The organism is Vibrio sp. Vb1980 (genome assembly GCF_033338615.1).
GTDB classification, from domain to species: Bacteria; Pseudomonadota; Gammaproteobacteria; order Enterobacterales; family Vibrionaceae; genus Vibrio; species Vibrio alginolyticus.
Genome location: NZ_JAWOSZ010000008.1, coordinates 1 through 57,671, shown reverse-complemented (window position 1 = coordinate 57,671; position 57,671 = coordinate 1). Strand labels below are relative to the sequence as shown.

Here is a 57,671-nt window from a genome sequence, read left to right as displayed (position 1 = left end):
GAAGTTCTTTTACAGAGTGTTGCGTCGGCTTAGTTTTCACTTCGCCCGCTGCCGCTAGGTAAGGAACAAGTGTTAGGTGCATGAACATTGCGCGCTCACGGCCTAGCTCAACAGCTAGCTGACGAATCGCTTCCATAAATGGTAGTGATTCGATATCACCAACAGTACCGCCAACTTCAACGATAGCCACATCATGGCCTTCAGAACCTGCAATAACGCGATCTTTGATTGCGTTAGTGATATGAGGGATAACTTGAATAGTTGCGCCTAGGTAGTCACCACGACGTTCTTTACGAAGTACGTCGGCATAAACACGACCTGCAGTGAAGTTGTTACGCTTGGTCATCTTGGTACGGATGAAACGCTCGTAGTGACCAAGGTCAAGGTCAGTCTCTGCGCCATCTTCTGTAACGAACACTTCACCGTGCTGAGTAGGGCTCATTGTGCCCGGGTCAACGTTGATGTAAGGGTCAAGCTTCATCATAGTCACTTTAAGACCACGAGCTTCTAGAATAGCCGCAAGAGATGCTGCTGCAATACCTTTACCTAGAGAGGATACAACCCCGCCAGTAACAAAAATGTAATTTGTCGTCATGTTTAACCTGAAATTGGTTGAATGAGGGAAATGGAGTGCTTCTGGACGGGAGATAAATATACCAGAAGCTCCTTACCGCCACAACGTGAAATCTATCACACCGTAATTTTTTATTTTTTGCTTCAAATCAAAGTGAGCAAAGACAAACCAAAGTCCGTTTTCGTGTAACCAAACAAGCTGACCTTATATTATGTATTCTGCCAGTTTACCTCTGCCTCGATTCTTCTTGTTTTACTTCATCCCAAAAATGGTCAAGTTCTGATAAAGAACAATCTGTAAGTACTTTGCCTGACTGCTGGACCTTGCCTTCAACTTTTTTAAAACGTCGCGCAAACTTTACGTTTGCTTTGCCTAGCGCGACTTCTGGGTTTTTATCAAGGTGGTGAGCCAAATTGACAGTCGCAAATAGCAAATCACCGAGCTCCAACTCAACTTTCTCTTCATCGGGCTGAACTTGCAGTGCCTCTTCCATGACTTCGTCAATTTCTTCTCGTACTTTATCGACAACCGGGCCAAGTGAATCCCAATCAAACCCAAATTTTGCACATTTTTTCTGAATTTTTGTAGCACGAGAAAGTGCCGGTAAAGAGTTTGGTATTGAGTCTAGGATACTTTCTTCCGCTTTGCCTACTAGGGCTTTTTCTTTTGCTTTTTCCGCTTCCCAGTTCGCGTTAATTTCCTCGTCAGATTCAAACTCAACATCTGAAAAAACATGCGGGTGGCGACGAGTCAGTTTTTCGTTCACGGTTTCGACGACATCCGAAAAATCGAACAGCTCTTGCTCTTTCGCTAGCTGACTGTAAAAAATCACCTGAAACAACAAATCCCCTAGCTCTTCTTTTAGATTGGGCCAATCTCGATTTTGAATCGCGTCCACCACCTCGTAGGTTTCTTCTATTGTATACGGAACGATGGTGTCAAAGGTTTGTTTTAAGTCCCAAGGGCAACCGTTTTCTGGGTCACGCAACTTCGCCATGATTTGTTCTAATTGTTCAATTGGATGACTCATTTTTTGTTCCTTTAAACCTTTCTATTAAAGAAAAAGGTGAGCAGCCAAAACCACTCACCTTCTACATTATATTTTCTCAGCAGCTTTCACTAAGTAACTGTTACTTTGACAAGGCAACAAGTTTTCGCGACTCCTGAGCATAGCCTACTATGTGATGCCCCTGAGCCGGCACGTCGGAATAAGTGCAGCTAACGCAGATAAAAAGCCAAATATGACGCAAGTGTAACTCTGTAAATAGTTGAAGTTGTATAGCTAGGCGACAAACAAACGAGACTCCTGAGCATGGTTCACCATGTGATGGAGCGAGTGCGTGCAGTCAACAACGCTACAACGACAACTATGACGAGAGTTTTAGCCGAGGCGTTTCACCGTCATCACATCCTTGATCTGTTCCACACGTTTCGAAACCCGCGAAAGCACCTCAATATTGGTGACTTCTAGGTCAAAGTCCATGATGGCAAGTTGACGTCTGTAGTCGACTCGGTTCTTCATACTGGTCACTTTGATCTTTTCGTTGGCGAACAGTGTCGTAATGTCTTTGAGTAGACCACCTCGCTCCATCGCTTCAACACGCACGGTGAGGATGTATGACCCCACAAAGCCGCTGCCCCAGACCGTATCGATGATGCGCTCTGGCGCATGATGGCGCAGTTCTTCTAGCTGTTCACAGTCACTACGGTGTACTGAAATCCCACGACCTTGCGTTATGTAACCAGAGATATCGTCACCTGGAATTGGCTGACAGCAACGTGCTAGATGTGTCATTAGGTTATCGACGCCTTCTACTACAACTGCGTCTTTTTTCGGTCGGCTTTGCGCGGGTGATTTATGCTCAGCTTCTTGCAGTTTTTCCAGTGCTTGCTGGTCTTCTTCCTCTGCCGTTGGCTTGTTAACTAACGCGTTAATATGGTTAATGATTTGGTTGATGCGCAAATCACCGCTACCTACACCAACATACAATTCATCTGGTGTTTTGACGTTAAACCGCTTGAGGGCGTAATGCTCTGCATCTTTTAACGTTGCGCCAATTTTGGCTAACTCATGCTCAAGGATTTCACGACCTGCTTCAAGGTTCTTCTCACGGCTTTGTTTTCGGAACCAGGCGTTAATTTTGGCACGCGCACGACCAGAATGAACGAAGCCTAATGATGGGTTTAACCAGTCACGTGATGGGTTAGGTTCTTTCTGAGTGATAATCTCGACTTGGTCACCCATATGTAATTTATGCGTGAACGGCACAATACGACCTCCGACTTTGGCACCGATACAACGGTGTCCCACTTCGGAGTGAATGTGATAGGCAAAATCTAGCGGCGTTGCCCCCATTGGCAAATCGACAACATCACCACGTGGTGTAAAGGCATAAACACGGTCATCAAAGACTTGGCTACGTAACTCATCGAGCATTTCGCCAGAGTCAGACATTTCTTCTTGCCAATCCAGTAGCTTACGCAGCCACGTGATCTTCTCATCATAACCGCTTCGGCTGCTTGCCCCTTCTTTATATTTCCAGTGCGCGGCAACACCCAGTTCCGACTCTTCATGCATTTGCTTGGTACGAATCTGGATCTCGATGGTTTTGCCTTCTGGCCCTAGAATTACTGTATGGATCGATTGATAACCGTTTGGTTTAGGGTTAGCAACGTAGTCATCAAACTCGCTCGGTAGATGCTTGTATTTGGTGTGAACTACACCCAAAGCCGCGTAACAATCTTGCAGTTTGTCTGCGATGATACGCACTGCTCGCACATCAAACAGCTCATCAAAGGCCAAACTCTTTTTCTGCATTTTTCGCCAAATGCTGTAGATGTGCTTAGGTCGACCACTCACTTCGGCATTGATGCCCGACACTTCCATTTCGTGCGTGAGGTCTTCAACAAAGTCTTTGATGTACTGTTCACGAACGATGCGCCTCTCAGAAAGCTGCTTGGCAATTTGTTTGTAAGTTTCCGGCTGTTGGTAGCGGAAAGCGTAATCTTCAATTTCCCATTTCAGCTGACCGATGCCTAATCGGTTTGCTAGCGGCGCATAGATGTTGGCACACTCTTTTGCCGCCGCACGTCGAACTTCATCTGGCGCTTTTTTAACTTCAATAAGGTTACAAATTCGTTCCGCGAGCTTGATAACTACGCAGCGGAAGTCATCCACCATGGCAAGCAGCATGCGGCGTACGTTATCTACCTGAGATGACGCTGCACTGCCTTCCATGTTGACGTTGAGTTGGCCAATAGCAGCCATTTCTTCAACGCCGTCGATTAATTTTATGATTTCTTTGCTGTATTTCTCTTCCAGAATTTCTCTGTTAAAAGCACCACTTGAAACCAAAGGAAACAGTTGAGCAGCCACTAAAGTGGCTTGATCCATAGACAAGGTGATCAAAATTTCGATCATTTCTCGTCCACGCCACAACAACAGTTCCGCTTGCTCGTTATCAGCTAATACTGTCTGGCAATCTCGATATACTTCGATTAAGCGTGAGGCTGTGTTTTTCTCTTGTCCTAGGCTAGCCACCCAGTTTTCGAGTTCAAACTGTTCATCTTGGTTTAAATGCGCGCTTCTTACCGCAACCATCTCATCATCCTAATTATTATATTCGTGTGGTTTGACTAACACCGTCCAGGTTAGTTCTTTTTACCGCGCGTACACGCTGGCTTTATGACCACCCACCACAAATAAGGGGTCAAAGTCCTAAAGTTAGGACTTTTCAAACAATGCCATCGATTCTAGATGACTGGTATGAGGGAACATGTCCAGCATACCTAATTTCGTTAATTTATAGCCTTGCTCTATCAAGCTTTGACTATCCCTAGCAAGGGTAGCAGGATTACAAGAAACATAAACTACACGCTGTGCGCCAAGCTCAGAAACTTGATCGATGATCCCACTCGCTCCCGCGCGTGCCGGGTCTAATAATACTTTATCAAACCGCTCTGCGGCCCAGGCTTGGCCTTCAAAATCTTGCTCAAGGTTAGCGTGATAAAATTGCGCGTTATTGATTTGGTTCAAAGATGCATTGTTTGTGGCTTTTTCTACCATCTCTGCAACACCCTCTACTCCAACCACGTACTTAGCTAATTTCGCAACTGGTAAACTAAAGTTGCCTAAACCACAGAACAAATCTAACACTCGGTCACTCTTTTGTGGGTCTAACCACTCAACCGCTTGTTTGACCATTTGTTGGTTTACACCTTGGTTTACTTGAATAAAGTTATTTGGTGCAAAAGGGATTTTCACTCCAACTTCTTGATAAAAAGGCATATCGCCTTCGATAAGGTCTAATTGTTCTGTCGATGGCATTAAGTACAACGATGCGCCATGACGTTTTGCCAACTCCGTTAGAGATTGAGTTTCACTCGTTGTCAGAGCGCTCAAGTGGCGCAGCGTAATACACGGCCCATTATCACCAAGTACCAGCTCTACATGACCTAATTGTTCCGGCTTTTTGAACGCTTTTAGGGCTGAGTAAATCTCTGGCAGCAAAACATTCAGTTCCGGTGCCAGCACTGGGCAATCGGTCACTTGCGCAATTTGCTTACTCTGCTTTTTACGGAAACCAAAATGTAGCTGACGTGTTTTTTTATCAACAAACAAGCTCACTCTCGCACGGCGACGGTAGGCCTGCGAATATCCCAATAACGGGGCATCTAGTTCAATGTCACTGCCTGAAAATTTTCGCATTAGCTGACGCAACGTTTGCTGTTTGTACGTCAATTGTTGGTCATAATCTAGATGCTGCAAATCACAGCCACCGCACTCATGATAATGTGGGCAAAATGGCTCCACACGAGCTTCACTCGGCTTAAGGATTTTAATCAACTTACCGCGAGCGTATTTGCTCTTTTCTTCCACCAATTGAGTGACCACCTCCTCACCCGGCAGTGCTCCATCAATAAACAATGGCTTCTTTTTGAGGTAAGCAATGCCTGCGCCGTGGTGATCTAAACGCTCTACTTGCACTGCTTGGTGCCGAGTATTGAGTTGGGTTTTCTTTTTCGGTTGAAAGATGCGTGCCATGCTCTATGCCTGATTTATGTGTAATTGCTCTTCGGCTTCACTATTCTTGATTGCAGCCGTTGTGTGATTCGAGTGACTTGATTATGCTTACCGTTTATTCGGTGACGTCACTTCTTTGCTCAAGGCTTTATCGTGCGCTTGAGAAATAATGCGTTATTTTCCCATATCCAGACTCCGATGTAATTAGATAACATGACCAGATATGGCTTACGAGCACGTGTAATTACACTAACTCTCGCTCCCACTCTCATTATTGGTTTATTACTGAGCGGCTTTTTCTCATTTAACCGCTACCAAGACCTTGAGAAACAAGTTATCACCACTGGTAACAGCATTATTGAGCCGCTGGCGATTGCCAGTGAAACTCATCTACTATCAGAAAGCCGAGAGGCGGTACGTCGCTTGATAAGCTACGCGCACCGCAAAAACTCCAAACTGGTTCGTAGTATCGCGGTATTTGATGAACATCATGAGCTCTTTGTGACCTCTAACTTTCATCCTAATTTTGAAGCCTTGATGTTTCCCAAAGATAAACCGATCCCGCAACTGGGTAATTCGGAAATCTACGAAAACTCACTGATATTGCGTGTCCCCATTTTGTCAGAAGGTCACTACTTAGCGGAGTTGTCGAACGAAAGCCAAGGCACAAAAGCGATTGGTTACATCGCCGTCGAGTTAGATCTCTCCTCCTTGAGGCTGCAACAGTATCAAGAAGTCTTCTCTGCTTTTTTAGTTCTGGTTCTCGGTCTTGGCTTAGCAAGTGTGTTTGCTTCACGTCTAATGCACGATGTGACCCAACCTATCACCCACATGAAGAATGTCGTTGACCGCATTCGCCGTGGTCATCTGGATGTGCGTATCGAAGGCAAAATGCACGGTGAGTTAGACCAGCTAAAAAATGGCATCAACGCCATGGCGGTATCGTTATCAGAATATCACGTGGAGATGCAGCACAGTATAGACCAAGCCACGTCCGACTTACGTGAAACGCTTGAGCAGCTAGAAATTCAGAACGTTGAGTTGGATATCGCGAAGAAACGCGCGCAAGAAGCGGCCAGGGTTAAGTCAGAGTTCTTGGCGAACATGTCGCACGAGCTGCGTACTCCGCTCAATGGGGTGATTGGCTTTACTCGTCAAATGCTTAAAACGCAGCTTTCTAACAGCCAAACGGATTACCTACAGACGATTGAGAAATCGGCGAACAACCTGCTGAATATCATCAATGACATTCTCGACTTCTCGAAACTTGAAGCGGGTAAGCTGGCACTCGAAAACATTCCTTTTGATTTCCGAGAAAGTTTAGAAGAGGTAATTAACCTACAAGCCACAAGTGCACATGAGAAAGGGTTAGAAATCACCCTAAAAGTGGACCCTAAAATTCCACCAGGTTTAGTTGGGGATCCACTACGTATCCAGCAAATTTTGACGAACTTAGTCGGTAACTCAATCAAGTTTACCGAGCGAGGCAACATTGATGTTAGCGTAGAAATGCGCTCTCAATCAGGAGACTCCGTCGAACTGCAATTCATGGTGCGTGATACCGGTATTGGTATCTCTGAGCGTCAGCAAGCGCAGTTGTTCCAAGCCTTTAGCCAAGCAGATGCAAGTATTTCACGTCGTTACGGCGGTACTGGTCTTGGTCTGGTTATCACTCAGAAACTGGTGAGCCAGATGGGCGGCGAAATCAGTTTAACCAGCCGTCTACACCAAGGTTCAACCTTCTGGTTTACGGTGCGCTTGCACTCAACCGAGATGCCAATGAGCGAACTGATTGAAGTGGAACTTCTGACTGGGAAGCAGTTACTGCTGATTGAACCAAACATGCAAGCCGCATCCGTAACCCAACAGATTCTAAGTCAGGAGGGTATTTTAGTAACCTACCGCTCTTCGCTACCAAACAACGAAGAACAATATGATTATGTACTGTTGAATTTAGCGGCCAACCAGACTCACGATGCGGAAGTTATTACACCTTGGATAGAACAAGCGAAACGCATGGCTCCGAGTGTTCTCCTAGGGACACCGAGTACCGAATTGGCGCTTGCGGACCAAATAATGACAGAGCATCACGTCCAGTGCCTGACGAAACCATTGTCTCGCCGTAAGTTGCTACAAAGCCTGATTAGCGAACATGTAGAATCGCCACCGGTATTAAGCGCTCCAATTACGCCAAGCGAAGGGGACCGTTTACCTCTCACTGTACTAGCAGTGGATGACAACCCTGCAAACTTGAAGCTGATCTCTGCACTGCTCCGCGAACGAGTAGAAACCGTCACCGCCTGTAGCAATGGCCAGCAAGCGGTGAACCTGGCGACAGAGAAAAAGTACGATTTAATCTTCATGGATATTCAAATGCCACAAATGGATGGGGTGACCGCTTGTAAGCACATTAAAGAGTTGGAGCTAAATAAAGACACGCCAGTGATTGCGGTAACGGCACATGCCATGGCAGGGGAACGAGACCGCTTGCTCTCGGCAGGAATGGATGACTACTTGACCAAACCTATTGAAGAGCATGTGCTACAACAGGTTTTGGTTCACTGGAACCCAAATGCTTGTACAGAGAGCATTGGCAAAGTCGCCCCTTCATACGTTGATGAACCTGAAGGAAGCGCACCACAATCCGTTTCTTCGCCTCAGCAGGATGTGATTATTGATTGGCAAGCAGCCTTGAAACAGAGCGCGAATAAAGAGGATCTCGCTAAAGACATGCTACGCATGTTGATTGAGTTCATCCCTGAAGTAGAAGCAGTCGTTGACCAAGCTCTGGAGCAAGAAGATATCTCTCGTGATGACCTAATTCATGTCATCCATAAGCTGCACGGCAGTAGTTCATATTGTGGCGTTCCAAGACTGAAGTCACTCTGTGCGACGCTTGAGCAAGCACTGCGCTCAGGGATCAGTCTTGAGGAGGTTGAGCCTGAAATGTTCGAGCTGCAAGATGAAATGATTAAAGTAACAACAACCGCAAAGTTATACCTTGAACAGTGATCTATTGAAGAGAAACAAAAGCCAGAGCAAATGCTCTGGCTTTTTAGTATTTTGTTTAAGACTTACAAGCTAGGATTCAAAAATGACCGTCGCCACAGCGTAATGACGCTCATCGGAAATGGACAGGTGAATGTGGTTAACACCCATCGCATCCGCTATTTGCTTGGCTGTGCCCGTCAATGCGAGTACTGGTTTTCCAAGCTCATCGTTCGAGATGGAAAAGTCGTGAAACGTGACCCCTTTTGCGATCCCTGTCCCCAATGCTTTTGAGGCAGCTTCTTTAACAGCAAAGCGCTTAGCAAGATAACGACCTTGCAGCTTAAGCTGTGAGAATTTGGCCATTTCTTCTTCTGAAAGAATCCGCTGAGCAAAAGGTTCACCACTACGAGCTAACGCTTTTTCAATACGCTCAATTTCTGCAATGTCGGTCCCTAACCCTATAATCGCCATCTAGATAGCCCTATGACTGGCGAGCCTCAATCATCAATGCTTTCATGTCAGCAACCGCTTTATTTAAACCATCAAATACCGCGCGACCAATGATTGAGTGACCAATGTTGAGTTCGTAAATTTCTGGTAATGCAGCAATTGGTGCGACATTGTGATAAGTCAGGCCATGCCCGGCATTAACAATAATACCTAGATCATGTGCATAACTAGCACCAGCGGCAATCTTCTTCAGTTCAGCTTGTTGCTCGTCTTCTGTCGTCGCATCTGCATAATGGCCAGTATGTAGCTCAATAAACGGAGCGCCACACTTTTTCGCAGCTTCAATCTGTTGACGGTCAGCATCAATAAAGAGCGAAACTTTGATGCCTGCATCTGTCAGCTTTTTCGTCGCAGCTTTAATTTTTTCAAGCTGCCCTACTACATCTAAGCCACCTTCCGTCGTCAGTTCTTCACGCTTTTCAGGCACTAAACACACAAACTCTGGTTTAGTTTGCAGCGCAATCTCAACCATTTCGTCCGTCACTGCCATCTCTAGATTCATACGCGTTTGAATGGTTTCACGCAGAATACGTACATCACGATCCAAAATATGGCGACGGTCTTCACGTAAGTGGATAGTGATACCGTCCGCGCCTGCACGCTCAGCAATTTCGGCAGCGTGAACAGGATCTGGGTATTTTGTACCACGTGCATTACGTAGAGTGGCAATATGGTCGATATTGACGCCTAAATAAATTGAGCTCATTTTCCGTTACTCCGTGCTCTGGGGGTCTGAATGAAAAATTCACGACTTTTTAAAGGTTTGCCGCCAAGATACGGCTTTAAGGCTATACGTGTAAAGCGTTTTGCCGCTTTTAGCTGCTCTTTAGTGACGAACCGCCGCTCACTGATAGCAATCAGTTCATTCCCTAAAAACGTGAGGTTATCGCGCCTAACAGAAGCAATAAACCCTTTCTGTTCCCGGTAACGATAGGTCATTTCTGGGTCGACGGGCTCGCCGGTACCTGCACAATGCAAAAAATCCACGCCATACCCCATCGAAGACAGCAAGGCTAACTCAAAACGACGCAGTGCAGGCTCAGGGTTCTCGTTGTGCGCCAACTCGGTTAACGCATGCAAATAATCATGAAATAGTGCTGGCATCGGCACTTCAGCCATCAAAATACGGCCAATCAGTTCATTGACGTACATGGCTGAGTAGAGATTAATGCCCGTTAACGGCAAACCTAGACTTATCGGCTCGGCTTGACGCAAAGTTTTCATTGAGCCTTTCCCCGACCATTTAAGTAATAGCGGGGTAAAAGGTTGCAATGCGCCTTTTAAGTTCGAACGCTTACTGCGCGCGCCTTTGGCCATTAAAGTCATTCGGCCATATTCCTCACTAAATACATCAAGGATTAAGCTCGATTCACTGTAAGGGCGTCGGTGCAATACAAAACAGCGCTGTAAACCTTCGGAAGACAGATTACTCATCTAAGTCATTGTGCCTAAAAAGTGTGAAATAAAAAATAAGGAGCCGAGCGGCTCCTTATTTTAATCGATACTGATTTTTCATCGATGTTGGAGCGAAGCACCTTCGCAGCCAAGATTATAAATCGTCTATATAACCCAACGATCGCAACGCTCGTTCGTCGTCTGCCCAGCCAGATTTCACTTTTACCCAAGTTTCTAGGTAAACCTTACGACCGAACAATTCTTCCATATCTAAACGCGCTTCGCGACCAATGGTTTTAATCTTCTCGCCACCTTTGCCAATCACCATTTTCTTCTGGCCATTACGCTCAACAAGAATCAAGGCATTGATGTGGAAACCGTCGGTTTCTGGGTTGTAATCAAAACGTTCAATCTCAACCGTTACTGAGTATGGCAGCTCTTCACCAGTAAAGCGCATCAGCTTTTCACGCACAATCTCAGACGCCATAAAACGCTGAGAACGGTCAGTCACGTATTCTTCTGGGAAGTGATGCGTTGCTTTAGGTAAGTGATTACGCACGTGCTTACGTAGTACGTCAATGTTCTTACCTTGCTTGGCAGAGATTGGCACAACATCCACGAAGTCCATCTTCTTCGACATCTCCGCCATGTGTAGCATCACGTCGTTACGATCTTGTACGTTGTCGACTTTGTTTACACAAAGCACAACTGGGAAGTTCGATTTTTGAAGTTTGGTCAGTACCATCTCATCGTCTTTAGTCCAATGCGTACCATCGACTAAGAAGAACACAAGGTTTACATCACTCAATGACGAGTTAGCAGCACGGTTCATCAAACGGTTGATCGCACGCTTTTCTTCAATGTGAAGTCCAGGCGTGTCGACGTAAATCGCTTGGTAATCGCCGTCCGTATCCACACCCATAATACGGTGGCGTGTCGTTTGCGGCTTACGAGAGGTGATCGAAATCTTCTGACCCAAAATCTTGTTCAAAAGTGTCGACTTACCTACGTTTGGACGACCAACAATAGCAATAAAGCCACAGTGTTGGTTTTCTGGCGAGCTTGGCTCACCTTGTGATGCGAAAAACGCATCGATATCGAATTCGTTATCAGCCATTTGTTAATTGCTCAAGTGCTGTTTCAGCAGCCGCTTGTTCTGCCTTGCGGCGGCTGGTGCCTTTACCGATTACAGGCTTATCCACACCTGCTACTTCGCACTCAACCGTGAACTCTTGGTTGTGCGCTTCACCTTTAATATTAGTCACTGTGTAGACAGGCAGCGGTTTTCTTCTGCCTTGTAGGAACTCTTGTAGGCGAGTTTTCGGATCTTTCTGTGAAACGCCTGGTTTAATGGCTTCAAGGCGTGACTGATACCAACTCAGTACAATGCCTCGCACAACTTCAAGATCACTGTCTAGGTAAATTGCGCCAATAATGGCTTCAACCGCATCGGCTAAAATAGAGTCTCGGCGAAAACCGCCACTCTTCAATTCACCTGGACCTAATTTTAAATAATCTCCTAGATCGAATTCACGACCCAGTTCCGCCAATGTATGTCCGCGAACCAAAGTAGCACGCATGCGGCTCATGTCACCTTCGTTCACTTTTGGGAAACGATGGTACAGATCATCAGCGATGACAAAACTTAAAATTGAATCGCCCAGAAACTCAAGACGTTCATTGTGCTTACTGTTGGCGCTGCGGTGCGTCAGCGCCAAATTGATAAGCCCGGCATCTTGAAACTGGTAGCCGAGCTTTCTCTCTAGTTTATCAATTGGAGAATTCATACTCTCTCGATATTTGAATGGTTAGTGAATGCCACCGATGCGGTTAAAACGCACACCAGTTGGAATCCATGAAGGTAGAACACTATCTGCGCCACGATCAAACTCGAAGCTGATCCAGATCGCGACAGCTTTACCGACTAAGTTTGCTTCTGGAACAAAGCCCCAGTAACGGCTGTCAGCACTGTTGTCACGGTTATCACCCATCACAAAATACTGACCTTGTGGTACAACCCACTCTGTCGTGCCGCTGCGTGGGAAATATTGCTCCACGCGGTTACGCACAAGAGGGTTAACCAAAATATTGTGCTCAACGTTACCCAATTTTTCATCCAGTTGGATCATTGGAATACCGTTCGAGCTAAACTGACTTTCTTCAACATTGCTCAGTTTAACTGGCTTACATGCCGATTCGCCTTGGCTTTGCACGCAAAGCTGCTTATCACTTGAATAACGCACGATATCACCAGGTAAACCAACTACACGCTTAATGTAGTCCACACTTGGTTGTGGTGGGTATTTAAATACCACGATATCACCACGCTCAGGCTTACCAGTTTCCACTAGCTGAGTACGCCATACTGGGTCTTTTAGACCGTACGCGTACTTCTCAACTAAAATGAAATCGCCAACCAGCAAGGTAGGCATCATTGAGCCTGATGGGATTTGAAATGGTTCGTAGATAAAAGAACGTAATACTAAAACGAACGCGATCACAGGGAAAATAGAGACGCTATTTTCAACCCACCAAGGCTGACGCTCAACTTTTTGCAAGGTCACTGCATCCAAACCATTAGACGTCTGAGCTTGAATCTCAGCCAGTTTTTCCTGACGCTTTTTCGCGAAAACCAGCTTTTCCAATAGCCAAACCACGCCAGTTACCAAAGTCGCAATAACCAACATCAGTGAGAATGTATTCGCCATTAAATTCCCTTATCTAAAAATACGAAAGTGAAAGAGCCGAAACCCTTTCACTTATTTTAATATCTAACGTCTTAAGACCGACAAGTGTGAGACAAAGTTCAACTTTAGTCTTTACCTACGTGAAGGATGGCTAGGAACGCTTCTTGAGGCAGCTCAACGTTACCGATCTGCTTCATGCGTTTCTTACCTTCTTTCTGTTTCTTCAGAAGTTTCTTCTTACGACTTACGTCACCGCCGTAACATTTCGCAATAACGTTCTTACGCAACTGTTTTACCGTTGAACGAGCGATAATGTGGTTACCAATTGCCGCTTGGATTGCGATATCAAACATTTGGCGAGGGATGAATTCTTTCATCTTCTCTACCAACTGACGACCGCGAGTCTGAGACTGATCTTTGTGTGTGATCATCGCCAATGCATCAACAGTGTCACCGTTAAGAAGAACGTCTACACGTACCATGTTCGAAGCTTCAAAACGCTGGAAGTTGTAATCCAAAGATGCGTAACCGCGTGATGTTGATTTCAGACGATCGAAGAAATCCAGTACCACTTCAGCCATTGGAATATCGTAAGTCACAGCGACTTGGTTACCGTGGTAAACCATATCAACTTGACTGCCTCGCTTTTCAACACACAGAGTGATTACGTTACCTAGGTACTCTGAAGGCACAAGGATATTACAACGTGCAATCGGTTCACGAATTTCTTCAATGTCATTGATCGCTGGTAGTTTTGCTGGGCTATCAACATACAGCAGATCGCCATCTGTCTTCTCAACTTCGTAAACTACCGTTGGTGCTGTGGTAATAAGATCCAAGTCGTATTCACGCTCTAGACGCTCTTGGATGATTTCCATGTGCAACATGCCAAGGAAACCACAACGGAAACCAAAGCCAAGTGCCGCAGAGTTTTCTGGCTCGTAGAATAGCGATGCGTCGTTAAGGCTTAGTTTGCCTAGTGCGTCACGGAAGTTTTCGTAATCGTCGGAAGATACAGGGAACAGACCTGCGTAAACCTGAGGTTTAACTTTCTTAAAGCCAGGTAGCGGTTTATCACAACCATTCTTCGCTAGAGTCAGCGTATCACCAACAGGGGCACCAAGAATGTCTTTGATACCACAAACAACCCAACCTACTTCACCAGTACGAAGGGTATCGGTATCTACTTGTTTTGGCGTAAAGATACCAAGGCGGTCTACACCCCAAACTTGGCCCGTACTCATCACTTTGATCTTATCGTTCTTCTTCAGTTCGCCGTTTTTAATACGCACTAGAGAAACAACGCCAAGGTAGTTATCAAACCATGAGTCTATGATCAGCGCTTGTAGTGGCGCATCTGGATCACCTTCCGGTGCTGGAATCGCTGACACAATGTTCTCTAGAACGTCATCAACACCAATGCCTGTCTTCGCAGAACAGCGGGTTGCTTCCATTGCATCGATACCAACGATTTCTTCAATTTCTTCCGCTACACGCTCAGGATCGGCTGCTGGTAGGTCAATCTTGTTCAAGATTGGCACAACCTCTAGATCCATTTCGATCGCGGTGTAACAGTTAGCCAGTGTTTGAGCTTCAACACCTTGACCCGCATCCACAACCAATAGCGCACCTTCACAAGCCGCTAGAGAACGTGATACTTCATATGCAAAGTCAACGTGCCCCGGAGTATCGATGAAGTTCAGCTGATACGTCTCACCGTCTTTAGCGGTGTAGTTTAGCGTCACACTCTGAGATTTGATGGTGATGCCACGCTCACGTTCAAGATCCATAGAATCCAGAACCTGTGCGGCCATTTCACGATCGGTTAACCCGCCACAAACTTGGATTAGACGGTCTGATAGGGTCGACTTACCATGGTCGATGTGGGCGATAATCGAAAAGTTACGAATGTGCTTCATAGATTTAGGGTGACTAACTCTTTACAAATAGGGACAGTAAGAAACGCCATCTACTGACGGCATTTCAATCAAGTTGGCAGATTCTACCGAATTTCGTTAACGGGCGCACGTAATTTAAAGTACATACCCAAATAACCTTTAGTGGAGGGGGACAGCACTTACTGGATTGGCTCTCCAAGTACCCGAACGAGGGTAACTTGGCGCTTAGATTCATCTTCTAACGGACGAGAAACACGTTTTGCGATCCACATTCCACCAGCGGCAAACAATACCGATGCCAATATGATGATGCCTTCCCCGCCGGCTGTCAGCGGCGCTAATAGGAAGTGACCAAACATCGCACCGATAATCAAACCAAACAATGGCAGTAAATAAACCGCCATTGCTGATTTTATTAGGCTCGACTCAGGAAAACCAATCTCGACGACTTGACCTATTTTCACCGATTTATCCGTGCGCAGGTGCCAAGATAAACTCTTGTTACCAATGGCTTTAGTAACAACGCCCGTTCCACAGCTTTTCTGTGAAGAGCAACTACTGCAACTGGTCTGCTGTTCGCAACTTAAATCAATTTCGTATTGCTTACCGCGACGATGCACGTCTGTCACGGTAGCCAACGCGGTCATCATTGTTATTTACTCTTTGTTACATTAAATGTGACAGATTGGGCGATACGCTGTGCTGTGGTCGGTGGAATGTCTCCTACAACAGAGATTTCATGTTGACCGCTCACAAAACTGTGTAGCGTTCTTCTGCCTTGGCGAACCAACTGCCCTTTTAACGAATGCTCATCTTTGTTTGCTACGTAAACAGAGAAGCTAAACAGACCATCAGAATACAGCTGGCTCTCCACCATTTGATTAGTAACGGCCATTCGATAGCGGTTGAGCTCGTTCGGCTCGAAACCCTCAGGGATCCAACCAACCTGCCAATTACTGGTCCCAATATCGCCTTTTGGCATGGTGAGAACAGCAGGTAATTGAACATCTTGCAGGCCACTCATTAACTCTGCGATTTTTGGGTTTACCGTGTAAGAAATAGTGCGATATTGTTCAAGCATCTCACCATCGCGGTCCACAAGGTCGGCACGTAACGGCAATTTACTCTTCTCATCGATCCATAGTACGTATGAATAGCGCAGACCGTCTTTAGGAACAATACGCAGCACTTGTGTTGCCACACCAGCTTCACGAGCTCTACCCACTTTTACATAGTCGTAATACAAGTTTAGCTCATCGATATTGGTGTTGAGCATAGGCATAGTCGGAGCGACCATTTTACCTGACTCGATGGTGAACGGTTCTAAACCCGTTTCGATGTAACTTACTTCAGTTCCGCGACGAATCACTTCACGCACGGGGCCACTTAAGTAGACAAGGTGAGCATATTGATCGTCACCATGCGTGGCATGACGATACAGCAACGGCTCAATGCTGTTCTTTTTGATAAGGATATAAGAGAGTTCGTAACTTAAATTCTTACTCGCCTCGCTCATTTGATGCAATAAAGCCTCCGCTGGCTTATCACCAGCAAAGGCTTGAGAAGACATCATACTGAACAGAGCGCAAGCGCTGATCAGAAATTTTTTCATTCAATATCCGGATTCAGATTTGCATCTTGTTGAGATGCATCACTGTTAATTCGTAACTGCAATTCGTAGTCTCGCAGCATAGCATGAACACGCTTGCGCTGCTCTTGCATATTTGCCTCGCCTACAGAACGTTCTACAGACTCACGAGTCAAACTCACTGGTTCTGCGCTGCCAGCAAACGGAACCGTCTGCAATACAGGTAATTGATCTGTTTGCGGCGACATTGAATCACTACCACCGTACTGCTGTACACCTAAAATAACAACAAGCGATACACATGCAGCAACAGCAACTTGACCAAACTGCGTCAACCAACCTGGCAACTGACGTTTTGCTTTTTGCGGTTCTGGTTGCGACTCTTTTGGCGTATCCGCAATTGAGATAACATTTGCACTGTGCGAATCAAACGCACGGTGTGCAGGTTCATCTTCTAACGCTAACGCCACGCTTTCAGCAATATTCCACTCAGGTTTTGCTGGCGCTTCGCCTCGCATCACATCACCAATCAGGTGATAGTTCTGCCAAGCATCACGGCTCTCTTGGTCTTGCTCTAACTCTTGAATTAAAGCCTTATCGACCAATTCTCCATCCATGAGAGCTGAAAGTTTTTCTTTGTCAGCCATTATTTTCACCATAGTTATTACTTGTACTAGCGTTGCAAAAGAGGTCTGATTTTCTTTTCCACCGCCTCACGAGCACGGAAGATACGCGATCGTACCGTTCCTACCGGGCAATCCATCACCTCTGCAATTTCTTCATAACTCAAGCCATCGAGCTCTCGTAATGTCATTGCGGTTTTTAAATCTTCAGGTAAAGCTTCGATTGCACTGAACACCACCCGTTGCAATTCTTTGGACAACGTTAAGTTCTCAGGGTTCGATATTTCTTTAAGTGCACTACCTGTTTCGTAAAATTCAGCATCTTCAGCATCGACATCTGTCGCTGGAGGTCTACGCCCTTGAGCAACAATGTGATTTTTCGCAGTATTCACTGCAATGCGATACAGCCACGTATAAAACGCACTTTCCCCACGAAAGCTAGGGATAGCTCGGTAAGCTTTAATAAACGCTTCTTGTGCTACATCTGGTACATCGCCAGGATTACTAACGTATCTGGAAATAAGATTACATACCTTATTCTGGTACTTTGTTACCAACAGGTTGAATGCTTGCTTATCGCCATTCTGAACTCGCTCAATCAATACTTGATCGGTCAGCTGCTCGTTCATTCGAGCGGATACTCCTATTTGTTATGCCCCTACTCTTCTCAGATATGGGTACTAATTATGCAAAACGTAGTATTGACACCACTGCTTACTTGAGCACTATTGTGACCCTAACGTGAATGAGAAAGTTCCATGGTTTCTCAAGTTTTTTGTCATTGTTTTTTCACAGTGTGATGTCTGTACCCAAATGACCACCGCTGCCTGACTTTAGTCTAAGTTTGACAAGCGAGCATCTTGGAGGGAAATGGGTATAATGAATGATCTCTGTCCCAGATTGTGCTGGGTCGAGCATTGAAAAGCAATGGCATTGACAAACTATTACTTTTCATTTGCATGGCTAATGGCTATCTGAACACCGCGTTACAAATTATAACTTAGGAAGCATGCTCATGCTCTGCATGAAAAAGAAGAGTGGCTCAGTCACCGCAGTAACACGGACGTCGATAGGTCTCCCAACTTAGCCCTTAGCGACAGATGTCGCGATAATGGAATGCACATGGTGTGCAAATAATACACAAGGTAACTTTGTTACCTTAGCTTGGGATTATAAAAGTTATATGAACACAAATCGTGAACATGAGTGTGATGTATTAGTGGTAGGGAGTGGCGCGGCAGGTTTGTCGTTGGCTTTGCGCGTTGCTAACCACTGTAAGGTGATGGTGCTGAGTAAAGGACCACGCAGCGAAGGGGCGACCTACTATGCTCAAGGCGGTATCGCTGCCGTATTTGATGAGTCAGACACCATTGATTCACACGTTGAAGACACGCAAATCGCCGGGGATGGTATTTGCGATGAGGAGACCGTAAGGTTCATTGCTGAGCATTCAAAAGAGTGTGTACAGTGGTTGATTGACGGTGGTGTCCCATTTGATCGTGAAGAAGATGACTCTGACGATGAACCTCGCTACCACTTAACTCGTGAAGGTGGTCATAGCCGTCGTCGTATTCTTCACGCGGCAGATGCGACAGGTATGGCGATGCAAACCTCCCTGCAAGATAACGCTCATAACCATCCAAACATTCATGTTCTCGAACGTCACAATGCTCTGGACTTAATCACCGAAGACAAAATTGGCGGTGATAAAAACAAAGTTATCGGTGCTTATATTTGGAACCGCAACGAAGAGCATGTCGAAACCGTGCGAGCCAAATTTGTGGTTCTCGCTACAGGTGGTGCTTCAAAGGTTTATCAATACACCTCTAACCCAGACGTGTCGTCTGGTGATGGTATTGCGATTGCTTGGCGTGCAGGGTGTCGTGTGGCTAATATGGAATTTAACCAGTTCCATCCGACGTGTTTATATCACCCAGAAGCACGTAACTTCTTGCTAACTGAAGCGTTACGTGGCGAAGGTGCTTACCTGCGCCGTCCAGATGGTTCTCGCTTTATGCCAGATTTCGATGAACGTAAAGAGCTTGCTCCGCGTGACGTCGTGGCTCGTGCTATCGACTTCGAAATGAAGCGTTTAGGCGCCGACTGTATGTATCTCGACATCAGTCATAAGCCTGCTGACTTTATTACGAAACACTTCCCTACCATTTATTCACGTTTGATGGACTTGGGCATTGACATGACTAATGAGCCAATCCCAATCGTACCTGCTGCACACTACACTTGTGGCGGTGTCATGGTGGATAGAAATGGCTGCACCGATCTGAAAAATTTGTATGCGATTGGTGAAGTTAGCTACACCGGGCTGCATGGTGCTAACCGCATGGCATCAAACTCACTTCTCGAATGTGTGGTTTATGCTTGGTCTGCGGCAAAAGATATTCTAAAGCATCACACTAACGTTGAGCTCCCCTCACAGGTGCCATGTTGGGATGAAAGCAAAGTAACCAATAGTGATGAAGAAGTGATCATTCAGCACAACTGGCACGAGCTTCGTCTGTTTATGTGGGACTACATGGGCATTGTGCGAACTGACAAGCGTTTAGAGCGCGCCTTACGCCGTATCCAACTGTTGCAACAAGAAACACACGAGTACTACAGCAATTTCCGTGTGTCGAACAACTTATTAGAACTGCGTAACCTTTTACAAGTCGCAGAGTTGATGGTTCGTTGTGCGATGCAGCGTAAAGAGAGTCGAGGTTTGCACTACACGCTTGATTATCCGAACCAACTGGAAAACAGCGGACCAACGATTTTGGTTCCAGCTAAACAGCTTTAACTCTACCGAGTAAACTATTACATCAGCAGGGAGCATTAGCTCCCTGTTTCATTTCCCATTGGCGTAATACCAAAGATAATTGACGATACTGCTCATCGTCACTGCTATCACGCCAAATCGTAACACTACGGCCAGATTGCAATTGGAATGTTATCTTGAATGGTGATGCCGATGTATCAACTCGCTGTAAATGACCCTTTTCGGACTCAATATCTTCCGAGTATTCGCCACACTCAAGGGCATCAAACCTAACCGAGCCATCGCAGTGCACATACCAATGCCCATGACTTGTAGGTTGAACAAGACTTTGGTTTGAGAAAGCCTTCACAATCAGTAATAACAAATAAGTCGATAATACGAGCGGAATGCTAGAGAGGATAACAGCCCAAGTCATCAATAAGAAAAGTACAACATTGAAGACTCGGGCAGTCAGAGAGGGAGAAGCAGTAAAATTAACGAACTTTGCTGAGGTTATGGGCGACAATTTTATCAACCATTGCTGCATGACCTAAATTTTCGCTACGGCCATGCCCCATTACCCAAGTAAACAGATCAGGATCATCGCATTCAAGTAAAGAAACAAAGTCACGCTGCTCTTGTTCACTCAGAGTATCAAAGCACTCTTCAAAAAACGGCATAATTACTACGTCAAGCTCAAGCATGCCTCGACGACAAGCCCATTTAATACGCGCTTTTTCTTCCGGAGTGTACATTCACTATTCCTTCATAGATGTCTTGTTGTTAGTGCGGAGTGTAACAAGGGATGTGCTACGTCACTAGTGTGCGGGTCACAATACGATAGTGAAAGCAGACAAATGTTGATTCGTAAATCGCTCCCCTAGTATCTCAAGGTTATTTGGGTATAACATAGCGGAAAAATATCTTCAAAAGGCATTGTAATTATGGAATGGCAAACTCGTTTTTCAGCATTACCTCTCTCAACTCAAGACGCACTTCCAGAGTTATCTATCTCACTGCTGGATAACTTCGGCATGATCACCATGATCGGTGACGATAAAAAATCATACTTACAAGGTCAGGTTACCTGCGATGTTGTTTCTTTAGAACAAGACCAATCAACACTGGGCGCACATTGTGATGCGAAAGGAAAAGTGTGGAGCGTGTTCCGCCTTTTCCATCATTATGATGGCTACGGCATGATCCAACCAAAATCGGCGATTGACGTAGAACTTAGTGAAATAAAGAAATACGCCATTTTCTCTAAAGTAACGATTGAAGCCTCTGATGACGTTATCTTAGGCGTTGCTGGCGTCAAAGCCGACGAATTCATTTCAACAATGAGCAAGACAACTGGCAGCGTTCGCCCAGTTGACGGTGGCACAGCAGTGCAAGTTGCACAAGATCGCTGGTTACTGATATTAAGTGCGCCAGAAGCACAGCAAATCGTTGAAACTACCGACGCTGTCTTTACGACAAATGAGCTTTGGAATCGTTTCGATATTGAGGCAGGTTTACCATTTGTCTCTGCATCCGCGCAGAATGCTCACATTCCACAAGCACTCAACGTTCAAGCTTTAGGAGGCATAAGCTTCACAAAGGGCTGCTACACGGGACAAGAAACGGTAGCACGAGCGAAGTATCGCGGTACCAATAAACGTGCGATGTATATCGTAAAAGGTGCGACTTCTGCTCCATTCAGTGACGAACCAATTGAGCTCGAACGCAGCGTAGGTGAAAACTGGCGTTCAGTAGGTGCTTTGTTAAATCACTACCAGTTCAGTGACAATCACGCGATTGGCCTGATCGTACTGCCTAATAATCTCGATGAAGACACTCGTCTTCGTTTGGTTGCGCAACCAGAATGTGAATGGACAATCGAATCACTGCCTTACAGTCTTGATGATGAGTAATACAATCAATACTCCTTTGATGCAATTTCTCACAGACCAACACATTCCGTTTCGTCTGTTACCGCATCAAAGACCAGCAACCACCATTGAGGATGCCGCGCACCAACGCGGCATTCGCCCCTCTCAAATGGTGAAAGCAATCTTGCTACGAGACATGGGTAATCAATATGCACTCGCCTGTGCGCCAGGTGATCGTAGCGTTGATCCCAAAAAAGTGCGCTCGTTACTGAAATATCGCCGGATGACTTGTGTTGATCAAGCCGATGTTGAGTCCATCACTGGTTACAAAATTGGTACTGTCACTCCTCTGCTACTCAAACGTCATATGCCAATCGTGTTCGACCCTAGCTTACTAGAAGAACAGGAAGTCACGATCAGCAGTGGCGATCGCATGGCTGGACTGGCGCTTTCTATCCAAGATCTTATCCAATTGTGTCAGCCGACCGTAGCTGAGATCTGTCGTTAATCGTCTAAAAACAATGTAATAACACGTAGTGTTTCTATCACTGCGTGATCTCGCTCATATCTACAAAAATAGACATAAGAATTTTTAATCACATATAAAACATAAATAGTCACAAGAATAAAACTCGTATATGCTGAATTTGTTGGTTAAGTTTCAAACAAGCACTTAACCAATATAAAGTGAGTCAGCTAGCTGAGTGACAGCATTCATGCAGTTAGTTATCCACTTTTGTGTAATGCATCTGTGACTATTCGCCCGCTGAAGCGGGCTTTTTTTTACGTGGAACTTTTTCTCTTTCATTTCCTCTAATCGTTAGAACGTAAAGTGTGTTACGCGAAGCACGACCTTAATAGAAACAACTAGCAAACAACCGTTTTCGTTCTATTCTTAATTCTGTAACAAAACTATTGCTTAATGCGTCACGTAAAAAGAAGTGTATTGGCGTAAGGGTTCCTTTAGAGAGGTTATTTTTGGGGTAATCCTCACGCTATTTAAGAGATGACACTGTCAAATTGTCTAAGACAACACAATTCTCTGACGCAACACCCTACATCTGTATTTAATACTATTGCTGTCACAATAATTTTCGCGTCCAGAACGTAGAATACCTAGGCTAGGTTAGATAAAAGGAAAGTAAATATGAGACTGTTTAAGCGCTATACACCAAGTATGATTGCTAAACATATAAGTCGTCTTTTTAAAGGAAGAATTTATATTTACGGGGTCGGTAGATTCGAGTTTGATAACGGTAAGTTAATACTGCCGGAGAAAGCAGAGCAACGCCATTTCCGAGCGGTCAAAGAGATCAATCAAGAAATAATGAAACTCCGATGCGCATATGCTTAGCAAAATGTTGATAAAACAAAGGCTGGATTAACCAGCCTTTTGTGTATTTGAAGTTCGCTTTGCACTTACTGACGCGCCAGATCCGGCAAGTGTCCCTTTAAACCAAGCGCGCGCTTCATGATCTCATCTTTCGCTCCCGGCAGTTGCCCCGCTAAACTCAAGCCAATGCCACGAACAAGCTTCTTAGCTGGGTTCTCGCCAGAGAACAAATCTCGAAACCCTTGCATAGTAGCGATCATCTTTGCCGCTTCCGCTTTTCGCCAACGCTCGTAGCTTCTTAGGTTGCGTTTACTACCGATATCTTGTCCCTGCTTCCAAAGTGCTAACACCTCTTGAGCAAGACTGGCCGCATCTAATAAACCCAAATTCACACCCTGCCCCGCTAATGGGTGAATGGTATGGGCCGCATCACCAACCAGCGCGACTCGCTCGACGACAAAATCTCGCGCATAGCGCATTTTCAAAGGAAACGCAGCACGCTCTCCCACTACTTCACATAGACCAAGTCGAGCATCAAACTCACTCGTCAACGCTTTATTGAAATCATGTTCACTCATCGCCACTAACTGCTCTGCTCGATTTGGCTCCGTGGACCAAACAATAGAGCACATATTTGGTTGCGACATTGGCAAAAATGCCAACGGTCCGTGAGGAGTAAATATCTGGCGCGCAATGCTGTTGTGTGGCATAGCAGTTTTGACATTCGCGACCAAAGCATGATGACCATAGTCCCAATGCGTTAATGGAATATCCATTTGATGGCGAAGCCACGAATTCGCCCCATCGGCTCCGACCACTAATTTAGCGGTCATGGCTTGGCCATTATCGAGCGTCAGCCAGCTTTCTTGCTCACCGACCGCGAGAGTCGCGCAACGTGCGGGCATAAACATCGTGACGTTATCGAGCTTTTGGACTTGTTCAAGCAGCGCAAGTTGAATCACACGATTCTCAACAATATGCCCTAAATCAGGTTGTGCCATACTTTGTGCATTAAATTCAATGCTGGCAAAGCTATCTTGTTCCCATACTTCCATGCCATGGTAAGGCGAAGCTCGGCGCTGTTCTATGCCCTGCCAAGCACCAAGTTTACGCAAAATCGTCTCACTAGAGCGGCTCAGCGCAGACACACGAACATCGGGTAATTCTTTCAACGAATCATCTGGCACTTTACCTTCAATAACGGCGACACGCAGATCACTGTCTTTGAACGCGGCAGCAAGTGCCAACCCAACCATCCCTCCGCCGATGATGGCGATATCTACACTTTGCATCATTGCTTTTTATTACCTAATTCAGTGCGGCCGTTCATCGTTTTACCAAACCAAGTGTATGGCGTATTAGCGGCTGCTTAAAAATAGAAAGGTTATCCATCGCTGCTAAGGCAGTATTTCGGCCAATTCGCATCGCGGGTAAATCATTTGAAAAAACATGCACCAAGGCACTGGTTAGCCAAATAGTTTCGCTTCGATCTGCTTCTCTACGTTGACTAAAGCGCATCAGGCCTTTATAAAGACCCACATCCTCACTTTGCTGTACAATTTCTTCTGCTAGTGAGACTACATCGCGAATACCGAGATTAAAGCCTTGTCCAGCTATCGGGTGCAGCGTTTGTGCCGCATTTCCAACAATCGCAAAGCGATGTGAAATATTTTGCTTTCGATGACGAAGAAGTAATGGGTAACTTGCACGACGCCCCACTTTTTTCATCGCGCCTAAACGCCAACCAAAATCGTTCTGTAAACGCTGGAGAAATGCTTGATCAGATAACTCAAGAACGGCTTGGGCTTCTTCAGGGTGCAAACACCAAACTAAGGACATTCGATTGTCACTCATTGGCAATAAAGCAACAGGGCCATTCTCAGTAAAACGTTCAAAGGCTCTACCTTGATGAGGTTCTTGAGTCACAATATTGGCAATGACAGCCACTTGTTCAAAATCTTGCTCAGAAAGTTCTAGACCAATTTTCTGACAACAGGTCGAAACAGCACCATCTGCAGCCACCAGCAGTTTTGCTTCAAGTTGCTCACCACTTTTCAACGTCACATGGGTACAGTTTTGCTCGCGCTCGATATCGGTAACGGAGTCAGGACAAAACAGCGTAATTGACTCGCTGCTGTCTAATAATTCTTGATATACACGCCCAACATCGGCTAATTCTACAACATACCCTAGAGCTTCAACCCCAACCTCTTGCTTGGTAATCTCCGTCATCCCAGCATGAGAACGGTCAGAAACGTGGATATGTTCAATGGGTGTGACAAACGGTTCTACTGACGTCCAGAGCTGTAGTTGACGCAACAGATTGACAGTACCGTAAGACAATGCGATTGAGCGAGAGTCAAAACCAGGGTGCATATCTGATTGTGCTTTAAAAGGCTCAACGACGGCAATGCGGAGCTTTCCCTGAGACAAATGGTCAATCGCCAATGCTAACGTTGCACCAGCCATGGCACCACCAGCAATGACTACATCATATTGCTTCATACTAACCTCTGGACGGTCTACGATTAGTGAATAGTAGGTTTTTTGTCGCTGCTTTCAGGACGAACACCAAATTCAGCATGGATCGTTAGTACGCAAGCTTTGATGTGCTCAATCACTTGCTCTAGCAATTGCGCTTGTTCACCAAGATCGTCATCTTCATCGATGCCTAATTTGGCAATCTCTTCTAGGTCAGCCAGTGCTTCTTTAGCGTCATCAGATGCTTTATTAAGCGCAACGCCTGCTAGACCTAGCCCAGAAATAAAGTGGTTTACAAAGTCGGACACACTGTCGGCTAATGCGAATAAGCCTTCTTCGCCTGGCTCATCTGGCAATAATAAAGACAGCTCCATCGACGTGCCAGTTAGTTCATTGACAGTAACAGTGAATACGCTTTGAGCAAAAGCTAGTGCGGTAGAAGGCCAACCCATACCATCATTGGTGTAGTCAAACAGAATAGGCTGCCAAGTTTGATCATTGATCGCCAATCCACCACTTAACATGCCGACAAATAAGCCATGTAACTCCGCCGGTGTTACTGCTAGGCTTGCAGATTGCAGTTCAGCAGCAATAGATTGGTATTCAGGAAGGGTGATTTCACTCATAACTTGGCTCATTCTTGCGTAATAATGTATTGGTATATCCTACCATCAAGGTTAGTGGTCTGAAACGGCTATCAAATTCAATTTTGGACAGCATTTGTTCAATTTGCCCAATTCCTGTGTGATCTCGTCATCATTTCTCTTTCTGTGATGGGAAATGCTTGAATCTTAATAGCGGTTTTCCTATAGTTTGCTCCTCGGTAGTTGTATGAAGCAACACCTTAGATAGCGCGAATATAGAGTTTATTCATCATGAGCAATCAAGCGATCGACGTTGAAATATTAGGCAAACTTACACGAGTGAATTGTCCGACAGGACAAGAAGAGTCTCTTGTTGCAGCGGCAAAAGATCTGGATCGCCGATTGAAAGAAATGAGCGAACGTACTAAGGTAACCAATGAAATCCAACTGCTGACCTTTGCTGCATTGAATATTTGCTATGAGTTGCACACCAAGTCATACGAATCCAATGGTCAACAGCAAGAAATTACTGAGCGAATGGAAAAGCTCACCGCGTCTTTAGAGAACGCACTAAGCAAAGTTACGCAAGGACAGCAGTAAATACAAAATTTACCCTGGGGTGTGCGTCAGCAGGATTTAAGTCCCTGAGCCGATAAGCAATACCTAAGGGTTAGTATTTGGTAACTATTGAGCAAGCTCGGCATGCACCGAGAAGCCTACGGTTGTCATTGCTGATCCGCCTTGAACCAGCTGGTTCAAGGGCCACAATCCTCAACGGCACCCTGGGGTATTCTCTCTATGTCAGACCTCTCTCGACAAGACTTCCGCAAACTGATTCGTGAAAAGCGCAACGCTCTGTGCAGTGATACGCAATACCAAGCGGGAATCGACCTTATTACTCAATTTTCCCAACTTCCTGAAATCGATCAGGCGCAACATATTGCCATCTACCTTTCTGCAGACGGTGAGCTTGATACTAAACCGCTCATTGAATGGTTATGGCAACAGGGAAAATCGGTTTATCTGCCCGTCATCCATCCCTTTTCTAAAGGTCAGTTACTGTTTCTTCAGTATATAAGTGATGAACAGCTCGTCTACAACAAGTACGGCATCTTAGAGCCCAAGCTCGATATCAGACACCTCAAACCCGTTCGCCAGCTTGATTTAATCTGCACGCCTTTAGTTGGGTTCGACAGTATCGGACACCGCTTAGGCATGGGCGGAGGGTACTACGATCGTACTCTGTCACGTTGGTTTATAACTGGAGAGGGTGCTAAACCTGTCGGTATCGCTCATGACTGCCAACATGTAGAACGCTTACCAATTGAAAGCTGGGATATTCCATTACCTAAGATCGTGACCCCAAGCCAAATATGGCAATGGGAAAGTGACAAGTAAGCCGCTATAATCACGCCCGCAAACGTTAACGAACATCTATTCAGGAGATTGGCATGACTCAAGATGAAATGAAAAAAGCGGCTGGTTGGGCAGCACTAAAATATGTTGAGAAAGGCAGCATTGTCGGTGTTGGTACTGGCTCTACCGTGAATCACTTCATCGATGCACTAGGCACTATCAAAGATGATATTAAAGGTGCAGTGTCTAGCTCTGTCGCTTCAACTGAGCGCCTTAAAGAGCTTGGTATTGAAGTATACGAGTGTAACGATGTAATGAAGCTGGATGTGTATGTTGATGGCGCAGATGAGATAAACCCAGCACGTGAAATGATCAAAGGCGGCGGCGCGGCTCTGACTCGTGAGAAAATTGTCGCAGCAATCTCTGATAAGTTCGTATGTATCGTTGACGGCACTAAAGCAGTTGACGTACTTGGCCAGTTCCCATTGCCTGTTGAAGTAATCCCAATGGCACGCTCTTACGTGGCTCGTGAATTGGTAAAACTAGGTGGTGATCCAGCTTACCGTGAAGGCGTTGTGACTGACAACGGCAACGTGATTCTGGATGTGCACAATATGCAAATTACCAACCCGAAAAAAATGGAAGACAAAATAAACGGCATCGCTGGTGTGGTGACTGTGGGTCTTTTCGCTCATCGTGGTGCAGACGTAGTGATCACTGGCACACCAGAAGGTGCAAAAATTGAAGAATAAATAACAGCCCAAAATGAACCTATCTGGTTCACTTTTCTGTTATTTCATTACATACGGTGCTGCAAGGCACCGTTTTTTATTCCTTTCTATAAGAAAATTATCTCTTATTCCGTAATTTTCTTACCCAAAGCAATTTTTTTTTGTTACTTTATTGAACAGAAGACGCACAGGGAAACGTTTGTCTTCCTACAAAACTGTTAATTATCCCCTTTTTAATAGTTTTGCCCAATGTGCGCCACATTAGCCCACCTTTCCATTTTAAGGACGAGAAAAAATGGCCAAAGTTTCACTGGAAAAAGAAAAGATTAAGATCCTCTTGTTAGAGGGACTCCACCCTTCTTCAGTTGAAGTTCTTCAAGCAGCTGGTTATACCAACATTGAATACCATAAAGGTTCCCTTCCGGAAGAAGAACTAATTGAAGCGGTAAAAGACGTGCACTTCATTGGTATCCGCTCCCGTACGAACCTATCCGAAGAGGTAATCAATGCGGCGAACAAGCTGGTTGCAATTGGCTGTTTTTGTATTGGTACTAACCAAGTAAACCTAGATGCAGCAGCAAAACGCGGTATTCCTGTCTTTAATGCACCATTCTCTAACACTCGAAGCGTGGCAGAGCTTGTACTTGGGCAAATCCTTTTACTAGTGCGTGGTATTCCTGAAAAGAATGCACTTGCACATCGCGGTATTTGGAAGAAAAGTGCAGACAACTCTTACGAAGCTCGTGGTAAGTGCCTTGGCATTATCGGATACGGTCACATTGGTACGCAGCTTGGTATTATTGCCGAAAACTTAGGTATGCGCGTTTACTACTACGATATTGAGAACAAACTGTCCCTTGGTAATGCGACGCAAGTACATACCATGAGTGAACTATTGAACAAATGTGATGTGATTTCTTTGCACGTTCCCGAAACACCGGAAACGAAAAACATGATGGGTGAAGCTGAATTTGCTCGAATGAAACCAGGTTCCATCTTTATCAACGCGGCACGTGGCACCGTTGTGGATATTCCTGCACTTTGCCATAGCTTAGAAGCTGGTCACCTTGCCGGCGCTGCAATTGATGTATTCCCAACTGAACCAAAAACGAATGCTGACCCGTTCGAGTCTCCTTTACAAAAATTCGATAACGTCATCCTCACTCCACACGTTGGTGGTTCAACGCAAGAAGCGCAAGAGAATATCGGCTTAGAAGTGGCGGGTAAACTGGCTAAGTACTCTGATAATGGCTCGACACTTTCAAGCGTAAACTTCCCTGAAGTGTCATTACCAGAACACAGTGGTGAGTGTTCTCGTCTGCTTCATATCCACAAGAACCGTCCTGGTATCCTAACTCAGATCAACACCATCTTTGCTGAAGAAGGCATTAACATTGCCGCGCAGTACCTACAAACAGCCGCTGAAATAGGCTACGTAGTGATCGACGTTGAAACTGGACGCTCAGAAGAAGCTCTAACAAAGCTCAAAAACATTGAAGGCACAATCCGTGCTCGTATCCTGCACTAAACAGTGAAACAGAAACGACAAAGGCAGGGGTTATGACTCCCTGCCTTTTGCTTTTTACTGTTTGCTAAGCCTTACTTTAGCTTATAAATGACATCGACTTGATCGCGAATGATCATAGTTGAATCTTGGTAGCTATTCGCTCCTTCTTTACTATCCATCGCCATTGAACGCATTAACACAGGCTGAACGTGCATCTGTCTGTAATTGATCTGCCATACATCGCCCAACTTTTTCTCAAAACCAGTCGCTAATGACCCTGCTTTTTCTCTTGCGTCCTTAATCGCAGCCATTCGTGCCTTTTGCTGATACTCGGCTTGGTTGCTTACCTTAAGTTGAATATTATCAACCTGATTAATTCCCGCTTCTAACGCCATATCTAGGTATTGGTTAAGGTTTTTCAGATCCGTCACCGTGACATCAATACTGCGAGATGCTCGATACCCAACAAGTTCTGCTTTTCCTGATTTAGGGTAATGGTACTGAGGAGCAAGGTATAAATTCGAGCTAGTAATATTGTCTTTTGACAAGCCGGCATCCGACAAGCTTTTTAGAAACTCTTCAACGGTTTTATCTACGGACAATTTCGCTTGTTCAGCCGTCATTGTCGTATCGACTACTTTTACAGAAAACGTAGCCATATCAGGTGTGGCCGTCACTTCGCCATACCCCGTTGTCGTAACATGAGCAAACTCTGGCGTATTCGCCAAAACTGAAGCACTGGTAAGGCTGACTGCTGAAGCCAGCAAAAATGAATACAATTTCATTCAATAAATCCATCCATACAAAATTAAGTACTTAATCTCAGATTCCAACATCACTATCATGGCTGAGAAAGCGTGTGGTTTCATAATAGAAACTTCCGCCGATTATCCAAGCACCCATAGTGACTTCTAACACAACTTTGACTATGTAACATTGGCGTAATTTTTAAACAAAACATACTTAAGTTAACGATATGCAGCTCTGACAAACTTATTGAGGTAGATGATGCTGCGCATACCCCACTATCGCGTGTGAGATTTCTTGTAATACCCCAGTTTCTAACTGCCAGTGGTGCCAATAAATCCGATGGGACATTAAAAAACCTGGAGTCACATCAACCAACACACCTCTGTCTAATTCGTCGGTAATTTGCAAGCGGGGGATCAAGCAATAAGCAACACCAGCTAACGCCACTTTTAGAAACGCTTCAGAACTACTGATGTTGTGATGAATAACGCTGTCAGGATTGACGTTAAAATGCTCGGTAAGAAATGTTTTATGTAGATCATCATATTGGTCATATGAAACGGCCGGTGCTTTTGCCAATGTCTGATTATTTACGCCTTTAGAAAAATAACGCTGATAGAACTCTGGGCTCGCGACACAAACATAATCGATGCGACCTAAATAGTCTGCTCTGCATCCGGGAATTGGCTGGGGCTCCAAGCTGATCGCTCCTGTCACTTCGCCACTTTTGAGTTTTTCAATAGAGCGGTATTCACCATAGATAGTCAGTTTTAGTTCAACTTGACGCTGCTTCATAACATTTTGCAGCGCTGGCAGTAGCCATGTTGCAAGGCTATCTGCATTAGTCGCTAAAGAGAGTTGCACAGGTCGCGTACTGGTATCATTTTTTAGTTCGGGGAGAATTTCATGCTCTAGCAAGCGTACTCGCCGATAAAGACCCAACAATTTTTTACCAATTGGCGTTGGCTTAGGTGGCTGGCTTCGAATTAAAACAGGCTGCGCGAGAAACTTCTCTAACTGCTTGATACGTTGAGAAATGGCGGATTGAGAAACAAATAAATGCTCGGCAGCACGCTCAAAGCTACCCTGATAAACTATAGCGTCTAATGCCTCAATCCATTTGTAATCTAACCCTCGCATACCTTCCCTCTCACTCCTGATCAAACGCCTCCCGTTAAATTAGTCTATCTAATGTAAGATTAAAATCATTAATTATACTTATTTAGATAAACGCTTTATCTTTCCCCTCTCTGTAAATGTATTTGTTATTTTGATGTGAGGTGAAGTGTGAGCTTGTGGGTTCTATTGCAAGGTTTTGGTTTAGGAGCATCAATGATCATTCCGATCGGCGCGCAAAATGCGTATGTTTTGAATCAAGGCATAAAGCGTAACCACCACCTAACAACCGCCACTATTTGTAGCGTGCTAGATATGATTTTCATCTCTCTAGGTATCTTTGGTGGTGGTGCAATTCTGTCTCAAAATGAAATCTTACTGACGTCGGTGACACTTGGTGGTATTGCTTTCTTGAGCTTATATGGACTGCTCTCGCTAAAAAGTGCTTTTAAGCCAGAGAGTGAATCGGAATCAAAAGGGGAGATCGTAGATCGAGGTCGTCGAACGGTTATTCTAGGTGCGTTAGCTGTCACTGTGCTTAATCCGCACTTATATTTAGATACAGTCGTTATTCTAGGTTCGATCGGTGGACAGTTTGAAGGCCATGATCGCATTGCTTTTGCACTAGGTACGATTATGGCTTCCTTTGTTTGGTTCTACACTTTATCGATAGGAGCAGCCAAACTAGGTCCAACACTCTCTAAACCAAAAGTGAAAAAAACCATCGACATTGCAATCGCAATGATGATGTTCACAATAGCGTATATCTTAGCGAGTGAGCTTATTGATGAGTATTGGTAATCACCAGGTAGTAAGGCAGCAAAGACATGGAGTCACTAAAACGTATTTATAACAACAATAGAGAGCGATTCAACGCGCTCTCTATTCCTTTTCGGGAATGGCAGCACGAAGCCATCTTAGACTTTGAGACAGATATACGCATTGCGAGAGAGCTTGGTTGGACGGGTACGCATACCAAAAGCCTCTTTTTAACACTCAAAGGACAAGGTTACGCGGTTTATCTGACAGATAAGGACTCGCGCCTCGATGCCAAGCAGATTAAAGCGATTACAGGTAAACGTCCCTCTATTTGTAATGATGATGAAATGGTCGAAGTGTTAGGTTGCGTACCCGGCGCGGTTTGCCCAATAGGCTTACCGGAATACATCACTATCATTGTTGATACCAATCTCTATCAACATCAAGAGTTGCTCTATACGCCTGGCTTACCTGAGTTCACATTTGGATTTGCAGGTAAACATCTAAAACGCCTCTTACTTGCTGGTCATCACACCCTTTACGAAATATAAAAAAGCGAGGCCTATTGGCCTCGCTTTCGAATATCGACTGCTTTTGATTAAGCGTCGACTTTGTTCAGGTGAACATCCATTTGTGGGAATGGAATCTCGATACCATTTTCATCCAATGCTTCTTTAATACCTTGCATTGCATCAAAGTATACGCCCCAGTAATCTGCAGTTTTCACCCATGGACGAACCACAAAGTTAACTGAAGAGTCTGCTAACGTAAGTACACCAATTGTGATATCTGGGTCTTTCAAGATACGTGGATCTTTCTCTAGCGTCTCACGAATCACTTTCTTCGTTAGTTTAAGGTCTGCTTTGTATGAAACACCAATCACTAGGTCGACACGTCGTGTCGCATGGCGAGAGTAGTTAGTAATGGCACCGCCGATAACTGAAGAGTTAGGCACAACAACCATTTTGTTGTCTGGTGTTTTTAGAACGGTTTGGAAGATTTGAATTGCTTCAACACTACCCGCTACACCGCCGATTTCTACGTAGTCGCCTGATTTGAATGGACGGAACGCAACAATAAGTACGCCTGCTGCAAAGTTTGATAGTGAACCTTGTAGTGCAAGACCAACAGCAAGACCTGCCGCACCAATCACAGCAACAACAGAAGCGGTTTGAACTCCTAATCGACCAAGAGCCGCGATTAGCACGATTACAAATAGCAAGTAACGAACAAGACCGTGAATAAATTCAACGACGGCCTTATCCATGTTTTTCTTTTCTAGTACTTTAGAAACACTACCAGCGACTGCCTTAACGATAAGATTACCGATAAACAGAATAAGCAGCGCAGAGATAATGTTCACACCGTACTGAACCAGTAGATCTGAATTGTTTGTCAGCCAAGTTTCAGCCTGAGTTAGACCATCCGTTAAAGTGGTATCGATACCCACCGATTCACCTGCCATAATTCTTATCCTCAAAAATAAAGAGATATAAATCCAATTGCCGTTAATTTATGAACCTTGTTTTTTAAAGGCTCTTTTCTAAAACAACATCCCTATTGCTCCACTGAACAGTGTCAGATTTTTGGCACAATATCCCAACTCTGACTTTTTTCAAAGTCAGAGTTTCGCAAAGATATGCAAAACAAGACTTTATCAGAGCTTTCTGACACTGACTTGTTACAGGTTACGCAATGCACTCTGATTTCGCCACTCTTAAGACTGATATTCCCATGTTTTCTTTAAAAAAACGTTAAAGGTGAGATATCTCACTAGCAAATACAATCTAACGCATAAAAATATCGGGAGAAAGCAGAGGGGAAGAAAATGATAGACATAAAAAAACCCGCTCAAAGAGCGGGTTTTTAAGTAACTTAATCAGTAACGATTATAGTACGTCAACTGCGTTAAGGTCAGCAAATGCTTGCTCTAGACGAGTAACCATTGAAGCTTGGCCTGCACGTAGCCATACGCGTGGATCGTAGTACTTCTTGTTTGGTGCATCTTCACCAGTTGGGTTACCGATCTGACCTTGTAGGTAATCGTGGTTTTCAGCTTCGAACTTACGGATACCATCCCAAGTAGCCCACTGTGTATCAGTATCGATGTTCATTTTGATTACACCGTAGCCGATAGATTCACGGATTTCTTCTAGAGAAGAACCTGAACCGCCGTGGAATACGAAGTTTAGAGAGTTCGCTGGAAGACCGAATTTCTCAGAAACGTGCGCTTGAGAATCACGTAGGATAGTTGGAGTTAGTACAACGTTACCTGGCTTGTATACGCCGTGTACGTTACCGAAAGATGCCGCGATAGTGAAACGGTGGCTGATTGCGCTTAGTTTCTCGTATGCGTATGCAACGTCTTCTGGAGAAGTGTATAGCTCAGACGCATCCATATCAGAGTTGTCAACGCCGTCTTCTTCACCACCAGTACAACCTAGTTCGATTTCTAGAGTCATGTTCATTTTAGCCATGCGCTCTAGGTACTTAGCAGAAATTTCGATGTTCTCTTCTAGAGACTCTTCAGAAAGGTCGATCATGTGAGAAGAGAATAGTGGCTTACCAGTTTGCGCGAAGTACTCTTCACCAGCGTCTAGTAGACCGTCGATCCAAGGAAGTAGTTTCTTAGCTGCGTGGTCAGTGTGTAGGATTACTGGAACACCGTAAGCTTCAGCTACAGCGTGAACGTATTTCGCACCAGCAACAGCACCTAGGATTTGAGCTTCTTGACCTTCAAGTTTTAGACCTTTACCAGCAAAGAAAGCAGCGCCACCGTTAGAGAACTGAACGATAACTGGAGCTTTAACTTTTGCAGCTGCTTCAAGTACTGCGTTTACAGAGTCAGTACCCACACAGTTTACTGCTGGAAGTGCAAAGCTGTTTTCTTTTGCAACTTCAAATACTTTCTGAACGTCATCGCCAGAGATAACACCTGGTTTTACGAAGTCGAAGATCTTAGACATGGATGTAATCCTATTTATCTGTCGTTTTTAAACAAAACTTGTTAAGTTGAAAATCTTGCAAACGTTTGCTCACAACTGAGGCTATTCTAGCAGAGTTCCTCACACGTTGCAGCAAACAAGAAAGCGGGAGAATCACTCCCCCGCTTTGCTTTAATTACTTAGCGCGTGCTTCTAGCATTTCTACTGCTGGAAGAACTTTACCTTCTACGAACTCAAGGAAAGCGCCGCCGCCAGTAGAGATGTAAGATACATCCGCTTTGATACCGAACTTGTCGATAGCCGCTAGCGTGTCACCACCACCAGCAACAGAGAAGCCTTCAGAAGCTGCGATAGCTTCAGAGATACCTTTAGTACCTGCTTCGAAGTTCTTGAATTCGAATACGCCTACTGGACCATTCCATAGGATAGTCTTAGCGTTTTTAAGGATTTCAGCTAGTTCAGCAGTTGAATCTGGACCAAGGTCGAAGATCATGTCGTCGTCTTGTACTTCAGAAACGTGCTTAATTTCAGCTTCTGCGTTCTCGTCGAATGCTTTCGCACATGCAACGTCTGTTGCTACTGGAATTGCACACTCGTCCATTAGCTTCTTAGCTGTTTCAACTAGGTCTGCTTCGTATAGAGACTTACCAACGTTGTGGCCAGCAGCTGCGATGAATGTGTTAGCAATACCACCACCAACAACGAGTTGGTCAGCGATTTTAGATAGAGACTCAAGAACAGTTAGCTTAGTAGAAACTTTTGAACCACCTACGATAGCAACCATTGGACGAGCTGGCTTGTCCATTGCTTTGCCTAGCGCTTCTAGTTCGTTCGCTAGTAGAGGACCAGCACATGCTACGTCTGCGTGCATACCAACGCCGTGAGTAGATGCTTGAGCACGGTGAGCCGTACCGAATGCGTCCATTACGAATACGTCACATAGTGCTGCGTATTTCTTAGATAGCTCTTCGTCGTTTTTCTTTTCGCCTTTGTTGAAACGAACGTTTTCAAGAACAACAAGTTCACCCGCATTTAGCTCTAGGCCATCTAGGTAGTCTTTTGCTAGCTTCACTTCGCAATCTAGTGCGTCGTTTAGGTAATTAACAACTGGTTGTAGAGAGAACTCTTCAGCGTATTCACCTTCAGTTGGGCGACCTAGGTGAGACGTAACCATTACTTTAGCGCCTGCTTCTAGGCAGTGCTTAATAGTTGGAAGAGATGCGATGATACGTGCATCCGAAGTTACTTTACCGTCTTTTACTGGCACGTTTAGGTCAGCACGGATAAATACACGTTTACCTGCAAGATCCAGGTCAGTCATCTTGATTACAGACATGATGTGTCCTCTCAAATATTTAATAATTAAAGTTTTTGAAAACTCGGCAACCCTGCCAAGCCTGTTAATTCTTCAAACTGGTTATAGATATGGAGATATTATGGATTTATTTCAAGGCTAGAAATAAAAATTCTCCATCACTTCTTCGTCATTACTGTTCCACTTGCGAAGAAGCTTGCATTGCTAAGGCAGTATCCAGCATCCGGTTAGCAAAGCCCCATTCGTTGTCGCACCAAACGAGCATTTTTACGAGTTGCCCGTTACTCACTCTAGTCTGGCTTCCATCCACAATCGCACTATGGGGGTCGTGGTTAAAGTCGATGGAAACGAGTGGCGATTCAGTATAGTCAACAATGTTACGTAATGTACACTGAGATGCGTTAACAATGGTTTGATTTACGTCATTAACTTTCACATTTGTACTAATTGTGACACTTAAATCCATTGCAGTGACGTTAACCGTTGGAACACGAACAGAAATTGCTTCGAATTTGTTGGAAAATTTCGGGAAGATTCTTTCAATCCCCTTATGCAACTTAGTGTCCACCGGAATAATAGATTGGCTTGCAGCGCGGGTACGGCGTAAGTCGTTATGATACGCATCAATTACTTGTTGATCGTTCATGGACGAATGAATTGTGGTAATGGTGCCAGACTCTATGCCGAAGGCTTCGTCTAATACTTTAATGATGGGAACGATACAGTTGGTGGTGCAAGAGCCATTGGAGACAACACGGTGCTCGTCTTTCAGAGTTTCGTGGTTCACGCCATAGATAATCGTATTATCTAGGTCGTTTGCGCCCGGGTGCGAAAACAGTACTTTCTTAGCGCCAGCTTCTATATGCGCTTGCCCATCCGCTTGCGAACCAAATACGCCAGTGCAATCCAAGACGATATCAACTTCTAAATCACGCCAAGGAAGTAATTCGATTTCGGAGAGATGGAGAATGCGAATGGAATCATATTCACCGCTGTCATGATGAACATGCAAATGTTCTTGGTCATGGGAAATTTTTTTACCAAAGCGACCATGACTGGTGTCATATTGCAGTAGGTGTGCCATCGCCTCTGGCTGTGCTAGTTCGTTTACCGCCACAACCTTGATCTGCTGGTGTTTTCCGCTTTCATACACCGCTCGCAGAACATTACGACCTATACGTCCAAATCCATTGATCGCAACCTTTAGCATTTATCCTTCGCCCTACCAAAAATTTCGTGTCACAGATACTACCTGATCAGGCTGACAAACGCACCTGTTGAATCACAGTAAAGCAGGATTAAAAAAGGTCGAGACTATGCTCGACCTTATTACAACGATAGATAATTAAAATGCGACGTCTAAACCTAACCAGTAGCGACGACCATCTTCAATATATCCGTATTCTTCGTAACTGATTTCCTCGTCCAGCAAGTTATAGATAGCGCCTTTAATACGAGTATTGTCGGTTAACTGGTATGTCACACCGGCGTCCACAAAGGTATAAGCTGGTTCTACGATACTGTTTCTTGATGGGCCAGTAACCGGATCCATTTCTTTACCTCGGTACGTGACTTTCGCCCAGCTCTCTAGATCCGTTGTCGTTTGCCAAGTCACATCCACATTAAACAGATGCTTTGGTAACTGCTGCAGCGGCATGCCTTTGTATTCACCTGTTTTTTGCTCTGAGTCGGTAAATGTGTAGCTCGAGCTAAGGTAAATGGTTTCCGTTAACGGCGATGCTAAGGTCGCTTCAATACCTTGTGTGACGGCTTCATCCACGTTAATACGGTACGTTGGATCTGCTCCCCATTGGTTTGGACCATCAGTACAGATAGTGTCTGGACAAACAACACGTGTGATCTTGTCTTTGAATTCGTTATGGAACGCTGTCAAAGAGACATCTAAGCCAGAATCACCTTGATACAAGACGCTGATTTCTTTGTTTAGCGACGTTTCAGGGTCAAGATCTGGGTTACCGTAGATATTACCGCCACCACTGACTTGCGCCCAGCCAGGAGTAATTTCACGTAATTGTGGAGAACGGAAACCTGTTGCCACACCGCCTTTCACCGTCCAAGACGGATCAACTCGCCATACACCGTAAACACGTGGACTAAAGTGCGCGCCATAGTTTTCGTCATGATCTAGACGACCACCAAGCGTAACGCTAAACGGATCAGCTATTCTCCATTCATCTTCAATGAAAACAGCCCACTGCGTATTCGATGTTTCAGTCTTCGATGACGCTTTGTTGGAGGTGAAATCCTCAAGCTCTGCATGAGTGGCGTCCACACCCGTCGTCAACGTATGGTTTCCGATACCAGTCACCAAGCTCGATTTGAACGTGGTGTTGGTGATCGTCATCTCACGAGATTTGTTCTCGCTCTCTTCTCGCTGTAAGTAAGTATCTGAAATGCCAATCGAATCCCAATCACCGTTGTGGCTTACCGTTACGTAATTACGACGATATTCATTCAGTGAATCTTCACACCCTCCACGACACCCAGTGGTCGGCACTGAAAGGCCCACATTGCCACGACGACTTTGTGCCGACGTGCCACCTTCTAATTGTACCGAGTGGCGCTCATTAATCTGGTAAGTCAGTTTTGAAGAGATACTCTGCATATCTTTATCTTCATAACCGTATTCGATGTCATCTTCTTCTCTGGTTGTGTACTGACCATATACTTGGAGAGATAAATTTTCAGCCAACGGACCATTAACGAAAAAGTTCGCGCTCTGCTCTCCACCTGAGCGGCTATTCTCTTGTAGTACCGTGCCCAGTTGAACATTACCCGTCCACTCTAACGCATCTTTTCGTGTGATGACGTTAATCACACCACCAATCGCATCAGAACCGTAAAGCGTCGACATTGGGCCACGAATAACTTCGATTCGCTCAATCGCTTGAAGAGGAGGTAACCAACCTTGTTCGATACCAGGGCCGTCACTATTTGGACGAGTTTCACGCGTACTTTGACGTTTACCATCGACCAGTATCAAAGTGTATTTAGAACCCATACCACGGATACTAATGTCGGTGGTATCACCACCACCTGTCACGACAACACCTGGCACACTTTTTAGTGCATCAGTCACATCGCGGTAATAACGGGAGTCCAACTCCTCACGTGAAATCACACTAATACTTGCAGGCGCGTCCGCTTGAGATTGCTCATAACTTGATGCAGTTACAACCACTGTTTCCATTTTAGAAACTGCATCATTGGCAAAAACATGAGGGACACTGACGAAGGCTAAAATACCAGTTGCGGTAATAACTGGCAGTCTAAGAGTAGACATCTACATCTCCATAATTGATAATGATTATTATTTTCGAAAGTGAATTATTCACAAATAGAATGAGATGCATAGTGAGAGTTATGGAACGGTTCTTTCCATTTATGGAACTCGTACATAACGCAGTAAGGAGTAAAAGAAATATGCACGACTTAGCATCAATTAGAGCCTTTGATGCGCTCAATCAGCATAAAAGTTTGACAGCCGCTGCTAAAGCCCTTAATCAGCCAAAATCAACGCTAAGTCGTCGCTTGGCACAATTAGAAGAAGACTTCGGTCAGGCTCTAACCGCCAGACAAGGTAATCGATTAGTTCTGACAAGAGCTGGAGAAATCTTTGCCCACTACAGCCGCCAGATTCTTGAGTTAAGCGAAGAGAGTTATGATACACTGCAAGGTTTAACGAACCAAGTTTCAGGGCCACTGCATATTGTTTGTCATACTGCCTTAGTTAGAAGCTGGCTCGGCGGCGTACTCAATCGTTTTCTTGCTGATAATCCCGATGTTAGAGTTCAACTTACCAGTGACTTTTCTGAGGCGCATCATGACCCAGATTTGTTCATCTGGCTCGGTGAACGTAAAGAGCTAGACTGGCGAAAAGAAGTGCTGGGGGTATTTCGCTATACGCCTTTTGCCTCTCCAAATTATCTAAAACAACATGGGCCTATACCGCACCCCAAAGAACTTGAAGCACATCCATGGATCGATTTTGGTTCAGTGCAAGAAAATGGATTGATGCTAGCACACCCTCAACACGGTGAGTTCTTTTTAGAACCCTTTGTTAGTCGCTTATACAGCGACAACATAGCAATGCAAATAGACAGTATCGCGAATGGTCATGGTATTGGACTGCTGCCGACTTGGACAGCATGCGGCTATGAGAAACATCACCCAGGGCGAATCACACCATGCTTAGAAGGTTGGGTTTCTGAGCCTATTTCCATTAACTGCTATACACCAGCAGGACGACCACCACTGCGCTTATCCGTACTTTTAGACTGCATTCACCAAAGCATTCCACAAGGTTGGAAAACCTGACAAAAATAAAAAGGCCATCATAATGATGGCCTTTCTAACTTTAGCGTTTAACAATCGTCGTTTATGTTCGACTGTTTAGACGGTCCTGCAATTACGCTAGCAATTCTTTTGCTGTGTTCACTACGTTTTCAGTCGTGAAGCCAAACATCTCGAATAGCTGACCAGCAGGTGCAGATTCACCGAATGTTGTCATACCGATGATGCGACCGTCAAAGCCAACGTACTTGTACCAGAAATCAGCAATGCCCGCTTCAATAGCGATACGTGCCGTTACGTCTGATGGCAGTACAGATTCACGGTAAGCGACGTCTTGTTTGTCGAATGCGTCTGTTGATGGCATTGAAACAACGCGTACTTTCTTGCCTTCTGAAGTTAGTTGCTCAGCGGCTTTCACTGCAAGCTCAACCTCAGAACCTGTTGCGATAAGGATTAGCTCAGGCTTACCTTCGCTATCTTTCAGGATATAAGCACCTTTCGCGATGTCTGCGACTTGTTCAGCAGTACGCTCTTGTTGCGCTAGGTTTTGACGAGAGAAGATAAGTGCAGTTGGTGCATCTTTACGTTCAATCGCTAGTTTCCATGCAACTGCAGACTCAACTTGGTCACATGGGCGCCATGTGCTCATGTTTGGAGTTACACGTAGAGACGCCATTTGCTCAACAGGTTGGTGAGTTGGGCCATCTTCGCCAAGACCGATCGAATCATGCGTGTAAACTTGGATGTTCTGAATTTTCATCAGCGCAGCCATACGCATTGCGTTACGAGCGTATTCCATGAACATTAGGAATGTTGCGCCGTAAGGAACGAAACCACCGTGCAATGCGATACCGTTGATGATAGCAGTCATACCGAATTCACGTACACCATAGTGGATGTAGTTTCCAGAGAAGTCCTCCGTTTCTAGAGACTTAGAACCAGACCACATGGTCAGGTTAGAGGGCGCTAGGTCAGCAGAACCACCCATAAACTCAGGAAGCATTTGACCAAACGCTTCTAGTGCATTTTGCGATGCTTTACGTGATGCAATGTTCGCTGGGTTTGCTTGAAGATCGGCAATGATTTGGTTCGCTTTTTCTTCCCACTGTGCAGGAAGTTCGCCGTTTAGACGACGTTTAAGCTCTGCCGCTTCAGCAGGGTAAGCTGCAGCGTATGCTTCGAATTTTTCATTCCAAGCTGCTTCTTTCGCGGCGCCCGCTTCTTTTGCATCCCACTCAGCGTAAACATCTGCCGGGATCTCAAATGGGCCGTACTCCCAACCTAGGTATTCGCGAGCCGCTTGGATTTCATCGTGACCTAGTGGTGCACCGTGACAGTCGTGCGAACCAGACTTGTTAGGAGAACCGAAACCGATAATTGTTTTGGTACAGATAAGCGTAGGACGTGGGTCCGCTTTTGCTGCTTCAATTGCTGCGTTGATCGCGTCTGAGTCGTGACCATCGACTGCTGGGATTACATGCCAGCCGTACGCTTCAAAACGCTTAGGTGTATCGTCAGAGAACCAGCCTTCAACGTGACCGTCGATAGAAATGCCGTTGTCATCCCAAAACGCGATCAGTTTGCCTAGACCTAACGTCCCAGCAAGAGAGCATGCTTCATGCGAGATGCCTTCCATTAGACAGCCGTCACCCATGAACACATACGTAAAGTGGTCAACGATATCGTGACCTTCTTTGTTGAACTGTGCCGCTAGTGCTTTCTCTGCGATCGCCATACCAACAGCGTTAGTGATGCCTTGACCTAGAGGACCCGTTGTTGTCTCGATACCAGGCGCGTAGCCGTACTCTGGGTGACCTGGGGTTTTTGAGTGCAATTGACGGAAGTTTTTCAGATCGTCAATAGATAGCTCGTAACCGCTTAAGTGCAGTAGAGAGTAAATAAGCATTGACCCATGACCGTTTGACAGCACAAAGCGATCGCGGTCGGCCCACTCTGGGTTTGAAGGGTTATGGTTTAGGTGAGAGCGCCAAAGAACTTCAGCGATATCAGCCATACCCATTGGTGCGCCTGGGTGGCCTGAGTTAGCTTGTTGAACACCATCCATGCTTAGAGCACGAATTGCATTGGCAAGATGTTTACGAGACGACATGTCTGCTCCTGAGTACATTAAGCGAAACGAAAAGTAGGTCATAATTCTCTCAAAGCCCTGTTGGGTGTGCAAACGTTTTCCAGTCCAAAACCTCACAAATATTGCACCTTTCGCGCCAAATCGTTCGAAGTTCTTAAAATTATCAATAAATCAGGCAAACGTTTGGTTATAACAAAAACCAAAAAAGAGCTTGTAATTCGAGCAATCAAATTTAGAATAGACGTCTAGATGTAGATACACCTACAAAAATTAGTATTAATTTGCGCTGGAGAGTTTATCATTCCCCAGTTTTAAACCAGATATAGTGGAGCTAACATGGCTAAGCACCTGTTTACTTCTGAGTCAGTATCAGAAGGTCATCCAGATAAAATTGCAGACCAGATTTCTGATGCGGTTCTTGACGCGATTCTAGAGCAAGATCCAAAGGCTCGTGTTGCATGTGAGACTTACGTTAAAACCGGTATGGTAATGGTGGGTGGTGAAATCACGACTTCAGCATGGGTAGACATCGAAGAGTTAACTCGTGAAACCGTTCGTGAAATCGGCTACGTACATTCAGATATGGGCTTTGACGCAGATTCTTGTGCGGTACTAAACACAATCGGTAAACAGTCGCCAGATATCAACCAAGGTGTTGATAAAGCTGACCCTAAAGAACAAGGTGCAGGCGACCAAGGCATCATGTTTGGTTACGCTTGTAACGAAACTGAAGTACTAATGCCAGCGCCAATTACTTACTCTCACCGTCTTGTTCAAAAGCAAGCAGAAGTTCGTAAAAACGGCACACTACCTTGGTTGCGTCCTGATGCAAAATCTCAGGTAACATTCCAATACGATCAAGGTAACATCGTTGGTATCGACGCGGTTGTTCTTTCAACTCAACACTGTGACTCAATCTCAACTTCAGACCTGCGTGAAGCGGTAATGGAAGAGATCATTAAGCCAGTGCTACCTTCTGAGTGGATCAACAAAGAAACAAACTTCTTCATTAACCCAACCGGTCGCTTCGTAATCGGTGGTCCTATGGGTGACTGTGGCCTAACTGGTCGTAAGATCATCGTAGATACCTACGGCGGCGCAGCTCGTCACGGTGGCGGTGCGTTTTCTGGTAAAGATCCATCAAAAGTTGACCGTAGTGCAGCATACGCAGCACGCTACGTAGCGAAAAACATCGTAGCGGCAGGCATGGCTGACCGTTGTGAGATCCAACTTTCTTACGCAATCGGTGTTGCTGATCCAACGTCTATCATGGTGGAAACGTTCGGTACTGAGAAAGTATCTCACGACATCATCATTGAAGCGGTTCGTCAATTCTTCGACCTACGTCCATACGGTCTACAAGAAATGCTTAACCTTCTTCAACCTATCTACAAGAAGACAGCGGCTTACGGTCACTTCGGTCGTGAAGAATTCCCGTGGGAAGCGACAGACAAAGCTGCACTTCTACGCGATTTCGCTGGCATCAAATAATCAAGCCAAGCAAGAATCAATCAAGCCCTCGCCTATGGCGGGGGCTTTTTATTTTCAGCAACTTTTATCCAGCCATTTCGGCTCATACCGCCCTGCCCCACAAAGCAGTCCTATTTCTCCCTCATTTTTATACCGAATAAATTTTAAGCAATTATTTGTAAATTATCCCATCTCCGCCAATAGTTAAAATATTGTTAACTCCAATTTAAATAGAGACGTCGGATGCTGGCGACTGTGGAAGCAACACTTAAGTAAAGACATGAGTTAAGCATCTTTATGGCCGATACCAAACTAAGCCAATGCTCAGATGTAAACTTGAAAAAGTCGCTTCAAGTTTGACTGAACAAAAACCGCTGTCAGTTGGTATAAGCGGATAATGTGGGAATAAATCAAGGAGGAGTTATGCCTCGAACTGTTAATCCATCGGACTTCCACAACAAACGAAAGGAAGTGCCAGACAACGAATACGCCAGAACCATACCGTGCAATACGGTCAATCTTTCTGCACCTTTTCATTGGCTCGCATTAGGTCTGCATGATTTCGTGCGAATGCCGCTTATTAGTGCTTTCTATGGCATCTGTTTTATGGCTGCTGCGATAGGCATTGTTTTGCTCGTACAGTGGCAAGGCACACACTTAGTCGTCATGCCCAGTTTGATTGTTTACATGTTAATCGGTCCGTTTCTCGCGCTGGGCTTGTATGATGCCAGTTGGGAGAGAGAGCGCGGACACAAAGCAAGCTTGTTCCATTCAATGAAAGCGATCGGTCGTAACTCAACATCTCAATGGGCGTTCGCCGTGTTACTCGCAGTGTGTATGATATTTTGGATGCGCATTGCCGCTCTACTTCATGCACTCTACCCTTCTGTTCAAGGGGCACCTTTAAGTGAGTTCCTACCCTTCCTTGTCATCGGCTCTTTAGTTGGCTTTGTTTTGGCTTGTGTGGTGTTTAGCATTTCAGCCTTTTCTATTCCTCTCATGATGGAGCGTCGTGTAGACATGATGACCGCTGTATTTACCAGCTTTAATGCAGTGAAATCCAACATTCCAGCAATGATTGTTTGGGCAGCGATCATCTGTGGCGGTATTCTTATCGGCTTTGCGACCTACGGGATCGGAATGTTGTTTACCATGCCAATTCTAGGCTACGGTACATGGCACGCTTACCATGCCACCATCAAGAAAAAACACACACCATAATTAACTGATGCTATGATCTGGCCCTCGCAAATGCGGGGGCTTTTTTATTTAATTTATCGAGGTGAATTGTGGATATAGAACTCAGCTATAAAGCCAAGCAAGTGATGGCGGGCTGTATCGCGATGGCGGAACAAGCTTTCAAACGTTCTTTCCCGATTCCAACAATCACCTTCGACGTCCGTGGGAAAGCGGCAGGAAAAGCCTACCTTCAATTAAATCAAGTACGCCTAAACCCTGTTTTATTTCGCGAAAACACCCAAGCATTCTTAGATGAAGTCATTCCTCATGAAGTAGCACACCTGATTACTTATCAGGTTTACGGGCGAGTAAGGCCTCACGGTAAAGAATGGAAAGGCGTCATGGAAGCCGTATTTAACGTACCAGCCAAAACCACTCACAGCTTTGAAGTAAAATCCGTTCAAGGTAAAACCTTTGAGTATCGTTGTGGTTGTATGACCTACCCTCTATCGATTCGCCGTCATAATAAAGTGCTGCGCAAAGAGGCGACGTACTCTTGTCAAAAATGCCGCCAACCACTTAACTTCACCGGCATTCAATTATCGTAGCCCTTACCTCATAGTGTTACTTGCGTTCCCAAAATAAAGATCGAGTTGATCAAAACCTTCCCTTCGCCACTTATTGTTAACTTACTCATCACTAAAGCTATTTTATGCGTGTTATCATGAATAAAGTCATACTTTATAAAGACTTTTATCATGAAATACTTACTCTCTCTGTTGCTTATCGCGCTTTCTAGCACTGCGATTGCCGCGCCACCGAGCTCATTCTCTGCAGCCAAACGTGAGGCGGTCAAAATTTATCAAGACCATCCAACAAGCTTCTACTGTGGCTGTAACATTCAATGGCAAGGCAAGAAAGGCTTACCCGATTTAGCCTCTTGCGGTTACCAAGTCCGTAAACAAGAAAAACGGGCTGCACGAATCGAATGGGAGCACATTGTTCCTGCGTGGCAATTTGGCCACCAGCGTCAATGCTGGCAAGATGGCGGACGTAAAAACTGTAAGAAAAAAGACAAAACTTTTCGTTTGATGGAAGCAGACTTGCACAACCTAACTCCTGCTATTGGTGAAGTAAACGGTGACCGTTCGAACTACAACTTCAGCCAATGGAACGGGATGGATGGCGTGAGTTATGGTCGCTGTGAGATGCAAGTGAACTTTAAGCAGCGTAAAGTCATGCCACCAGACCGTGCGCGTGGCTCAATTGCTCGTACCTATCTATACATGAGCAAAGAGTACGGTTTCAAACTGTCGAAGCAGCAAACGCAATTAATGAGTGCTTGGAACAAAACCTATCCTGTCGATAAATGGGAATGTGAGCGTGACGAGCGCATTGCAAAAGTACAGGGCAATCACAACCCATTTGTTCAAGAAGCCTGCCGCGCACTGTAACCTCCGACCTCGAAGCGTTTCAATTACTGATATTGAAACGCTTCTTGCCCCTTGTTTTTTCGGTGCAAAGCATCCATGTTAGGGTTTAAGTTTATTCTCTTGCTGGAAATCTCATGCGTACCCCTCGAATTTATCATCCAGAAACCATTCATCAACTTGGCTCACTTGCTTTAAGTGACGACGCAGCAGGCCATATCGGTCGTGTTTTGCGCATGAAAGAAGGCCAAGACGTTCTCCTTTTTGACGGCAGTGGCGCAGAGTTTCCAGCGGTTATCAGTGAAGTCAGCAAGAAATCAGTTTTGGTTAACATCACCGAGCGTGTAGAAAGCAGTATTGAATCCCCTTTAGATCTGCACCTTGGCCAAGTCATTTCACGTGGCGATAAGATGGAGTTCACCATCCAAAAGTCTGTTGAACTTGGCGTCAATACCATCACTCCTCTGATTTCTGAACGTTGTGGTGTCAAGCTTGACCAAAAGCGTTTTGAGAAAAAACTCGCGCAATGGCAGAAAATCGCCATCAGTGCCTGTGAACAATGTGGGCGTAATGTCGTGCCCGAAATTCGTCCAATTATGAGCTTGGAAGAGTGGTGTAAAGAAGAGTACGATGGTTTAAAGCTTAACCTTCACCCTCGTGCTAAATACTCAATCAACACTTTGCCAACCCCGGTTGAAAAAGTGCGCCTACTGATCGGTCCTGAAGGCGGTTTATCGTCTGAAGAAATCGAGATGACTCGAGAATACCAATTTGAAGAAACGCTACTCGGTCCTCGCGTTCTGCGTACCGAAACAGCGGCTCTGACAGCAATTACAGCCTTACAAGTTCGTTTCGGCGATCTTGGTTAAACGGAGAAAAATAATGATCAAACTCGGTATCGTAATGGACCCAATCTCGTCCATTAACATCAAAAAAGACTCTAGCTTTGCCATGATGCTTGAAGCGCAACGACGCGGCTATGAAATCCACTACATGGAAATGAATGATCTGCATCTCGATCAAGGCGTTGCCATTGCAGATACTAAAGTGGTAGAACTAAAAGAAGATCCAAACGGTTGGTACGAGTTCAAATCAGAGCAAACTATCGAACTGTCTGAGCTAGACGCGGTACTAATGCGTAAAGATCCTCCGTTTGATACTGAATACATCTACGCGACTTACATCCTTGAGCGTGCAGAAGAACAAGGTGCACTGATCGTTAACAAGCCTCAAAGCTTACGTGATTGTAACGAAAAGCTGTTTACAGCATGGTTCCCAGAGCTGACACCTACAACGATCGTGACGCGAAAAGCAGAGAAAATTAAAGAATTTCGTGAAAAACATGGTGATGTCATCCTGAAACCACTTGATGGTATGGGTGGCGCGTCCATCTTCCGTGTAAAAGAAAACGATCCAAACGTCTCTGTAATCATCGAGACATTGACTAACCACGGTCAAAACTACGCAATGGCACAAACCTTCGTGCCAGACATCAGCAACGGTGACAAACGTATCCTAGTGGTAGATGGCGAACCTATGCCTTACTGTCTAGCACGCATTCCTGCTAAAGGCGAAACGCGCGGCAACCTAGCCGCTGGTGGTACTGGTGAAGCTCGTCCGCTAAGCGAAACCGACCTCAAAATTGCGCAAACCGTTGCTCCGACACTGAAAGAAAAAGGCCTTATCTTTGTTGGCCTTGACGTAATTGGCGACAAGCTAACAGAAATCAACGTCACCAGCCCAACCTGTATTCGCGAAATTGAAGCAGCTTTTGATATCTCAATCACAGGCAAGCTGATGGATGCGATTGAACGTCGAGTAAAAGGCGAATAACTCAAACTGTATTACAGTTAATAGAGAGCGTAGTACATTAACTTAAGCAAACTCATGCACATACCTAGATGGTAAATTGTATGATGTTTGCTTAAGGGCATTTACGAGAGTTAAGGGTCAATATGAGTATGAATCTCACAAATCACTTTTTGGTTGCCATGCCTGGGATGAAAGATCCGTACTTTCAAAACAGCGTGATCTACGTTTGTGAGCACAACGAAGACGGCGCTATGGGGCTGATGATCAATGCTCCTGTTGATATCACCGTCGGCAACATGCTCAAGCAGGTGGAAGTTCAGCCAGTACACCCGCGCCTATTTGAAGCCAGTCTAGATAGACCAGTCTACAATGGCGGCCCAATCTCGGAAGATCGTGGCTTTATTTTGCATAAACCCAAAGATTACTACGAGTCCAGCGTCCAAATGACCGATGACCTCGCGGTAACCACTTCGCGTGATATTCTGTCGGTGTTAGGAACAGAAGCAGAACCAAGTGATTACTTAGTGGCACTTGGCTACTCCGGTTGGAGTGCAGGCCAATTAGAAAGTGAGCTGGTCGAAAACTCTTGGCTCACCATTGAAGCGACGCCTGAAATTATCTTTAATACACCAATCAACGAGCGTTGGAAGAAAGCGGTCGAAAAGCTGGGCATCGACCCAAGTCACCTTTCAGCAGACTCTGGACATGCTTAGTCCGAATATACAGTTACATTAGATAGAGACACCTTATGTCACGCACAATTATGGCTTTTGACTTTGGAACCAAAAGCATTGGTAGCGCTATTGGCCAAGAAATTACTGGTACAGCTTCCCCATTAAAAGCCTTTAAAGCCAATGACGGTATTCCAAACTGGGACGATATCGAAAAGCAAATCAAAGAGTGGCAACCAGATTTGCTAGTGGTCGGTTTACCGACCGATCTGCATGGTAAAGACCTTGAGACCATAACCCCTCGTGCACGAAAATTTGCTAAGCGTCTGCAAGGCCGATACGGATTGCCTGTTGAGCTGCATGATGAGCGTTTATCTACTGCAGAAGCTCGTGCGGAGTTGTTCAGCATGGGCGGCTACAAAGCCCTATCGAAAGGTAATGTTGACTGCCAGTCAGCGGTGGTGATTCTAGAAAGCTGGTTTGAAGCCCTTTGGGGTGAGTAAACACTTCAAGCACAATGAAAAAAGGTTGGCTTCTGCCAACCTTTTTTTGTTTCTGGATTGGATTAATCCATATCGATCTTAACGTTTGCCAAACTGCCCGTAGAGAATGCTTCACCACGCTGCGTTTTCAACATCAAGCGCAGATCATTCGCCGAGTCGGCGCTATGTAGTGCATCCTCTTCGCTGATCTTACCTTGCATCACTAACTTATAAAGAGATTGATCGAACGTCAGCATACCAAACTCATTTGAGCGAGCCATGGTTGACTTCAACTCATGTAAATCTCCGCGACGAATCAAATCCGACACACGTGGACTATTTAGCAAGATCTCAAATACACCATGACGTCCCTGCCCATTTTTATCTCGGATCAGCTGCTGACCAACCACGCCTTTTAGGTTCATCGACAAATCGAACAAGAATTGTTCTTTTTGATCTTTCGGTACCAAGTGAAGAATGCGCTCTAAAGCTTGGTTTGCATTGTTGGCGTGCAACGTTGCCATACACAGGTGACCCGTTTCGGCGAAGGTCATCGCGTATTCCATTGTTTCACGGCTACGGATCTCACCAATCAAAATCATATCTGGTGCTTGGCGCAGCGAGTTTTTAAGCGCAACTTCATAGCTTTCCGTATCTAACCCAACTTCGCGTTGAGTCACGATACAGCGCTTGTGTTCATGCACGAATTCGATCGGATCTTCGACCGTCAAAATGTGCCCGGTTTTATTGCTGTTTCGATAGCCTGTCATCGCCGCCATGGTGGTCGATTTACCCGATCCAGTAGCACCGACCACCAGCACCAAACCACGCTTAGCTATTGCCAAATCTTGCAACACTAACGGTAACTTTAACTGCTCAAAAGTAGGAATATTGGTTTCAATACGACGAATCACTGCGCCTGGTAACTCGCGTTGAAAAAAGGCACTCACACGGAAGCGGCCACAATCTCTCACAATGGCAAAATTTGACTCGCGACTTTTACGAAATTCCTGACGCCGATCTGGTTCCATAGCGCTGTCGAGTAATGCAGCCACATCACTCTCGGTGAGTTTTTCCCCTTGCGGACGCAATTCGCCATCCACACGAAATAGAATTGGCGCTCCAACCGTGATGTAAAGATCCGACGCTTTCAGCGCCAACATGCCTTCGAGAAATTTATCTAGATCCATCTTCCGTATTCACCATTATCTGTATGAACGTTACGAGAATTGCTGCACTTCTAATCCGATCTTACTATCGACCTCTTCACGAGCAACCATGCCTTGCGCCATTAACTGACGAGCATTTTGCTCCATGGTTTGCATGCCGTGAGCCGCACCTGTTTGAATGATCGAATACATCTGCGCGACTTTGTCTTCGCGGATCAAGTTACGAATCGCAGGCGTTGCCATCATAATTTCATGGCATGCAATACGGCCACCACCATTACGTTTCAATAATTTTTGTGCGATAACCGAACGAAGGGATTCAGAAAGCATCGAGCGCACCATGTCTTTATCGCTGCCAGGGAACACATCGATAATACGGTCAATGGTTTTTGCCGCCGAGCTGGTGTGTAACGTGCCGAACACTAAGTGCCCCGTTTCCGCCGCCGTTAACGCAAGGCTGATGGTTTCTTTGTCACGCATCTCACCAACCAGAATCACATCCGGGTCTTCACGCAATGCGCTGCGCAGTGCGTTTTGGAAACTATGGGTGTCACGGTGAACTTCACGCTGGTTAATCAAACATTTATTGTTGTTGTGAACAAATTCAATCGGATCTTCAATTGTGAGTACGTGCTTGTTGTGATTACGGTTAATGTAGTCAACAATGGCTGCTAAGGTCGTCGATTTACCTGAACCTGTTGGGCCAGTGACCAGAACTAAGCCTTTTTCAGCGTTCGCAATTTTTTTGAAGATCTCTGGCGCTTCTAGCTCTTCCAGAGTTGGAATGCTACTTGGAATGGTACGGAATACTGCCGCACAACCGCGAGATTGGTTGAAAGCGTTGACACGGAAACGGCCAACGTTATGCAACTCAAAAGAGAAATCGACTTCGAGTTTTTCTTCGAACTCACTGCGCTGGGCATCGTTCATGATTTCGAAAACCAAACGATGCACTTCTTGGTGTGTAAACGCTGGAATGCCTAGTTTTCTTACATCCCCATCAATACGAACCATTGGTGGGACACCTGCAGAAAGATGTAGATCCGAGGCATTATGTTTTACACTAAAATCCAGTAACTCAGTGATATCCATTTAAAATCCTTAAGTCTAAAGTACAGCTATGAGTAGTATTCAACAAAATATTGAACATATCACCTCTCAAATTCGATATGACGAGCAAAAATGTGGTCGAACTCCAGAGTCAGTGCAACTTCTAGCGGTAAGCAAAACTAAACCTGTCGAGGCAATTCTCGAAGCCTACCAAGCGGGACAAACCGCCTTTGGTGAAAACTACGTTCAAGAGGGCGTCAGTAAAGTTCAGCACTTTGCCGTGCATTATCCAGATAATCGAATCGAATGGCACTTCATTGGCCCGATTCAATCGAATAAATCGCGACTTGTTGCTGAACATTTCGATTGGGTTCACACCATCGATCGAACCAAGATTGCTCAACGCCTGAATGATCAGCGGCCAAGCGAACTTAAACCGCTACAAGTTCTGATTCAGGTTAACACCAGTGGTGAGGCATCTAAGTCTGGTGTCACTGAAGCGGAAGTATTCGAGCTGGCGGAGTTGATTTCTCGCCTACCCAACCTCACTTTAAGAGGGTTGATGTCGATTCCTGCCAACGTGTCTGACTACGAATCACAACTCCGTGAATTTCAGAAGTTGGCTACGTTGAAGCAAACACTCGAAGCACAGTTCCCAGAAATCGATACATTATCAATGGGAATGAGTGGTGATATGACCGCTGCAATCGAAGCTGGTAGTACAATGGTTCGTATTGGAACCGCTATTTTCGGCGCACGAGACTACAGCTAAATCAACAAAACGCTCACTCGCGACATAAGTTATGTCGTCAATCGTTAGAGCGTAAATGCGCAATCATCTTACTCGCCAATAGGAGCAGTAAGTAACAGCGGCGCCATTATACACCTGAGCGCACAACAAATTCTAAATATCATGATGGAAATCAGACAAATGGAACATAAAAAAATCGCCTTCATTGGTGCTGGCAACATGGTGAGAGCCATTGTTTCCGGCTTGGTTGCTAACGGATATCCAGCGCAAAACATTACCGCGACGGCTCCTTCAGAGGCTCGCCGCCTTCTGCTAGAACAAGATTTTGGCATCCGTACCACCAGCGATAACATCCAAGCTGCGACCGAGGCGGATGTGGTGGTATTGTCTGTAAAACCGCAAATGATGGCGGATGTCTGTAAACCACTGCAATCGATCGATTTCACTAATAAACTGGTGATTTCTATTGCCGCAGGCATCAACTGTTCACGATTGGATGATATGCTAGCCACCAAATTGAACTTGGTTCGTGTTATGCCAAATACGCCATCACAACTTGGGTTGGGTATGAGTGGGTTGTTCGCACCAACTCATGTAACCGAGCACGACAAAGCTTTTGCCGCAGAGTTAATGGAAGCGGTCGGTAAAGTATGTTGGGTTGAGCAAGAGTCTGGCATCAATAATGTGATTGCCGCAGCGGGCAGTGCTCCAGCATACTTCTTCCTGTTTATGGAAGCGATGCAAGCAGAAGCGATTGCGCAAGGCTTTGATAAAGAGACCGCTCGACTATTGGTTCAGCAAGCGGCACTGGGCGCGGCCAGTATGGTGGTTAGCAACCCAGAAACTGAGCTATCGACCCTGCGTGAGAACGTAACTTCGAAAGGTGGGACAACGGCAGAAGCACTGCGTACATTCAACGAACATCAACTTTCAGATATTGTCGCTAAAGCCATGCAAGCTGCTGTGGCTCGCGCGGAAGAAATGGAAAAACTGTTTTAATTATTTGGATGAACTCCGTTTAGTATCATCCATCACTTGTTAAGGGTACCTTATGAATTCAATGAGTTTTCTCATCTCAACCCTATTTGACCTGTACATCATGGTCGTAATTTTGCGAATTTGGTTGCAAGCTGCGCGCGCAGACTTCTACAACCCATTCTCGCAATTTATAGTAAAAGCGACTCAGCCGGTCATTGGTCCATTGCGCCGCGTTATCCCTTCCGTGGGGAATATTGACCTAGCAACCGTGTTGTTTGCCTACGTGTTGTGTGTGCTTAAATTTGTCGTGCTTATCCTAATAGCTTCGAACGGTTCCGTCTCTTTCAGCGCTGACTTCTTATTCTTGGGCTTATTATCATTAATCAAAGCCGCAGGTGGCCTATTGTTCTGGGTACTATTGATCCGTGCAATTTTGAGCTGGGTAAGCCAAGGCCGCAGCCCTATCGAGTACGTATTCCATCAACTGACCGAGCCAATGTGCGCTCCAATCCGTCGTATTCTTCCGGCTATTGGTGGTCTTGATTTAAGCGTACTGGTGTTATTTATCGGCTTGCAGTTCGCGAACTTCTTAATGGGCGATATCATTGGTCCAATTTGGTTCCAGCTATAATGTCAGCTGCAGTTTGGCAAGATGGTGAGGACATCATCCTGAAGCTCTATATTCAACCTAAAGCTAGCCGCGATAAAATCGTTGGCTTGCATGGTGAAGAGCTAAAAATCGCCATTACTGCTCCACCTGTCGATGGCAAAGCTAATGCACACCTAACTAAGTTCTTAGCCAAGCAGTTTAAAATCGCTAAGGGCTTGGTTCACATAGAAAAAGGTGAATTAGGACGGCACAAACAAATTCGGATAGAATCGCCTACCCAGATACCGACAGAAATTAAAGCCATCATATGATGGCTTTTTATTTACGATTTTGTACCACACTTACTAATACCAACGACTGAGTACGCATTTTTTACCCCCTGACCAAGGTAAAATTGCAGCTATGGTTGTTTTATAACAAGTGCTTTGAGGAAGTAACAATGAGCAAATGGATTACCGCATTACTGATTAGCCTGTTGTCGTTACCAAGCTTCGCCGATCAGTTTAAAAATATGAAAGATATCGAAGTCCACTATGTCGCGTTTAACTCAACATTCCTAACACCCAAAGTCGCACGTAGCTACGATATCAAACGTAATGGATACCTCGCTGTGGTTAATATTAGCGTGTTAGATAGAGCTTCATTGGGTAAGCCAGCATTAGAAGCAAAAATTGCTGGACGCGCGAAGAACCTTATCGGCCAAACTCAGACCTTGACCTTTCGTGAAGTCAAAGAAGGCAATGCGATATACTATTTAGCCGAACTGCCAATTACCCACGAAGAAACTTTTACTTTCGATATTGACGTAAAAGCTGGAAACAAAGGCTCAGGTAAGCTTAAATTCACCCAGAAGTTTTATGTTGAAGAGTAATTGGGTTGTGATGTTCCAAAAGCTTTTGGATCTAAGCAGGCTAAAAACCACTTATTAGTTAAAGAATATCTAGAGGAGAACGATTTGTTCTCCTCTATCACTATTAAAAGAGATTCCCATGAAAAAAATTGTGCTAGCAACTGGTAACCAAGGCAAAGTTCGTGAAATGGCAGATTTGTTGTCTGACTTCGGCTTTGAAGTATTAGCGCAAAGTGAATTCAATGTATCGGAAGTAGCTGAAACGGGTACAACTTTCATTGAAAACGCAATCATTAAAGCTCGCCATGCCGCACAAGAAACAGGGCTTCCTGCCATTGCAGACGACTCTGGATTAGAAGTCGATTTCTTAAAAGGCGCTCCGGGCATTTACTCTGCACGTTACGCGGGTGAAAAAGCCTCTGACCAAGAGAACCTAGAGAAGCTACTTAAAGCAATGGAAGGCGTACCAGAAGCAGATCGCACCGCTCGCTTCCACTGCGTATTGGTTTTGATGCGTCACGAGAACGATCCAACCCCTATCGTTTGTCACGGTAAATGGGAAGGTCGCATTCTAACTGAAGCACACGGTGAAAATGGCTTTGGCTACGACCCAGTCTTCTTCGTTCCTGAAGACAACTGCGCGTCTGCCGAACTTGAGCCAGCACGTAAGAAGCAACTGTCTCACCGCGGTAAAGCACTCAAGTCGTTGTTTGCTCAACTGTCTGAGCAAGTGTCTCAGTAATCGCGAGCGAATTAGACCATGTTAACGCCCCCAGCACTGAGCTTGTATGTACACATCCCGTGGTGTGTACAAAAGTGCCCTTATTGCGACTTTAACTCTCACGCGCTTAAAGCCGAGATCCCAGAAGAAGAGTACATCAATGCCCTTCTTGAAGATTTGGATACCGACATTGAGAAATACCGCCTTAACGAAGCGCCACGTTCACTGCATTCAATCTTCATTGGTGGTGGTACGCCGAGTTTGATTTCGGCAGAAGGTATCGAGCGTCTACTTAAGGGCATTGAAGCGCGTATTCCGTTCAAGCCTGAAATCGAAATTACCATGGAAGCGAACCCAGGCACCATCGAAGCAGAGCGTTTTGTTGGCTACCGTAAAGCCGGGGTAACGCGTATCTCTATCGGCGTGCAAAGCTTTGAGCAGCAGAAGCTTGAGCGTTTGGGGCGCATTCACGGCCAAGACGAAGCCGTCAATGCTGCTAAGCTGGCGCACCAAATCGGTTTGAACAGCTTTAACCTCGATCTCATGCACGGCTTACCTGATCAAAGCATCGAACAAGCCTTGGCAGATTTGGACAAAGCGATTGAGTTGGCACCGCCGCACTTGTCTTGGTATCAGCTGACCATCGAACCAAACACCATGTTTTACTACAAGCCACCAACGCTACCTGACGATGATGACTTGTGGGATATTTTCGAGCTCGGACACCAAAAACTTGCAGCTGCGGGTTATGTGCAGTATGAAATCTCCGGTTACAGTAAGCCGGGCTATCAGTGTCAGCACAACCTCAACTACTGGCGCTTTGGTGATTACCTTGGTATCGGTTGTGGCTCTCATGGCAAACTCAGTTTTACCGACGGACGTATTATTCGAACGACAAAGGTAAAACACCCGCGAGGCTATTTAGCGGCTTATCAAAATATGGTCAAACCTTATCTGCATACAGAACATGTCGTCGTGGATGAAGATCGTCCATTCGAGTTCTTTATGAACCGATTCCGCTTAATTGAAGCCTGTCCGAAGCAAGATTACGTGGACACCACGGGCTTACCGATTAGTACGATTCAAGAAACCATCAACTGGGCGATAGAAATGGGCTACCTGAGTGAAACGCCTACCCACTGGCAAATTACTGAAAAAGGGAAGCTCTTCCTTAATGATTTGCTCGAAGCCTTTATGGCCGAAGAAAGCGAAGAGTAACGCAACCCCTGACCCGTCCTGATATGGGTTGACACTTTTTAACTAAAACGCTCGATGTACTTCATCGGGCGTTTTGTATTTTAAA

At 45.3% G+C, this 57,671-nt stretch carries 57 protein-coding genes and 1 other RNA gene (1 of these 58 running past the window's edge); 28 read left to right on the top strand and 30 right to left on the bottom strand.

Annotated features, from left to right (window positions below; genetic code table 11):
* The 4 genes from R7F64_RS13840 to rlmD all read right to left on the bottom strand — a co-directional run.
* Positions 1–595 carry the beginning of a CTP synthase gene (locus tag R7F64_RS13840; protein WP_021034029.1) on the bottom strand. It extends 1,046 nt beyond the left edge of the window, so only the first 595 of its 1,641 coding nucleotides appear in the window; its start codon is at positions 593–595; the stop codon falls past the left edge of the window.
* A 205-nt stretch (positions 596–800) separates the two neighbouring features.
* Positions 801–1,604 carry a nucleoside triphosphate pyrophosphohydrolase gene (gene mazG, locus R7F64_RS13835; protein WP_318071800.1) on the bottom strand — a complete coding sequence of 268 codons (804 nt, stop codon included), beginning with the start codon at positions 1,602–1,604 and terminating at the stop codon, positions 801–803.
* Positions 1,605–1,955: 351 nt separating this feature from the next.
* A complete protein-coding gene (gene relA / locus R7F64_RS13830; protein ID WP_005380915.1) occupies positions 1,956–4,175 on the bottom strand; it encodes a GTP diphosphokinase in 2,220 nt (739 codons plus the stop codon).
* A gap of 123 nt (positions 4,176–4,298) precedes the next feature.
* The gene (gene rlmD / locus R7F64_RS13825; protein ID WP_025768846.1) at positions 4,299–5,618 is read right to left on the bottom strand and encodes a 23S rRNA (uracil(1939)-C(5))-methyltransferase RlmD; all 1,320 of its coding nucleotides are present in this window, start codon (positions 5,616–5,618) and stop codon (positions 4,299–4,301) included.
* Between the two features lie 192 nt (positions 5,619–5,810).
* Between rlmD and barA the strand changes: the two genes are divergently transcribed.
* The gene (gene barA / locus R7F64_RS13820) at positions 5,811–8,609 is read left to right on the top strand and encodes a two-component sensor histidine kinase BarA (protein WP_033907441.1); all 2,799 of its coding nucleotides are present in this window, start codon (positions 5,811–5,813) and stop codon (positions 8,607–8,609) included.
* A 69-nt stretch (positions 8,610–8,678) separates the two neighbouring features.
* On the opposite strand, the gene acpS is transcribed toward barA, so the two are convergent.
* The 11 genes from acpS to rpoE all read right to left on the bottom strand — a co-directional run bounded on the left by acpS (position 8,679) and on the right by rpoE (position 17,918).
* Positions 8,679–9,059 (bottom strand): holo-ACP synthase, encoded by a 381-nt coding sequence (acpS, locus tag R7F64_RS13815; protein WP_005380927.1) that lies wholly within the window; start codon positions 9,057–9,059, stop codon positions 8,679–8,681.
* A gap of 10 nt (positions 9,060–9,069) precedes the next feature.
* A complete protein-coding gene (pdxJ, locus tag R7F64_RS13810) occupies positions 9,070–9,804 on the bottom strand; it encodes a pyridoxine 5'-phosphate synthase (RefSeq protein ID WP_005384579.1) in 735 nt (244 codons plus the stop codon).
* Positions 9,801–10,532 carry a DNA repair protein RecO gene (recO, locus tag R7F64_RS13805; protein ID WP_006743310.1) on the bottom strand — a complete coding sequence of 244 codons (732 nt, stop codon included), beginning with the start codon at positions 10,530–10,532 and terminating at the stop codon, positions 9,801–9,803. Before recO ends, pdxJ begins: the two co-directional genes overlap by 4 nt.
* Positions 10,533–10,647: 115 nt before the next feature.
* Positions 10,648–11,610, bottom strand: coding sequence for a GTPase Era (gene era, locus R7F64_RS13800; RefSeq protein WP_005380931.1), 963 nt, complete (start codon positions 11,608–11,610; stop codon positions 10,648–10,650).
* A complete protein-coding gene (rnc, locus tag R7F64_RS13795) occupies positions 11,603–12,280 on the bottom strand; it encodes a ribonuclease III (protein ID WP_005380932.1) in 678 nt (225 codons plus the stop codon). Before rnc ends, era begins: the two co-directional genes overlap by 8 nt.
* A 21-nt stretch (positions 12,281–12,301) precedes the next feature.
* Positions 12,302–13,201, bottom strand: a complete 900-nt coding sequence (gene lepB / locus R7F64_RS13790; RefSeq protein WP_005380933.1) for a signal peptidase I — start codon at positions 13,199–13,201, stop codon at positions 12,302–12,304.
* Positions 13,202–13,305: 104 nt separating this feature from the next.
* Positions 13,306–15,099, bottom strand: a complete 1,794-nt coding sequence (gene lepA / locus R7F64_RS13785) for a translation elongation factor 4 (protein WP_005380934.1) — start codon at positions 15,097–15,099, stop codon at positions 13,306–13,308.
* 158 nt (positions 15,100–15,257) lie between these two features.
* Positions 15,258–15,728, bottom strand: coding sequence for a SoxR reducing system RseC family protein (locus tag R7F64_RS13780; RefSeq protein ID WP_005384575.1), 471 nt, complete (start codon positions 15,726–15,728; stop codon positions 15,258–15,260).
* Between the two features lie 2 nt (positions 15,729–15,730).
* Positions 15,731–16,690, bottom strand: a complete 960-nt coding sequence (gene rseB / locus R7F64_RS13775; protein ID WP_005380941.1) for a sigma-E factor regulatory protein RseB — start codon at positions 16,688–16,690, stop codon at positions 15,731–15,733.
* A complete protein-coding gene (locus tag R7F64_RS13770; RefSeq protein ID WP_005380944.1) occupies positions 16,687–17,313 on the bottom strand; it encodes a sigma-E factor negative regulatory protein in 627 nt (208 codons plus the stop codon). The genes rseB and R7F64_RS13770 overlap by 4 nt, the downstream gene beginning before the upstream one ends.
* Before the next feature lie 26 nt (positions 17,314–17,339).
* Positions 17,340–17,918 carry an RNA polymerase sigma factor RpoE gene (gene rpoE, locus R7F64_RS13765; RefSeq protein WP_005380946.1) on the bottom strand — a complete coding sequence of 193 codons (579 nt, stop codon included), beginning with the start codon at positions 17,916–17,918 and terminating at the stop codon, positions 17,340–17,342.
* Between the two features lie 554 nt (positions 17,919–18,472).
* On the opposite strand from rpoE, the gene nadB reads away from it, so the two are divergent.
* Complete coding sequence (nadB, locus tag R7F64_RS13760; protein ID WP_025998529.1) at positions 18,473–20,086, top strand: L-aspartate oxidase; 1,614 nt, start codon at positions 18,473–18,475, stop codon at positions 20,084–20,086.
* A 22-nt stretch (positions 20,087–20,108) separates the two neighbouring features.
* Here the strand turns inward: nadB and R7F64_RS13755 are convergent, their stop codons facing one another.
* Positions 20,109–20,570 (bottom strand): protein YgfX, encoded by a 462-nt coding sequence (locus tag R7F64_RS13755; RefSeq protein WP_318071799.1) that lies wholly within the window; start codon positions 20,568–20,570, stop codon positions 20,109–20,111.
* Complete coding sequence (locus tag R7F64_RS13750; protein WP_005380951.1) at positions 20,539–20,799, bottom strand: succinate dehydrogenase assembly factor 2; 261 nt, start codon at positions 20,797–20,799, stop codon at positions 20,539–20,541. The genes R7F64_RS13755 and R7F64_RS13750 overlap by 32 nt, the downstream gene beginning before the upstream one ends.
* A 189-nt stretch (positions 20,800–20,988) precedes the next feature.
* Here R7F64_RS13750 and ygfZ point away from each other — a divergent pair, with 189 nt between their 5' ends.
* The 3 genes from ygfZ to R7F64_RS13735 all read left to right on the top strand — a co-directional run bounded on the left by ygfZ (position 20,989) and on the right by R7F64_RS13735 (position 23,269).
* Positions 20,989–21,957, top strand: a complete 969-nt coding sequence (gene ygfZ, locus R7F64_RS13745; RefSeq protein ID WP_213962113.1) for a tRNA-modifying protein YgfZ — start codon at positions 20,989–20,991, stop codon at positions 21,955–21,957.
* Entirely contained in the window at positions 21,950–22,423 is a 474-nt protein-coding gene (locus tag R7F64_RS13740) for an aminoacyl-tRNA deacylase (RefSeq protein ID WP_054575410.1), read from the top strand. Before ygfZ ends, R7F64_RS13740 begins: the two co-directional genes overlap by 8 nt.
* Before the next feature lie 639 nt (positions 22,424–23,062).
* Positions 23,063–23,269 (top strand): DUF1107 domain-containing protein, encoded by a 207-nt coding sequence (locus R7F64_RS13735; protein WP_005380970.1) that lies wholly within the window; start codon positions 23,063–23,065, stop codon positions 23,267–23,269.
* Positions 23,270–23,334: 65 nt separating this feature from the next.
* Here the strand turns inward: R7F64_RS13735 and R7F64_RS13730 are convergent, their stop codons facing one another.
* From R7F64_RS13730 to R7F64_RS13720, 3 genes are read right to left on the bottom strand one after another with little or no spacing between them, the layout of a single operon-like run.
* Positions 23,335–24,543 carry an FAD-dependent 2-octaprenylphenol hydroxylase gene (locus R7F64_RS13730; RefSeq protein WP_017633554.1) on the bottom strand — a complete coding sequence of 403 codons (1,209 nt, stop codon included), beginning with the start codon at positions 24,541–24,543 and terminating at the stop codon, positions 23,335–23,337.
* A 31-nt stretch (positions 24,544–24,574) separates the two neighbouring features.
* Positions 24,575–25,753 (bottom strand): 2-octaprenyl-6-methoxyphenyl hydroxylase, encoded by a 1,179-nt coding sequence (gene ubiH / locus R7F64_RS13725; protein WP_318071798.1) that lies wholly within the window; start codon positions 25,751–25,753, stop codon positions 24,575–24,577.
* A 23-nt stretch (positions 25,754–25,776) separates the two neighbouring features.
* Positions 25,777–26,355 (bottom strand): YecA family protein, encoded by a 579-nt coding sequence (locus R7F64_RS13720; protein WP_033907447.1) that lies wholly within the window; start codon positions 26,353–26,355, stop codon positions 25,777–25,779.
* 249 nt (positions 26,356–26,604) lie between these two features.
* On the opposite strand from R7F64_RS13720, the gene R7F64_RS13715 reads away from it, so the two are divergent.
* From R7F64_RS13715 to serA, 5 genes are all read left to right on the top strand, one after another.
* A complete protein-coding gene (locus R7F64_RS13715; RefSeq protein ID WP_005384553.1) occupies positions 26,605–26,913 on the top strand; it encodes a cell division protein ZapA in 309 nt (102 codons plus the stop codon).
* A gap of 8 nt (positions 26,914–26,921) precedes the next feature.
* Positions 26,922–27,106, top strand: a non-coding RNA gene (gene ssrS / locus R7F64_RS13710) — 6S RNA.
* Between the two features lie 5 nt (positions 27,107–27,111).
* A complete protein-coding gene (locus tag R7F64_RS13705; RefSeq protein WP_005384552.1) occupies positions 27,112–27,711 on the top strand; it encodes a 5-formyltetrahydrofolate cyclo-ligase in 600 nt (199 codons plus the stop codon).
* Positions 27,712–27,764: 53 nt separating this feature from the next.
* Complete coding sequence (rpiA, locus tag R7F64_RS13700) at positions 27,765–28,421, top strand: ribose-5-phosphate isomerase RpiA (RefSeq protein WP_318071797.1); 657 nt, start codon at positions 27,765–27,767, stop codon at positions 28,419–28,421.
* A gap of 274 nt (positions 28,422–28,695) precedes the next feature.
* Positions 28,696–29,928, top strand: coding sequence for a phosphoglycerate dehydrogenase (gene serA / locus R7F64_RS13695; RefSeq protein WP_318071796.1), 1,233 nt, complete (start codon positions 28,696–28,698; stop codon positions 29,926–29,928).
* A 71-nt stretch (positions 29,929–29,999) separates the two neighbouring features.
* Here the strand turns inward: serA and R7F64_RS13690 are convergent, their stop codons facing one another.
* Positions 30,000–30,692 (bottom strand): oxidative stress defense protein, encoded by a 693-nt coding sequence (locus R7F64_RS13690; RefSeq protein WP_318071795.1) that lies wholly within the window; start codon positions 30,690–30,692, stop codon positions 30,000–30,002.
* Positions 30,693–30,900: 208 nt separating this feature from the next.
* Positions 30,901–31,797 (bottom strand): LysR family transcriptional regulator ArgP, encoded by an 897-nt coding sequence (locus R7F64_RS13685; protein ID WP_318071794.1) that lies wholly within the window; start codon positions 31,795–31,797, stop codon positions 30,901–30,903.
* A 147-nt stretch (positions 31,798–31,944) separates the two neighbouring features.
* On the opposite strand from R7F64_RS13685, the gene R7F64_RS13680 reads away from it, so the two are divergent.
* Positions 31,945–32,574, top strand: coding sequence for a LysE/ArgO family amino acid transporter (locus R7F64_RS13680; RefSeq protein ID WP_318071793.1), 630 nt, complete (start codon positions 31,945–31,947; stop codon positions 32,572–32,574).
* A 26-nt stretch (positions 32,575–32,600) separates the two neighbouring features.
* Positions 32,601–33,083: a YbaK/EbsC family protein gene (locus R7F64_RS13675; protein WP_005380994.1), complete on the top strand. Its 483-nt coding sequence runs from the start codon at positions 32,601–32,603 to the stop codon at positions 33,081–33,083.
* A 47-nt stretch (positions 33,084–33,130) separates the two neighbouring features.
* Here the strand turns inward: R7F64_RS13675 and mscS are convergent, their stop codons facing one another.
* The 5 genes from mscS to R7F64_RS13650 all read right to left on the bottom strand — a co-directional run bounded on the left by mscS (position 33,131) and on the right by R7F64_RS13650 (position 40,096).
* Positions 33,131–33,997: a small-conductance mechanosensitive channel MscS gene (gene mscS, locus R7F64_RS13670; RefSeq protein WP_005380995.1), complete on the bottom strand. Its 867-nt coding sequence runs from the start codon at positions 33,995–33,997 to the stop codon at positions 33,131–33,133.
* A 424-nt stretch (positions 33,998–34,421) separates the two neighbouring features.
* Positions 34,422–35,498, bottom strand: coding sequence for a class II fructose-bisphosphate aldolase (gene fbaA, locus R7F64_RS13665; protein WP_005380996.1), 1,077 nt, complete (start codon positions 35,496–35,498; stop codon positions 34,422–34,424).
* 154 nt (positions 35,499–35,652) lie between these two features.
* Positions 35,653–36,813: a phosphoglycerate kinase gene (locus tag R7F64_RS13660; protein WP_005384547.1), complete on the bottom strand. Its 1,161-nt coding sequence runs from the start codon at positions 36,811–36,813 to the stop codon at positions 35,653–35,655.
* A gap of 151 nt (positions 36,814–36,964) precedes the next feature.
* Positions 36,965–38,002, bottom strand: coding sequence for an erythrose-4-phosphate dehydrogenase (gene epd / locus R7F64_RS13655; protein WP_005384545.1), 1,038 nt, complete (start codon positions 38,000–38,002; stop codon positions 36,965–36,967).
* A 135-nt stretch (positions 38,003–38,137) separates the two neighbouring features.
* A complete protein-coding gene (locus R7F64_RS13650) occupies positions 38,138–40,096 on the bottom strand; it encodes a ligand-gated channel protein (RefSeq protein WP_005380999.1) in 1,959 nt (652 codons plus the stop codon).
* 140 nt (positions 40,097–40,236) lie between these two features.
* On the opposite strand from R7F64_RS13650, the gene R7F64_RS13645 reads away from it, so the two are divergent.
* Positions 40,237–41,130, top strand: coding sequence for a LysR family transcriptional regulator (locus R7F64_RS13645; RefSeq protein ID WP_318071792.1), 894 nt, complete (start codon positions 40,237–40,239; stop codon positions 41,128–41,130).
* A gap of 91 nt (positions 41,131–41,221) precedes the next feature.
* On the opposite strand, the gene tkt is transcribed toward R7F64_RS13645, so the two are convergent.
* Positions 41,222–43,216, bottom strand: coding sequence for a transketolase (gene tkt / locus R7F64_RS13640; RefSeq protein ID WP_318071791.1), 1,995 nt, complete (start codon positions 43,214–43,216; stop codon positions 41,222–41,224).
* 315 nt (positions 43,217–43,531) lie between these two features.
* Here tkt and metK point away from each other — a divergent pair, with 315 nt between their 5' ends.
* The 8 genes from metK (at position 43,532) to ruvX (ending at position 50,260) form a co-directional block, all read left to right on the top strand.
* Entirely contained in the window at positions 43,532–44,686 is a 1,155-nt protein-coding gene (metK, locus tag R7F64_RS13635; RefSeq protein WP_005381027.1) for a methionine adenosyltransferase, read from the top strand.
* Positions 44,687–45,088: 402 nt separating this feature from the next.
* Positions 45,089–45,886: a DUF2189 domain-containing protein gene (locus tag R7F64_RS13630; RefSeq protein ID WP_005381026.1), complete on the top strand. Its 798-nt coding sequence runs from the start codon at positions 45,089–45,091 to the stop codon at positions 45,884–45,886.
* 68 nt (positions 45,887–45,954) lie between these two features.
* The gene (locus tag R7F64_RS13625; RefSeq protein ID WP_005381025.1) at positions 45,955–46,452 is read left to right on the top strand and encodes a SprT family zinc-dependent metalloprotease; all 498 of its coding nucleotides are present in this window, start codon (positions 45,955–45,957) and stop codon (positions 46,450–46,452) included.
* A 150-nt stretch (positions 46,453–46,602) separates the two neighbouring features.
* Positions 46,603–47,298 carry a deoxyribonuclease I gene (endA, locus tag R7F64_RS13620; protein WP_017821889.1) on the top strand — a complete coding sequence of 232 codons (696 nt, stop codon included), beginning with the start codon at positions 46,603–46,605 and terminating at the stop codon, positions 47,296–47,298.
* Positions 47,299–47,411: 113 nt separating this feature from the next.
* Positions 47,412–48,143, top strand: coding sequence for a 16S rRNA (uracil(1498)-N(3))-methyltransferase (gene rsmE, locus R7F64_RS13615; protein WP_017821890.1), 732 nt, complete (start codon positions 47,412–47,414; stop codon positions 48,141–48,143).
* Between the two features lie 13 nt (positions 48,144–48,156).
* A complete protein-coding gene (gene gshB, locus R7F64_RS13610) occupies positions 48,157–49,107 on the top strand; it encodes a glutathione synthase (protein WP_005381021.1) in 951 nt (316 codons plus the stop codon).
* A gap of 128 nt (positions 49,108–49,235) precedes the next feature.
* The gene (locus R7F64_RS13605; RefSeq protein ID WP_005381020.1) at positions 49,236–49,799 is read left to right on the top strand and encodes a YqgE/AlgH family protein; all 564 of its coding nucleotides are present in this window, start codon (positions 49,236–49,238) and stop codon (positions 49,797–49,799) included.
* 35 nt (positions 49,800–49,834) lie between these two features.
* Complete coding sequence (gene ruvX / locus R7F64_RS13600) at positions 49,835–50,260, top strand: Holliday junction resolvase RuvX (protein WP_005381017.1); 426 nt, start codon at positions 49,835–49,837, stop codon at positions 50,258–50,260.
* 62 nt (positions 50,261–50,322) lie between these two features.
* Here ruvX and R7F64_RS13595 read toward each other — a convergent pair whose 3' ends face one another.
* Positions 50,323–51,429 carry a PilT/PilU family type 4a pilus ATPase gene (locus tag R7F64_RS13595; RefSeq protein WP_005381016.1) on the bottom strand — a complete coding sequence of 369 codons (1,107 nt, stop codon included), beginning with the start codon at positions 51,427–51,429 and terminating at the stop codon, positions 50,323–50,325.
* A 30-nt stretch (positions 51,430–51,459) separates the two neighbouring features.
* A complete protein-coding gene (locus R7F64_RS13590) occupies positions 51,460–52,500 on the bottom strand; it encodes a type IV pilus twitching motility protein PilT (protein ID WP_005381015.1) in 1,041 nt (346 codons plus the stop codon).
* A 28-nt stretch (positions 52,501–52,528) separates the two neighbouring features.
* On the opposite strand from R7F64_RS13590, the gene R7F64_RS13585 reads away from it, so the two are divergent.
* From R7F64_RS13585 to hemW, 7 genes are all read left to right on the top strand, one after another.
* Positions 52,529–53,230, top strand: a complete 702-nt coding sequence (locus R7F64_RS13585) for a YggS family pyridoxal phosphate-dependent enzyme (RefSeq protein ID WP_258480968.1) — start codon at positions 52,529–52,531, stop codon at positions 53,228–53,230.
* A 159-nt stretch (positions 53,231–53,389) separates the two neighbouring features.
* Positions 53,390–54,208 carry a pyrroline-5-carboxylate reductase gene (gene proC / locus R7F64_RS13580; RefSeq protein ID WP_005381013.1) on the top strand — a complete coding sequence of 273 codons (819 nt, stop codon included), beginning with the start codon at positions 53,390–53,392 and terminating at the stop codon, positions 54,206–54,208.
* A gap of 52 nt (positions 54,209–54,260) precedes the next feature.
* Complete coding sequence (locus tag R7F64_RS13575; RefSeq protein WP_005381012.1) at positions 54,261–54,818, top strand: YggT family protein; 558 nt, start codon at positions 54,261–54,263, stop codon at positions 54,816–54,818.
* Positions 54,818–55,108, top strand: coding sequence for a DUF167 family protein YggU (yggU, locus tag R7F64_RS13570; RefSeq protein WP_005381011.1), 291 nt, complete (start codon positions 54,818–54,820; stop codon positions 55,106–55,108). The genes R7F64_RS13575 and yggU overlap by 1 nt, the downstream gene beginning before the upstream one ends.
* A gap of 128 nt (positions 55,109–55,236) precedes the next feature.
* Positions 55,237–55,668: a DUF4426 domain-containing protein gene (locus R7F64_RS13565; RefSeq protein WP_005381010.1), complete on the top strand. Its 432-nt coding sequence runs from the start codon at positions 55,237–55,239 to the stop codon at positions 55,666–55,668.
* Positions 55,669–55,786: 118 nt separating this feature from the next.
* Positions 55,787–56,389 (top strand): XTP/dITP diphosphatase, encoded by a 603-nt coding sequence (locus R7F64_RS13560; protein WP_158174166.1) that lies wholly within the window; start codon positions 55,787–55,789, stop codon positions 56,387–56,389.
* A gap of 18 nt (positions 56,390–56,407) precedes the next feature.
* Positions 56,408–57,586: a radical SAM family heme chaperone HemW gene (gene hemW, locus R7F64_RS13555; RefSeq protein ID WP_318071790.1), complete on the top strand. Its 1,179-nt coding sequence runs from the start codon at positions 56,408–56,410 to the stop codon at positions 57,584–57,586.
* Positions 57,587–57,671 lie beyond the last annotated feature (85 nt).

Bases quoted from the DNA above. Each gene is read 5' to 3' on its own strand.
- mazG (WP_318071800.1), bottom strand. From the start codon at position 1,604: ATGAGTCATCCAATTGAACAATTAGAACAAATCATGGCGAAGTTGCGT.
- relA (WP_005380915.1), bottom strand. From the start codon at position 4,175: ATGGTTGCGGTAAGAAGCGCGCATTTAAACCAAGATGAACAGTTTGAA.
- rlmD (WP_025768846.1), bottom strand. From the start codon at position 5,618: ATGGCACGCATCTTTCAACCGAAAAAGAAAACCCAACTCAATACTCGG.
- barA (WP_033907441.1), top strand. From the start codon at position 5,811: ATGACCAGATATGGCTTACGAGCACGTGTAATTACACTAACTCTCGCT.
- acpS (WP_005380927.1), bottom strand. From the start codon at position 9,059: ATGGCGATTATAGGGTTAGGGACCGACATTGCAGAAATTGAGCGTATT.
- pdxJ (WP_005384579.1), bottom strand. From the start codon at position 9,804: ATGAGCTCAATTTATTTAGGCGTCAATATCGACCATATTGCCACTCTA.
- recO (WP_006743310.1), bottom strand. From the start codon at position 10,532: ATGAGTAATCTGTCTTCCGAAGGTTTACAGCGCTGTTTTGTATTGCAC.
- era (WP_005380931.1), bottom strand. From the start codon at position 11,610: ATGGCTGATAACGAATTCGATATCGATGCGTTTTTCGCATCACAAGGT.
- rnc (WP_005380932.1), bottom strand. From the start codon at position 12,280: ATGAATTCTCCAATTGATAAACTAGAGAGAAAGCTCGGCTACCAGTTT.
- lepB (WP_005380933.1), bottom strand. From the start codon at position 13,201: ATGGCGAATACATTCTCACTGATGTTGGTTATTGCGACTTTGGTAACT.
- lepA (WP_005380934.1), bottom strand. From the start codon at position 15,099: ATGAAGCACATTCGTAACTTTTCGATTATCGCCCACATCGACCATGGT.
- R7F64_RS13780 (WP_005384575.1), bottom strand. From the start codon at position 15,728: ATGATGACCGCGTTGGCTACCGTGACAGACGTGCATCGTCGCGGTAAG.
- rseB (WP_005380941.1), bottom strand. From the start codon at position 16,690: ATGAAAAAATTTCTGATCAGCGCTTGCGCTCTGTTCAGTATGATGTCT.
- R7F64_RS13770 (WP_005380944.1), bottom strand. From the start codon at position 17,313: ATGGCTGACAAAGAAAAACTTTCAGCTCTCATGGATGGAGAATTGGTC.
- rpoE (WP_005380946.1), bottom strand. From the start codon at position 17,918: ATGAACGAGCAGCTGACCGATCAAGTATTGATTGAGCGAGTTCAGAAT.
- nadB (WP_025998529.1), top strand. From the start codon at position 18,473: ATGAACACAAATCGTGAACATGAGTGTGATGTATTAGTGGTAGGGAGT.
- R7F64_RS13750 (WP_005380951.1), bottom strand. From the start codon at position 20,799: ATGTACACTCCGGAAGAAAAAGCGCGTATTAAATGGGCTTGTCGTCGA.
- ygfZ (WP_213962113.1), top strand. From the start codon at position 20,989: ATGGAATGGCAAACTCGTTTTTCAGCATTACCTCTCTCAACTCAAGAC.
- R7F64_RS13740 (WP_054575410.1), top strand. From the start codon at position 21,950: ATGAGTAATACAATCAATACTCCTTTGATGCAATTTCTCACAGACCAA.
- R7F64_RS13735 (WP_005380970.1), top strand. From the start codon at position 23,063: ATGAGACTGTTTAAGCGCTATACACCAAGTATGATTGCTAAACATATA.
- R7F64_RS13730 (WP_017633554.1), bottom strand. From the start codon at position 24,543: ATGATGCAAAGTGTAGATATCGCCATCATCGGCGGAGGGATGGTTGGG.
- ubiH (WP_318071798.1), bottom strand. From the start codon at position 25,753: ATGAAGCAATATGATGTAGTCATTGCTGGTGGTGCCATGGCTGGTGCA.
- R7F64_RS13720 (WP_033907447.1), bottom strand. From the start codon at position 26,355: ATGAGTGAAATCACCCTTCCTGAATACCAATCTATTGCTGCTGAACTG.
- R7F64_RS13715 (WP_005384553.1), top strand. From the start codon at position 26,605: ATGAGCAATCAAGCGATCGACGTTGAAATATTAGGCAAACTTACACGA.
- R7F64_RS13705 (WP_005384552.1), top strand. From the start codon at position 27,112: ATGTCAGACCTCTCTCGACAAGACTTCCGCAAACTGATTCGTGAAAAG.
- rpiA (WP_318071797.1), top strand. From the start codon at position 27,765: ATGACTCAAGATGAAATGAAAAAAGCGGCTGGTTGGGCAGCACTAAAA.
- serA (WP_318071796.1), top strand. From the start codon at position 28,696: ATGGCCAAAGTTTCACTGGAAAAAGAAAAGATTAAGATCCTCTTGTTA.
- R7F64_RS13690 (WP_318071795.1), bottom strand. From the start codon at position 30,692: ATGAAATTGTATTCATTTTTGCTGGCTTCAGCAGTCAGCCTTACCAGT.
- R7F64_RS13685 (WP_318071794.1), bottom strand. From the start codon at position 31,797: ATGCGAGGGTTAGATTACAAATGGATTGAGGCATTAGACGCTATAGTT.
- R7F64_RS13675 (WP_005380994.1), top strand. From the start codon at position 32,601: ATGGAGTCACTAAAACGTATTTATAACAACAATAGAGAGCGATTCAAC.
- mscS (WP_005380995.1), bottom strand. From the start codon at position 33,997: ATGGCAGGTGAATCGGTGGGTATCGATACCACTTTAACGGATGGTCTA.
- fbaA (WP_005380996.1), bottom strand. From the start codon at position 35,498: ATGTCTAAGATCTTCGACTTCGTAAAACCAGGTGTTATCTCTGGCGAT.
- R7F64_RS13660 (WP_005384547.1), bottom strand. From the start codon at position 36,813: ATGTCTGTAATCAAGATGACTGACCTGGATCTTGCAGGTAAACGTGTA.
- epd (WP_005384545.1), bottom strand. From the start codon at position 38,002: ATGCTAAAGGTTGCGATCAATGGATTTGGACGTATAGGTCGTAATGTT.
- R7F64_RS13650 (WP_005380999.1), bottom strand. From the start codon at position 40,096: ATGTCTACTCTTAGACTGCCAGTTATTACCGCAACTGGTATTTTAGCC.
- R7F64_RS13645 (WP_318071792.1), top strand. From the start codon at position 40,237: ATGCACGACTTAGCATCAATTAGAGCCTTTGATGCGCTCAATCAGCAT.
- tkt (WP_318071791.1), bottom strand. From the start codon at position 43,216: ATGTCGTCTCGTAAACATCTTGCCAATGCAATTCGTGCTCTAAGCATG.
- metK (WP_005381027.1), top strand. From the start codon at position 43,532: ATGGCTAAGCACCTGTTTACTTCTGAGTCAGTATCAGAAGGTCATCCA.
- R7F64_RS13630 (WP_005381026.1), top strand. From the start codon at position 45,089: ATGCCTCGAACTGTTAATCCATCGGACTTCCACAACAAACGAAAGGAA.
- endA (WP_017821889.1), top strand. From the start codon at position 46,603: ATGAAATACTTACTCTCTCTGTTGCTTATCGCGCTTTCTAGCACTGCG.
- rsmE (WP_017821890.1), top strand. From the start codon at position 47,412: ATGCGTACCCCTCGAATTTATCATCCAGAAACCATTCATCAACTTGGC.
- gshB (WP_005381021.1), top strand. From the start codon at position 48,157: ATGATCAAACTCGGTATCGTAATGGACCCAATCTCGTCCATTAACATC.
- R7F64_RS13605 (WP_005381020.1), top strand. From the start codon at position 49,236: ATGAATCTCACAAATCACTTTTTGGTTGCCATGCCTGGGATGAAAGAT.
- ruvX (WP_005381017.1), top strand. From the start codon at position 49,835: ATGTCACGCACAATTATGGCTTTTGACTTTGGAACCAAAAGCATTGGT.
- R7F64_RS13595 (WP_005381016.1), bottom strand. From the start codon at position 51,429: ATGGATCTAGATAAATTTCTCGAAGGCATGTTGGCGCTGAAAGCGTCG.
- R7F64_RS13590 (WP_005381015.1), bottom strand. From the start codon at position 52,500: ATGGATATCACTGAGTTACTGGATTTTAGTGTAAAACATAATGCCTCG.
- R7F64_RS13585 (WP_258480968.1), top strand. From the start codon at position 52,529: ATGAGTAGTATTCAACAAAATATTGAACATATCACCTCTCAAATTCGA.
- proC (WP_005381013.1), top strand. From the start codon at position 53,390: ATGGAACATAAAAAAATCGCCTTCATTGGTGCTGGCAACATGGTGAGA.
- R7F64_RS13575 (WP_005381012.1), top strand. From the start codon at position 54,261: ATGAATTCAATGAGTTTTCTCATCTCAACCCTATTTGACCTGTACATC.
- yggU (WP_005381011.1), top strand. From the start codon at position 54,818: ATGTCAGCTGCAGTTTGGCAAGATGGTGAGGACATCATCCTGAAGCTC.
- R7F64_RS13565 (WP_005381010.1), top strand. From the start codon at position 55,237: ATGAGCAAATGGATTACCGCATTACTGATTAGCCTGTTGTCGTTACCA.
- R7F64_RS13560 (WP_158174166.1), top strand. From the start codon at position 55,787: ATGAAAAAAATTGTGCTAGCAACTGGTAACCAAGGCAAAGTTCGTGAA.
- hemW (WP_318071790.1), top strand. From the start codon at position 56,408: ATGTTAACGCCCCCAGCACTGAGCTTGTATGTACACATCCCGTGGTGT.